This window comes from uncultured Megasphaera sp. (genome assembly GCF_900539295.1).
In the GTDB taxonomy this organism is placed as follows: domain Bacteria; phylum Bacillota; class Negativicutes; order Veillonellales; family Megasphaeraceae; genus Megasphaera.
In genome coordinates this window covers 1-46,528 of the sequence record NZ_UQBH01000017.1, presented here as the reverse complement: position 1 = coordinate 46,528, position 46,528 = coordinate 1, and the positions used below count along the sequence as shown (strand labels likewise).

Genomic DNA, 46,528 nt, shown 5'->3' with positions numbered 1-46,528 from the left:
CAAGGGGCCTTGTGAACAGGAGTGTCCACAAGACCCCAACATTTATTATAGAACCTAAAAAAAGCGAGACCGTGAAGGTCTCGCTTTTTTGTTGCCATAGGAGAGGTGATTACATGCCGACTTTGTTCATCAGCTGCTGAATGAGAGCGCGCTGCTGTTCCAATTCAGCTTTCTGGCTGTTGACCTGGCTGGCCAAAGCCTGATTTTCCTGGCGGAGGGTATTGACTTCCGACGTCAAAGCGCTGACATCGACGGACGTACCCTGGCGATAGATGCGGTCGCCTTTGTTGCCGAATTTGAAGGAAACGCCGACGTTGAACATCTTTTCATCGCTGATCGTCGTGCCGAAGCTGAACATCGTATCGGCATTGGGGCGATAGAAGGCGCCGAGGGCTACGGCGTTGTCGCCTTTGTAGTTGCCGAGAGCGGCAGATGCAGAGAATTTATCTTCCGGGTTGAATTCCAACGGATGGAGACCGGCCAAAGCGGCGGCACCGGCACCGACTTTATCGACGCGGTCGTTCAAGCTGCTGACGCGGTTATCTAAGCCTGTTACCTGGTCCTGCAAGTTGCTGACATCACTGTTCAAGTTGCTGACGCCTAAGGTATCTTTCCAACCTTTGATGTCCGTTTCCGTTAAATTAGAGCCGTCGCGGTCAGCTTTCTGGTCGAGTTCCGGCTGGATAGCATCTTTAATGGCGCTGTCGTCGACAGAAATCTTATAATTTACACGGGATTTGTCGTCGTTATAAGTGCTTTCAATTTTTACATTATCCCCTTGGGTCAAGGTAATGGCATCGACGTAGCCGACTGTATTTGTTTCGATACCTAAGGCTTCCTGCCATTTTGCAACTTGGTCTGGTGTAATGTTGCTGGCATCGAGGTTAGCTTTTTTTGCAGTTTCATCAGCGACACGTCTGAGCTGAGCTACGTTGACAGCATCGGTGTCGGTAGTACCGGCAGCGACGTTGGTAATCTGACGGGTTAGGACATATTTTACTCGACCATTACCATCATATTGAGTGGACCCTACACTAACCGCACCACCTGTAGACTTATAGGCACTAAGTTCAGTTCTCTGCTTACCTAAGTCAGTAGCAAAGTCTTGATTTTGAGCAACCCAATTATTCAAAGCTGTGGTTGCGGCTACCGCCTCATCGCTATATTGTTTTTCAAGAGCTACAGCAGCCGTGTACGCTTTCTGTTCATCTTCATTAGTACTGCCTTTAGTATTTACTATAGTAGCTTCTTGCTCAGCTTCTTTAGCTTGTGCGTCATAAAGAGCCTGATTTAATCTATTATATTCAGTAATTTGATTAGCATATTTTGTATTAAAATCCTTCAAACTATCACTGGCGCCAATCGCTGTTGCTAATCCAGATATATCTTTTGGTGTATAACTGCCACCATCATCGGCAAATGGCACATAGCCAATCGTATTAGAATACCGATCAGATACAGAATTAGGCCCTAAAGCAACCCCCTGAGAAACATAAACCTTGGCATTAGTACCTAATGCTGTACCGCTATACGCAACAGAAGCACTTTGACCTAAGGCTACACCATATAAGCCATTAGTCGAAGAATTAGCACCAATAGCAATACCACCGACAGCCTTAGCATTGTTCCCAATAGCCATGCTATAATTAATGCTTCCATAGTTTTGATTACCATCATTTTGAAGATATTTATAGAATTGACCTGCCGTAGCTCCCGATCCGATAGCAACACCATTGTCAGCCCTACTGAATACCCCCATAGCTACTGCCGAGGAATTTGCATATGTATTTCGCCCTACTGCTGCACTGTTAATGCCGGCATAAGTGCCTGCACCTAAAGCTGTAGATCCCATAATAGCACTGCTATAGGTACCAATAGCTGTAGTATAATTTCGCCCTGCATAGGCACCAAAACCTATTGCCATTTTGCCAACATTTTTATTATCATCTACTACGCCACCAGATGTACCATCTACGCCCTCACCATTAGCATTATCATTTTTTGGAGTTCTAAACATATCAGAACCACCAGCATAAGAAGGATTATATGTCTGACGATAATCAATTATTTTCATAGCCCATGTTTGGTCTGCAGTTGGAGTTACAGATCCTTTATCGATTACATCAGTATCTTTTGGTCCGGCACTAATACCGACGTAGGATCCGGTCAAGCCGGCAGCCTGGACGGAGTAGGTTCCGCCGACCGTCGCCAAGCCGAGCAGCATGACGGCTGCGACTTTTGCAAGAAGGTGTTTCTCATTCTGAGTGTTCATAATCAAGTCCTCTTTTCTTAGTATAATTTTGATGGAAATAATCAAATTTATGCTATCATAAAAACCTTCATAAATGCCATTATGAGTCGTTTTGAATCTATCTTATTACAATATAGACACATGAAATTTTATAAGAAATCCAGGGCTCTTAGTAGATATGAAGGTTTTTTGATACGGAGTATAGTATAACAAATTGTGACTTTTCAAGTCTATTATATCACGTTTAAAACACGGTTCAAGCTATTTTTAAGACGTAAGTATACCTTTTAGGGATGAGTATCCTGCGATTTTAGCGGGGAGAAGCGTTTGATAAAGATTTTTTAATTCCATAAAAGATAATTATCATATTTTGTGTATATAGGCCTTATAAATGAAAATTTTTTATTATTATGATAATTTTCATATCGATGATGATTGTTATTAGATAAAATTATTAAAAATAAACAACAGATAACTTTATAAAAAAAGAAATCTGACAAGCTGTTAGCGATGATATTTGATTATAATTGATAAAAACAATACGGATTGCAAATAAATAGCAAATAACAACAAACAGATATCCATGGATTTTAAAAACTACCTTTAAACATGATATATATTATCTTATATAACATCCCGGTGTCAATATAATATTGGACTTTTTTGTGTTTTTTAAGGTAGATACGTCGTGGTGGTGACAGATTTGTATCATGTCGTTGTGAATGGCGAAGGTAAAGGACAGGCTGCAAGCTAATGTATTGGGTAAAGGTAAAGGACAGGCTGCAAGCTAATGTATTGGGTAAAGGTCTTGTAATATATAATAGAAAAATATGATCCTTGAAAGGGAAGGGATATAGTGGAATTTATTTTAACCTGCCAGAAGACTCCTTCCTCTTAGGAGGGGGATGAATGGCGTGTGGTTGATGGGCTTGGTGTTCGCGAAAATTACAAATCCACGTAGATAGTCTTGTCGACATATGCTTTTCAGTATATAGTTAGTATATAATAAAAAGGAGGTGACAAAATGTATCTAACTCAATCAAATGTCATAAGAGGTCTTTCTAAAGAAGAATACTCCATCCTACGGGAAATGTGCCAGTATAGCAATAATCTCTACAATGTGGCTCTCTATAATATCAGGCAATACTATTTCCAAGAGAAAAAGTTTCTGAAATACGAGGAGAACTACCATGTCTGCAAAGAAAATGAAAACTATGGACTATTGCAGGCTGGCGTGTCTCAACAGACTTTGAAAGTTGCTGACCGCAGCTTTAAGACATTTTTCAATCTCATAAAGAAAGCAAAATCAGGTGAATATCGCTTCAAGGACATCCGAATGCCCCGCTATCGAGAAAAAGGCGGTATGTTCAACCTGATTCTGTCCGCCAATGCCATACATCTCAAGGATGGATTCCTGACGGTGCCTATGAGCCGGGCGTTCTCCAAGCTGCATGGCAGTAAACAGGTGAAAATTCCATTCCCGAAAAGGCTTGAAGGCAAGACCATCAAGGAAATACGTATCTGCCCTATATACAATGGTATGTACTTCAAAATACAGTATTGCTATCTTCAAGCAGAAGAACCTCAAGACGTTTCCGCTGACAAGGTGCTTGCGGTCGACATTGGCCTTGAAAATCTGGCAACCTGTGTAACCAATACCGGGACGGCGTTCATCATGGACGGGCGTAAACTGAAATCAATTAACCAGTATTGGAACAAGCAGAAAGCCTACTATCAAGGTATCGCCGACAAGCAAGGGCAGAAGAAAACGCACCGACTCTATATTTTGGCTCGGAAACGGAATCATCGGACACAAGACTATATCCGCAAGGTTGCCCGTTACATCATCAACTACTGCATGGAACACCGTATCGGCACCATCGTTTGCGGCTACAATGGCGACTTCAAACGTAGTATGAATCTTGGTAAGATTACCAATCAGCAGTTTACGCAAATCAGCTTCGGCAGTTTGCGTGAGACCTTGAAAGGGCTTTGCGAGCGTTACGGCATGAAGTACATCGAGCAGGAAGAATCTTACACTTCCAAGGCAAGCTGCTTGGATTTAGACGATATTCCTGTCTACCATCTTAAACAGCCGTATACGGGAGCTTTCAGCGGGAAACGTGTCCATCGTGGCCTGTACCAGTTTGCTGATGGCAGGATTGCGAATGCCGACGTAAACGGTGCAGCTAACATACTCAGAAAAAGTAAGCAGAACTTCGATTACGAAGAACTGTGTAGAGGGCTTTTGGACAGCCCTTTGAGAATAAGGATATCCTGACAACTACCTCCCTCGGGATATGTTGTTAGGCGTTAGTCCATGTATCAAACTTCTCAAGAATTTCCCGCTTTTATAAGCGGGAGAGGTTCAATTACAGCTATGGTATACTCTGGGTAGGCTCTGAATCACCTTGCCATCGGGCGAATTTACGGGGCCGGACGGGCCTGGTGGTGGCCTCGTTTTTTCTTTGGATAAGAAGGAATTTGACAAGATGGTGTAGAATATCTATCGTAAGGTAATCTAAGTTTTACTATATTGCTTGGAGGTAGTCATTATGACTCTCAGTTTATTTTGGTCACGCTATACGTTGGAGCTTCAAGAGCAACATTTGCGTGAGGTCGATGCCTTTTATCATTATTTGATTGCCCGTGAACGGTGGAATTGGTTACTGGCTAAGATTCCGGAACAGGATCAGATTAAGATTCTCTGCGGTCACAACCACGGCAAAGATGCCTGGACCTGCCGCACCTGGTTCGATCACATGCTGGAATGGATTAAAGCCAATAAGCCGCCGGCTGTCTATGATGCCGTCGTCGACAAGATCCATATGATTGAGGAAAAACCGATTGAAGAATTAGAAAAGCAAGCTGCCCGCAATATTTCACCGGAAGAATTGGAAAAACTCCATCGTGCCGGTTATTTTCAATGCGTTGCGGCGCCTGACAAAATGAGTGAGTGAAAGCAGGTGAGGGAATGACCTTTGTATTGCGCATGATAACCGCCTTGGTCCTTATGTTTTCGCTGACAGCTGCCCTGCCGGCAGCGTCGGTGCAGGCCGATACGGTCCGTGTACTGCCTATTTCAGGCGATATCGACGGCAGTCAGGTGGCCTTTATTCAGCGAGGGCTGCGCCAGGCTGAAGAAAACGGCGATACGGCCGTCGTCATTCCTATCAACACCTTAGGCGGCCGCGTCGACAGTGCCTTAAAAATCCGGGATATGATCATGGCCTCTGACGTGCCGGTCATCGCCTATATTACGTCACGGGCCTGGTCGGCAGGCGCTCTCATCGCCTTGTCCAGCCGCCACATCATCATGGCCCCGGGAAGCAGCATTGGCGCTGCCGAGCCCATACCGGATACGGAAAAGAACATCGCTGCCTTAAAGGCTGAATTCAGTGCGACGGCGGCTCAGACCGGTCACAATCCCGGCGTTGCCGAAGCCATGGTCGATAAGACTAAGGGATATCCGGGCTATGCAGAACCGGGAAAAATCCTGGCCTTGTCCGACGGACAGGCTAAAGAACTGAACGTATCGGACGGTTCGGCCGATACCTTGTCCGACGCCTTGGCTCTTTACAGCCTTGGCGATGCACAGACGATTTATGTAGATAAAGATTGGCGTGATGACATGATCGGTATTTTACAGAATCCCTATGTACGAACCTTATTCGTCGCCTTGATCATCGCCGCCCTCTTGGCAGAAATCAAGATGGCCGGTATCGGTGCCGGCATTGCCACGGCCTTCGTCTTTGGCGGTCTTTTGCTCTATTCCGGCAATGAACCGCTGGTGGCGGACCTTAAGATCATCGCCGCCTTCTTAGTCAGCTTACTGTGCATTGGTCTCGAACTGGCGTCGCCGGGCATCGGCATTTTCGGCCTGGCCGGTGTCGTCCTCTTGTTCGGAAGCCTGTTCTTTATGCTTGGGGCGACCTATGAGTCGGTCTATATCTTGGCCGGCGGGACGGTCTTGGCTATGGTGCTCTTCTATTTTCTCGGCCGCTATTTGCCAAAGAGCTCCCTCTTTGATAAATTCACCCTTAAGAATCGTTCGACCAAGGAACAGGGCTATACGTCTCAGGAAGACTACAGTAAATACCTCTATGAACGGGGGACGACGATTACTATTTTGCGTCCGTCCGGAACGATCCGTATCGGAAAAGACCGGGTCGATGCCGTAGCCAACGGCTCTTTTATCGACCGCGACGTCGTCGTTCGCGTCATCAGCGTCGAAGGGGGCCGCATCGTCGTCGAACCTGAGCCGGAACGCCATCTGAAGGACTGAGGATAGAATAAAGGGAAAAAGTGAGCTATAATAGAACTATGTATAAACGGTATATGTTATAGTCAAAACTTTCAAAATATGAATGCCTTCTCATCGGAGAAGGAGCTGCCCAGGTACTGGCAGAGGCACTTGGGCCGTGTTTTTCAGTGAGCAAAGGGAAAGGTGGCGATATTTGCTGCGGCCTCTGCAGCACAGAAGGTTCATCGTGTCCGCAAGTACCTGTGCGGACTGTGTTTTGCGCAGCATCTGCGTTATGACTATTGTATCTTTTTTAGCAGTACCCATCTTTATCATTGCCTTGGCGATTCTCGTCGTAGCCTTATTTTTGCACTTCGTGCCCATCGGCCTGTGGATCTCGGCTATGGCAGCCGGCGTCTCCGTAGGTATCGTCAATCTCATCGGTATGCGTCTGCGCCGGGTCATTCCGTCGAAGATCATCCTGCCCTTGGTCAAGGCCAATAAGGCAGGCCTCGACGTCAATGTCAATCAGCTCGAAGCCCATTATCTGGCCGGCGGTGACGTCGACCGCGTCGTCGATGCCCTTATTGCGGCTCACCGGGCGACTATGTCCCTGACTTTTGAACGGGCCTGCGCCATCGACCTTGCTGGCCGCGACGTCTTGGAAGCCGTTCAGATGAGCGTCAATCCGAAAGTTATCGAAACGCCTTTCATTTCAGCTGTCGCCCAAAACGGGATCGAATTGAAGGTCCGAGCCCGGGTTACGGTTCGCGCCAACATCGACCGCCTCGTCGGTGGTGCCGGTGAAGCGACGGTCATCGCCCGTGTTGGCGAAGGCATCGTTACCAGCGTCGGCTCTGCTCAGGACCATTCCGAAGTTTTGGAAAACCCGGACAAAATCAGTAAGACCGTCCTCAACAAGGGCCTCGATGCCGGGACGGCTTTTGAAATCTTGTCCATCGATATTGCCGACGTCGACGTAGGCCGCAATATCGGTGCCCGTCTGCAGACTGACCAAGCTGAAGCCGATAAGCAGATCGCTCAGGCGAAAGCCGAAGAACGGCGTGCTATGGCGGTCGCTAAGGAACAGGAAATGCAGGCCTATACCCAGGAAATGCAGGCCAAGGTCGTCGAAGCCCAGGCGGAAGTTCCCCTGGCGTTGTCCCAGGCCCTGCGTGAAGGAAAATTAGGCGTCATGGATTATTACAATATGAAGAATATCATGGCCGATACGGACATGCGTACGGCTGTCGCCCAGGCCGGTGTGCCTAAGACCCAGTCGGCGTCGACCGTAAAGGATGACCACCACGACCATCACGATGGAAGCCATTCGGAACAGTAGGTGATGACCATGGATCTTGTATGGATGATTATCGTCGTCGTCTTGATGGGGGTCCTGCCCGACCTCTTGCGCCGCAAGCGGAAGTACCCTCGGAGCAAGGGTCCCATTCCCGTACCGCCGCGGCGTAAGCCGGCTCCGGCCCAAAAGATGGAAGCACCGGAACCGGAAGTACCGGAACCGTCCTTTCCCGATTGGGATGAGGGCTGGGATAATATGAATTTCCCTGATGAACCGGAACCGGCGCTTCCGAAAAAGATGGTGCCGCCACGGGTCGCTGCAGACCATCCCCGGTCTGTGCCGGTCGTCGTACCCCAGCGCGTCCGTCCTGCCGCTTGGAGCTGTCTTACGCCCCAGGCGAGAGAACTCTATGCCGGCTTCGTCTGGTCGGAGATCTGGCAGGAACCGCTGGCTCACCGCAAAGGATTCACCAAAAAATAGAGAGGATTTAACCATAAATGATTGAAGAAAAAGAAGTAGGTCTTAAAGGGATTCCGGGTCTCGTTATTACATCCGGCGAAAAAGCAAAGGGCGTCGTCTTGTTTTATCACGGCTGGTCGTCGCAGAAGGAGTTTCAGGCCGTCCGCGGCCGCATCTTAGCTTCGTACGGCTACGATGTCGTCATTCCCGACGCCGTCAATCACGGCCATCGCGGCAGCCTTGATTATGAAAGCAAGGGCGTGTATGCTGATTTTTGGCAGACGATCTTCCAAAACATGATGGAAGTACCCCTTATGCTGGAATATATTTCGGAACATTGGCCGGATACGCCGATTGCCGTCATGGGTCATTCCATGGGCGGCTTTACGGCTGTCGGCGCCTGGAGCCTGTTTAAAGAGTTCAAGACGGCTGTCGTCATGAACGGTTCCGGCTGGTGGGAAGAATCGGAACGGCGTTTCCGCTCGTCTCTCCACATCGAAAAGCCCCGGGCCTACCACTTCTTACAGATGCAGTTTGCCGCTATGGATCCTTATCAGCATATGGACCGCCTCAGCGGCCGTTCTCTCTTGTCCCTTCGCGGCGGTGCCGACGATGTCGTCGATGGGGCTGCTCAGGAGCTCTATCTTGAAAAACTGGCTCAGCACAGCGATGTAAAGACTCAGTCCGTCGTCTACGACGGCCTCGGCCACTTCGTTACGACGAATATGATGGGCGATGCCGCAGCCTGGCTCAATCAGGAACTGAAGGCATAACAAATCCTATGGAACACAAAACAACAACCGCATTGACGCGGACGCTTAGCTTCTTATCTTTTGATGAGGCCGGGCGTAATTCGTCCTTGCCGTTGTTGTTTTTTTTCGGATTTTTTTACGGCTGCCTTGACAGGGGCGATGGAAATTTTTATGATAAGGTAACATGATTTTAGAATCTGAGAATGGGGGAGATGCTGTGAAACAACGCCACTATTTTTATTTGATTCTGGCCTTTATCGGAGAACTGTCGGTACTCGGTCAATGGGCTCTTTTTCGCCACAGTCTGCCTGTACCGGAGACGCTGTTGTTAGCGCTCTTTATGGTTCTTCCTGTTCTATATGCCATACCTTATGTTTTTTCGGAATCCCTGCCGCCGGCGGTGACGAGGGGATTGACCCGCTTTGCCGGCTATTGGTTTTCCTTTTCTTACTATGCGACGATGCTCCTCATTCCGGGGCTCTTACTGTGGCTGGGGGCTCAGCTCGTCGGCCGAAATGATCTTTGGCAGGGGACGATTTCCGTCCATTACAGTGCCTTTGCCTTCGGTCTTTCGTGGCTGCTGCTGGCTGTCGGTGCCTGGCGCGGCCATCATCAGGTCGTGCGGACCGTCGATATTGAAACAGACAAGGCCATTGACCGCGATTTTTCCATTGCCTTCGTCAGCGATATCCATTTGGGAGCTGTCCTGGGAACGTCCTTCAGCCGCCAACTGACGCGGGATGTCAATGCCTGCCGTCCCGACATGGTCCTCATGGGCGGTGATATCATAGACGGCGATTTGCAATACGTCTTAAGAGAAGACAGCTTTTCCGGTTTTGAAGGCCTTACGGCTCCGGCCGGCGTCTTTGCTGTCATGGGCAATCACGATACGTACGGTGAAAACTTGGCTCTGGAAGCGGAAGTCTTAGGCCGCTATGGCGTTCAAGTCCTAAACGGCGACGTCGTGTCGCCCATTCCGGGGGTAACCCTATTTGGCCGGGAAGATTATTACATTGCGCCGGCTGCGCCTGTCCGAAAGGCCGACAGCGAATCTTTTTCGATTTTTATGGAACACGAACCGATGCATATCCATCAGGCCTCCGAAGCCGGCTGGGATCTTCACGTCAGTGGTCATACTCATGCCGGTCAGTTTTGGCCGAACCGGCTGGTGACGGGGCGCCTCTTTGCCCTCGACTACGGGACCCGTAAATTTGGGGATATGACGGCCATGGTTTCCAGCGGCTACGGCGCCTGGGGGGCTTTGTTCCGCTTGGGGCCGTCGCCGGAAGTTGTCCTTATTCGCGTTCATAAGAAGGCGTAACAGAAAGAAGAACGACTAGAAAATATTCACCTTGAGGGGGAACGATGATGGGAAAAAGAAGAGTTTACGTCCTGGCCTGCGGCGGGACGATTGCCGGCAAGGCTGCGTCGGCTGATGATTTGACCGGGTATGAAGCCGGGATGACCTCTATCGGAGAGCTGCTGGACGCCGTGCCGGCTGTGAACGACTATGCTGAGGTAAAAGGCGAACAGTTCGTCAATATTGACAGCTCCGACATGACTGAAGCCTTGTGGCAGGCCTTGGCGGTCCGCGTGCAGGAAGTTGCCAATCGAGATGATGTCGACGGCATCGTCATTACCCACGGGACGGATACGATGGAAGAAACGGCTTACTATTTGAATCTGACCGTCCACACCCGTAAGCCCGTCGTCCTCACCGGAGCCATGCGCCCGGCGACGGCAATCAGTGCTGACGGGCCTTTGAATCTTCTCGAAGCCGTGCAGGCAGCTGCCGATGCATCCTTGGGCGACTGCGGCGTCGTCATCGTCATGAACAGTGCCATTCACAGCGCGCGGTTCGTCGAAAAGACCGATACGACCCACGTCGACACTTTTAAAGGTCGTCAACTCGGGTGTTTGGGCTATATGCAGGACGGACGGCCTCATCTTTATCAGAGACCGCTGCGAAAGCACACCTTTTCTTCTAAGTTGACGTCTCCGTCGACCCTCCCGGCGGCAGCCATCGTGTATGCCTATGTCGGCCTCAGTGCCGACGACGTTTTGCAGATCGCCCAGGGAAAAGCCGGTCTGGTCATCGCCGGTCTCGGCCACGGCAAGATGCCGGCTCCCGTTTGGAAGGCCCTGCAGCCTTTGATGGAAGAAGGGCTCGTCGTCGTTCGGGCAGCCCGCGCTGTAGGCGGTATGGTCACGCCCGTCTCGGCTTATGACGGCACGGTGACGGCCGATTCTCTGACGCCGCAGAAGGCAAAAATCCTCTTGCAGCTGGCCCTCAGCCAGACGAAAGACCTCGCCGAAATACAGGCTTTCTTTGATGCTTATTGATGGGAACTGAAGGCCCTGTACCTTCCCTAATAGGGCCGGGTGTGATAAAATAAATAAGATATATAAACTACAGGCATGTTATCGATGTATTCCTTACGACGCCATATAGATAGGAGCGATTGAATCATGAAAAAGTACAAAAAATTAGTGGTATTGACGGCCTTGACGGCGGCGCTCAGCACGTCGGCTTTTGCTGCCGGCACGGGCATTACCGATATCAGTAATTATTGGGGCAAAGATGCCGTTCAGTATTTTTATGACAACCATTATGTCAGCGCTGCCAATGGTAAGTTCCGCCCGAACGACGATATTACCCGCGAAGAAGCCGCCTCGGTCATTGACAACATGATCGGCAAGGCCTCGACGGTCAAAACGACAAAGTTCAGTGACGTCAAAGGCCGCTGGTCTGAACGGGCTATCGCTTCTCTCGTCGACAAACAGATCATGAACGGCTACAGCAACGGTACCTTTAAGCCGCAGCAGAAAATCACTCGTGAAGAATTTGCTGTCATTGCCTACAACTATATGACCTACCAGGGCATGTCCACCGTAGAAGGGGCCGCTCCTTTTGCAGACGAAGCCAAGATTTCGTCGTGGGCCCGCCAGGCCGTCCACGCGTTGGCCGCTGCCGGCTACATGAAGGGCGGCAACTACAACATGTTCAACCCCAAACAGTACGTCACCCGCGGTGAAGCGGTCAACGTATTGTACCGCATCATGACCGGCGTCAAGGTAACCAACCAGAGCCAGGACAATTTGGAAACGAAGGCCTTTAAGGACATTAAAGACGTCTACGGTTCAGTCAAGACTTTTGCCAATGACGGCATCATGTACTGGCAGGGCGACAAGCTCCATATCGGCGTAAAAGACGTCAAGAACCGCCAGAAATTAGCCGATGCCATTGCCGGCGACAAGGATATCCCCGCTGAATCGGTCTACGTCCAGAAATCGACGTACAGCTACAATGACTATAAGAATCTCATGGCCCAGGCCGAAAAGATTTATAAGGCTACGGAATCGACGGATGCTGTTGTCACGACGGCTCCGGATTACCTCAATGAAAAAGTTATCCTCACTGTTCCGTCCATTTCTAAGGAAACGCAGAACAATCTCAATAAAGCGCTGGGGAGTGCCCTTCGTATCGTCATTCAGTAAGCTAGGAGGTCTCTCATGGTAGGAAAGAAAATCGCTGCCTTCTTGGCAGCTGCGACGATCCTCGCAGTCAGTCCGGCCTTGGCCGAAGCACCGTACACCGATTTAGGGAGTATGGCCGACCGTCAAGCCGTCGACTATTTGTACGATACGCAGAACCTGACGTTTATTACGGGAAAAAACTTTGAACCGAACCGTGTACTGACCCGCGGTGATTTGGCCCAGCTCTTGTATAATGTTGCCGGAAACATCCCCCTGGTTTCGCCGGAAGTAGCGACCTTAAAGGACGTTCCCCAAGGGACGGCCGGCGATGCCATGAATGCCGTAGCCGCCAAAGGGATTTTGGAAGGCTACCAGGATGGAAACTTCCAGCCTGAAGCGCCCGTAAGCCGGGAAGAATTTGCCGATGTCATTTACCGCTACCTGCAGTACAGCCGCATGGCTGATCCGGATCAGGAAGTGACGCCCTATGCCGATGAATCCCAGGTTTCACCGGCCTATGCTCAGGCCGTAGCCGTCCTTCACAGCAAGAATATTATGGTGCCGGCAGATAACTATTTCCGGCCTAAAGAAGGGATGACCCGAGCCGATGCGGCCCAGGTATTCTACCGCTTCATGCACTCCGACGGCGATTATACGTCTCACGTTCAAATCGAATCCCAGGTCATGAAGGCCATCAATGCCGAATACGGTTCGGTATTGGCCTATTTCCAGCGGGGGACGATGTACTGGGACGGCGATATCTTGGTTCTTGGTATCAAAGGCAGTCCCAGCAAGTACTTAACGAAACGGATTAAGGACGATGTGTCGAAGCCGGAAGCCGTTGAAATCCGCCGTGCTTCTTTGAGCCACAGCGACTACAGCCAGATCATGAACCGGGCCATTCACACCCTTGTCGATAGCGAAGGCGTCCAAAACTACGTCGGTGCTGTACCGGACTACGCCCGTGAACAGATCGTCATTAGCGTTCGCCATCCCGTAAGCCGGGATACACTGACGCAACTTGCTAATCGCGTCGGTGCCGGACGGGTTCGTTTAGAAACCATGGTTCCGGCCGGTCAGACGCCTGTCGTCCAGGTTCCCGGCGTCAATGATTCGACAGAAAAGGCTAAGGATGAAACGTCCGGCCAGACAGCCAATCGCAGGCTCTACGCAGCAGCTCTCGATGATACTACCTCGTCGGCAGTGACCAGCGTTCAAAACGACGTCATGAAATAAGATTGCAACAGTAGCGAAGGTGCTGATTGACGCATCTGACGGCGCTGTCTATGAGGCAGTGCCGTTTTTGTTTTCTATATTATTCGGCTGTCCGCCGGGCTGTTCGGCAGCTTACGATAGGACGGCCTTTGAGTTGTCTATTTATGCAAAGTTGTGAATTAAAGGTCAAGATATGGTAGCTCAGGCAAGCATCTTATGCTACAATGGGTACAGAAGTTTGATGAAATAGAGGAGAGGATGACATGACAAACTTTTTGCCGTACGCTATTATAGCGGGCATTGCAATCGTCTTTTTTGTGATTTGCTACATTATGTATTCCAGTGGAGGACCTTCTGAGAGTAGTCCCCAAAAAGAGAAGAAGAACGGGAAGACGAGAATGCGCTACGACGGCGAACCGCAGCCGCGGAAGGTCCAGCACCGCAGCCCGGCAACAGTTAAACATGCCAGACAGCTGCCGAAATCGACGGTAGACGAAGATACAGAACCGTTGCCGACGGTTCCGAAAATGAGCCTTGGTGAACGGCGGGAACACCCGGAAGAAACGGCCTTCGTTACGACTAAAGGGGAAGCCGTTCGTCATAACGGGAAAATCGTCTATCGAGAAGCATCTGTACCCGTCCGCAGAGGCCCTAATGCCGACAATGTCGATGCGACCCAAGTCTTGTCGCGCGACGAAATCCTGGAAGCCATGGAAAAGGTGGACAAGGAAGAAGCGGCGGCTTACAAGGCTCGGGAAGAAGAAGCAAAACTGGCCCGTCAGCGCCAGACTGAAAAAGAACGAGAAGAACAGGAACAGCAGCTTGCTCGCCATCGGGAACGCCGTGAACAGGCTCGCCGTGCTGCTGCCGTAGCTGAGGCTGAAGAAGATGGTAATGGCCGTCGTCAGTGGTCGGAAGATCTGTCCGATACGAAAGATGAAAAGCCGCCTTTGGCCGATATGGCAGCCGTCGTCTCTGCCGATTTGGCAGAAAAAACTCGTGCTGCTGCCAGCACGCCTGTCGAAGGGAAAGCGGTACCGAAGGCTAAACCGGCACGCCCGGAAGAAAAGGTCCCTAAAGCCGATAAGGCTGTCTCTGAAAACAATCGTGTTTCTGATGAAACGCAGGTTCTCCGCGCTCCCGATTTGAAGGGACCGGAAAAACAGGAAGTCGTCAGCGAAGGCATGAAAGCCGTCGCCTCCCAGCTTGAAAAGACCCAGCGGATGGAACCGATCCATATCGACGCTGCGACGACAGCGAAGAAGAGCAGTGCTGACGAAACGATGGTCATGCCGCCTGTACGGGCTCACAAGTCCCAGGAAAAGGCAACGCCGGTCGTGAAGCCGGCCCAGGCATCATGGGAATCGGGCTCGTCCGGCCTCGATATGCGTACGCCGGCTGCGTCTGCTGATTTGCACCATCCCTCTCTTTGGGAACAGGACAGTACTGTCGAGTCGCCCGTCGTCCGTCAGTGCGTATCCCACTTTTTGCGTCAGTACGGCGTCGTATCGCCGGAATTGCAGCAGCAGACTGAATACATTACGGCGGCCGCCTTTGATCAGATTGGCTGTAAAACCGATGCCGAACGGCAGCAGGCCATGGCTCCCCTCATTGCACAGGAAGCCCTGCAAAACGTCCAAAAAGCCTATGCCGCTCATCCCGATGACTATGTAGCGACCATTGCTTTGAAGGCTTTTTACGACATCATTAACGGCTCGCCCATTTCAACGCGCCACCTCGTTGCCATCGATGCCCTGAAGGTCATGCCCTACCTGTCTCAGAGCCATTACCAGATTTTGGCCATTCTCTTGTTGTTCCTGTACTCGCGGAACTCGCATAACGTCGATAAGGACTCGTTCTGCCAGTATATCGATAAGTATATCTATCCTTTCTTGGAAGGATTCCCGACGGAACGGCCGTACTACCAGCAGCTCGATTACCTGCACTGCACGGCTTTTGAAGTGAAGGAAACTCATTTTGCGGAAATCCTGTCCGACTCCTATCCTCTCCTGTTCCGCTACCGCGGTTTTACAGAAGAAGAACTGCGCAAGGCCTTAAAGGGCATGCGCCTTTCCGATGAATTTATCGTCCCGTCCTTTAATTCGCCCTTAGTCAAGCTGGCTATGGTCGATGAAAGTATGGCCAAGCGGTTCTTCCGCATGACCGGCCTTACCGATAGAACGATACAGGACCACATCCTGCGTCTTGCTAAAAAGCGGCCGGCCAATTTCAGTGGGGAAGAAGCACTGGATATCATGGAAGACATTTCGCCGGTCCTGGCTGACCTCGGTGATATTTGGGACAGCTCGCTCCTGCGCGTATCGACCCTGTCCCTGTTAGGCCTGTACCTGGCCCAAGGCTTCGTCAAAGAAATCATTGGCGAAGAATTTGATCTGTCTCGTTGGTTTGAATAAGGAGTTTTAGTGTGAAAAAGATTCGTAAAGCCGTCATCCCCGCCGCTGGTTTTGGCACTCGGTTTTTACCGGCTACCAAGGCGACGCCGAAAGAAATGCTGCCCATCGTCGACAAGCCGACGATTCAGTACATCGTCGAAGAAGCGCTGCAGAGCGGCATTGAAGAAATCCTCATCATCAGCGGCCATGCCAAAAGGGCCATTGAAGACCACTTCGATACCAACCCGGGCCTGGAAAGGCACCTGGAAGATGGGAACAAGACGAAGCTGCTCAATATGGTGCGCAGCATTTCGGAAATCAACATCCACTATATCCGGCAGAAGCACATGCGCGGCTTAGGTGATGCCATCCGCTGTGCCCAGTCGTTCATTGCCGACGAACCCTTTGCCATCCTCCTCGGTGACGACGTCGTCTACAACGACACCAACCCGGCACTGCGGCAGATGATAGATCTTTACGATGAACTCGATTCGACCATTTTGGGCTGCCAGGAAGTTCCCCTGCAGAAGGTATCGTCCTACGGCATCGTCCAGGGGATCCCCGTCGAAGGGAAACCGGTACTCAAGGTACACCAGGTCATTGAAAAGCCCGCCGTTGAAGAAGCGCCGAGCCGGACTGCCGTCTTGGGACGCTACATCGTGACGCCGGATATTTTCGACATCCTGCAGCACACCGAACCGGGCAAGGGCGGAGAAATCCAGCTCACCGATGCCCTGCAGACCCTGGCCTGCCAGAAGGCCGTCTATGCCTACTGCTTTGAAGGCAAGCGCTACGACGTCGGCGATAAACTGGGTTTTTTGAAGGCCAATGTCGAATACGCCCTTCGCCGGCCGGATTTGGCAGAACCGTTCCGGGAGTTCCTCTTAGCCAAAACTGAAAATCATTGATTCAAATCGCTGCCGGTTTTCCTGCGGGAAGGCCGGTAGTTTTTTGATTCCTATTTTTCATCTAATGTACACGAAAATAGTATTGATTGAAAAAATGAGCCATGATATAATAGGGGCAGAAAGAAGGGGATTTCTATGAAGATTGAAGAAGGGACTATCATCGCTATAAAAGAAGCTGGCAGCGCAGAAATCAAAGTTGGCCGCCATTCCGACTGCATCGCCTGTGGTGCTTGTGACGGAGCTGACAACATCGTCGTCACGGCTGTCGATCCGTTGGGCGTCAAAGTAGGGCAGCACGTCCGCTTTGAATTCCGGGACGTCAATATCGTCATCGGTGCTTTTATCTGTTTTGTCATGCCGCTTTTAGTTTGCGCAGCCGGTGCTTTTGCCGGTCATTTCCTGGCCTTGTCCCAAGGCTTTGATACCGTTCAGACTGCCGTTATCGGCGGCGTTCTCGGTTTCATGGTCGGTGCTGTCGGCGTCAAGCTCTTTGACCGCTCACTGTCGAAGGAAGAATCGTCTAAACCGAAAATTATTGAAATCTGCTATTAACAACGTCATATCTGAAAATCGCCCGTCTATGGATTCATTTCCACAGCGGGCGATTTTTTGTGCTTATTTTTATTTCTCAATAACCTTGGGGCAGGTCGTTGGCTACGGTCAGCTCCGTTCCGTCTTTGAGGGTAATGGACGTAATCTCTAACGAGCTGGAGGCATCGTCGATATTGGCTGAACTGATGAGGGCATATTGGGACGGAATCAACGGATTGAGGAGAAACTGACTTTCATAGGTGCGCCGTTCTAACGAGGTCGACAGGCGCAGGGGCGACGTATAGAGAATGGCCTTGTCGCTGTTGCGGCGCAGGGTATATACGGCCTTGATGGCGGCGATCTGTTCACGGTCTTGATGGAAAACAGGGGTATAACTCAGGCGGAGAAAGGTCTTATCCTGATCAGATACGAGTTTGGCCGATACGTCTTGGACGGTCAGGACGGCATCGATTTTTTGTCGGACCGGTTTATTGTAGGCCTCGAGTTCCCGGCTCATGACCGACTGGAGATCCCTTATAAAGCCTTTGGCATCGGCAAGGCCCGTGACCCTCCAGGTATCGGACGGCGTCTTTTCCATCGTGACCGTACAGGGAACGACGGCGTCGAGCTGCTCGTTATAGAGGTTGAAGGTGATCGTGTTGTCATGGCTCCAGTCGGCAGAATCGATGTGCCAGCCCGCCAGGGGAATGGAGAGACCGGCGCTTTTCAGGGTGTTGCGGATACTGGTGGCGGCCGTGCCGTACTGGTCGTTGTCGGTATTGCCGGCCAGGGTCCAGGTGATATAGAGGTCGGCCGTCGTTACAAAGGCCGACCGCAGGGGCGAGTGGATGACACTCAGAACCAAGGACTGATCTTCGCGGGCCGTCGTATGCAGGATGAGGGCATCAAAGAATTGGCCCGTCAGGGCATCTTGGTCGACGTAGCGGTTGAAGGTTTCGACGTCGCCGTCCTGGACGGAACGGATGATTTGTTTGGCCGCGTAATCAGGCATCTTCACATAGACCTGTCGATAGGCAGCAATGGCGGTTATCATACAGCCTGCAAGGATGAGCAAGGCCAGAAATACTTTGCCGTCCCACAGGGTCAGTACTCTTTTTCTCATAGCATATCCTTTCTCTTGCATGGTAAAACCTTATTTTCTCATTATACCATAGTTGGGCCGTCGGAGTTAGTCTCGTCCCTTTATTCTTCTCAATTCCCGTCCTTTTCGCGGTACCGGTGGGGTTAAAATGTCGGAAAGGTTCAATTTATGTTATAATGATAGCATCATAATCGATAGAAAGGGAGGTTGATACCTGTGATTACCCTACAGGATGTGAAGTCGGGTACTTCCTACAATGTAAAAGAAGGAACGACGCTGCAGCAGGTCTATGAGCAATACGGCCCTAAAAGCGATGTCCCCATTGCCGCTGCTCTCTATAATAATGAATGTGTCGGCCTCATGACAAAGGCAGACCGTGACGGCGACGTCGACTGGCTGCCCCTCAATACGATGGAAGGCAACCAATGCCTGATACGGACGGCGATTCTCCTCTTGGTCCGTGCCGTCAGCGATCTCTATCCCAACGGCAAGGTGCTGGTCAAGCATGCCCTGCGCAAGGCCTTGTACTGCGAGCTGGAAATCGGCCATACGGTTACCTTCCACGACGTAGAAATGATCAAGACGCGGATGCATGAAATCGTCGACCAGGATGAAGCCATTTCGCAGGTCATTGCCAGTACGGAAACGGCCATGGCCATGTGCCGCAACCGCAATATGGATCGGGAAGCGGAACTGCTCCAGCATATCGACGTCACCCATATCCTGGCCTACCAGTGCGGCCCGACTTTTGACTACTACATGGGGCCGCTCCTTCCCAGTATGGGCTATTTGACCTGCTTTAATCTGCGGCCCTATGCGCCGGGCGTCATTTTGGAAACGCCCACCGTCGGCAATCCCAATGAATTGCCAGAATACAAGGAAATCCCCAAGATGGCCCGTCTCTTTTTGGATGCCGAAGAATGGGGCCGCATCGTCCGCTGCGAATACGTTTACGATTTGAACCATTATATTGAAGACGGTACGATTCAGGACATGGTCGACGTAGCCGAAGCTCTGCAGGAAAAGGAACTGGGCCAGATTGCCGACTACATCGTCAGCCGCCGGCCTAAAATCAAGGTCGTCCTCATCGCCGGTCCGTCGTCGGCAGGGAAGACGACTTTCTGCAAGCGCTTATTGACCCATCTGCGGGTCAACGGCCTGCGTCCTCTCGGCATTTCCCTCGACGATTACTTCTACAACCGTGAAGATACGCCGAAAAATCCCGACGGCAGTTACGACTTTGAATCGATTCGCGCTATCGATGTCCCCTTGTTCAACCAACAGATCGACGACCTCAATCAGGGTAAGGCCGTTCGCCTGGCCCGCTTTGACTTCGTCACCGGCCACCGCTACTTTGATGATACGCCGGTCACCTTGGAAAAAGGCCAGCCCGTCGTCGTAGAAGGGCTCCACGCCATGAACGATTCCCTGACCTACATGTTGCCGCGGTATGAAAAGGCTAAGATCTCCTTAGGCGTTCTGACCCAGATTCGGATCAACGACCACAACCGCATTTCCACGTCCGATACGCGCATCATCCGGCGCATGGTGCGGGACCAGCAGTTCCGCGACCGCGGTCCCATGGCGACCATGGATATTTGGGATGACGTCCGCCGCGGCGAAGAACAGAACATCTATCCCTACCAGGAAGATGCCGATAAAATCTTCAATACGGCCCTGCCCTATGAATTGGCCGTCCTGAAGCCTTATGCCGAACCCTTGTTGGAATCCATCGATAAGGACAGCGTCCACTATGCCGAGGCCCAGCGACTGTTGAAATTCCTTCGTCCTTTTAAGAGCGTCGACGCTTCCGTCGTGCCGCGCAACTCTCTCTTGCGGGAATTTATCGGGCCCGAAAAAAGAATTGACAAAGCCTAAGCAGATAGATATAATAGTATAGTCGAGGTAGAAATATGAAACTACAAGTCGAAGAAGCACTAAAAGAAGCGGGGAAGTCATTTCCCTTCTCTTTTGAATGTCCGGCTGCCGAACTGGGTGATGTGGACGAATTTCCTTGGAAAGATGCCACAGTAGCTGTAGACGGAACGTATGGATTCGATGGCAATCATATCGTTGTACATGGAAACATACGCGTATCCGGAGGCTACACCTGCAGCCGATGCTTGTCACCGGTATTGGTGGATCGGAATGAAACACTGTCTGAAGTCTATGGTACGGAAGCAGGGCTTCCAGAGGACGTATTGCCCTATAACGGGGAATACATCGATTTGACGGAGACAATTAGAGAAACGTTGATCCTCAGCGAGCCTATGAGGGTGTTGTGCCGGCCTGACTGTAAGGGACTTTGTCCGCAGTGCGGTGCAAACCTGAATGACGGACCCTGTAGTTGTCCTACCGACAATATTGACCCGAGACTCGACGTCTTGGCTCAATTATTACGATCCAAAGAAGAGCGCTAGAAATAACGTACCATGTGATCTAAGGAGGTGCAGACCATGGCAGTACCAAAGAACAGATTATCCCAGACTCGTCAGAAGATGCGTCGCGCAAACTGGAAATTGACAGCACCGGGTTTCGTTGAATGCCCGCAGTGCCACGAAGCAATGATGCCTCATCACGTATGCCCGACTTGCGGCTACTATAAAGGCAAACAGGTTGTCAACAACACAACGGCCGAATAAGGTTGTACATAAAAAAGCCGGTTCATGAACACGTCGTTTCATGAACCGGCTTTTTTCGTGTGCTTTTTTGTAGGAAAGAAAGACTGATTCCCCTTGAAATCAGTCTTTCCTTTGAGATAGGTCAGGGATTCGCCTTCTTATACTCGTCGATTTGCTTTTTCAGGCATTTTAAGAAGGCTTCCGAGGCTCGGGACAGGAGCTGGTATTTTTTCCAGGCTACGACACAGGAAAAATACCGGTCCGGTTCTAAGGGGACATAGGTGATATCGTTATCCTGTTGCTGATAAAGGCCGGACATGGCCATGGCATTGGTAAGGCCTCCTTTTATGAGTAAAGAGGCGTTTCCTATGAGGTCGAAAGAACCGACGATATTTAGATCTTCCTGTTTGAGGGTGCCGCCGGACCAGGCTTCAAAGTCGAAGGAGTGGGTCGTCCGGCGCGACGATACGAGAAGAGGCATGTCGGCTATGATTTCCGGCGTGATGGCCTTGTAATGGCTCCATGGACTGTCACTTTTGGTAATGATGCCGACTTGGTCTTTTTCGGGAAGGGCGATGGATTCAAAGCCCGACGCATCGAAGGGGTCGATGAATAAGCCGAAGTCGATCAGTCCGTGGGACAGCTTTTCTTCTACGATATCGGCATTGCCTGTAAAGAGATTGCACGTGACCTGCGGGTGCTGGAGGTGCAGATCCGTAAAGGCATCGGTTAAGAAGTGAGCAATACGGGTTTCGCCGGCACCGAGGCGGATACAGCCTGTTAAATCGGTTTGATCGTCACTGATTTCAGCTTCTGTCTGACGGACGAGCGACAGGATTTCCTCGGCTCGTTGGCGGAGATGGATGCCTTCTTCGGTCAGTTTGGTACTGCGGTTGGTTCGGATGAAGAGCTGTTTGCCCAATTCCTGCTCTAAATCGGCTATTTGGCGCGATAAGGTTGGCTGGGTAATGTGCAGGGTGTTGGCCGCTTCGGTCATATTTTCTTCTCTGGCGACGGCCAGAAAGTATTGCAGTGTCCGTATTTCCATAGCTTCCTCCTTGCGTTATGGCGTAATGTGTTACTGTCAGTATACGACTTTTTCCTAATCCTTGCAATACATGGAGTGTATACCTAGGTATTTGATATAACACTTTTACATTCGTAACTCTTTTTGTTAAGATAAGAGCGTCCCAAGGGACAGGCGTTAGAAACGCCGAGATATGAAATTGCCGTTGTCGGCAGTCTTTGCTGGAAGGGCTTAGAAGTAAGAGCCATATTTGAAATACCTCTTGAAATACGTTTTATGAATTTCTAGGTATTGAATATAACACTTTTACATTCCTAACTCTTTTTGTTAAGATAAGAGTGTTCCAAGGGACAGGCGTTAGAAACGTCGAGATATGAATCTTCGTTCGTCGGATTTTCTGACGTCCGGGATTGGAAATAAGAAACATGCCTGAAGCGTATGTCTGGAAATAAGATATAAGCTTTTTACATTTCAAGGAACGTCTGTTAAGATAAGTCCTTGTAAGACAGGCAAGAAGGGAGGCCATGACGATGGGACCTGAATCATGGAGAGATTTAGTCGATGTCGGCTGCTCGCAGGATTGCATCGAGCAATATAAAAGACTGAACGACGATGAACAGCGCTTCCTTTACTTGCGTCAGTACCGACGGTGCCTGCTGGATAAGATTCACGACAAACAGCAGCAGCTGGACCGCCTCGATTACTTACTGCATCAGTTAAAAAAGGGAGGCTGATTATGAACCTGTTAATTGTCTATTATTCTTGGTCTAACGGCAATACGCAAAAGATTGCCGAACAACTTCGGTTAGCGACCGGTGCCGATATAGCCCGAATTGAAACGGTGAAACCCTATGAAGGAAGCTATATGAATGTCGTCAATCAAGGTCAGCGCGAAGTGAATCAGGGCTATAAACCGGACATCCGGCCCCTTGAATACGATGCGGCTGATTACGATGTCATCGCCGTGGGAACGCCGACCTGGTGGTATACGATGGCACCGGCTGTGAAGACCTTTTTGGAAGCCAACGATTTTACAGGAAAGACGGTCATTCCTTTTATGACCCACGGCGGCTGGCCGGGACACGTCATCAAGGATATGAAACAAGCGGCGAAAGGCGCTGAGTTCGGACCGTCCCTGGAAGTTCAGTTTGACAGCAACGGCGGCAGCGATTTGGTGAGCGATGCCGGCGACATCGATCGTTGGGCAGCAGACATTAAGAGCAAGTATAGTGAAAAGGCGTAAGTTTTTAGGAGGGTATGGATATGACATTAGAAGAACTCAAGAAAAACAGCATCTTTGCCGTAGGCGGAGAAAACGTAGATTATGCACAGTACTTTGACGGCATGAGTTACTTAAATATGTTGTCCCTGAAACAGGTTATCGTCGGCAACGTTACCTTTGAACCGGCCTGCCGCAACCATTGGCACATTCATCATGCGTCAGAAGGGGGCGGACAGATGCTGTTGGTAACGGCCGGCCGCGGCTGGTATCAGGAATGGGGCAAGCCGGCACAGGAACTTCACCCCGGCGACGTCGTAAATATTCCGGCCAACGTCAAACATTGGCACGGCGCTGCGAAAGACAGTGCTTTCCAGCACTTGGCTATTGAAGTCCCCGGCAAGGATACGAGCTGTGAATGGTGTGAACCCGTTTCCGAAGCCGATTATAACGAGCTTCCGTAAGGCGGTGCATGATGGTTATTAAAGGATATATCAAATTGGTTCTGGCTTTGAGCTTTATGCTGCTGGCTGGGACGCTGTTTATGGGAACGGAAGGAGCCTATGCTATGAGCAACGATACACAATCTAAAAAAGCTGTAAAAATCGTACAGACTGCCGGTCGGCAGCGTTTAGGTGATTTTGCACCGGACTTTGCCCGCTATAACGACGATATCCTTTTCGGAGAAGTATGGAGCAAGAACGATGTCCTCGCCTTGAAGGAACGGAGCATCGTCACTGTTTCGGCCTTAATCGCTCAGGGTCTTGTCGATTCGTCTTTGAAGTTCCATATGGAAACAGCCAAGAAAAACGGCGTGACCAAAGATGAAATGGTTGAAATCATTACCCAGCTCGCTTTTTACAGCGGATGGCCTAAAGCATGGGCAGCATTTGCATATGCTAAGGAAGTCTACGGAGATCAGTAAAACAAGTAATTCTTAATTATTAATGGTAATAACTAATTACCATTAATAATTTTAAGAAAAAATATCAAAAATACATTCATTGTAATATTGATATATCTCGAAATGTGGAGTATAATACAACCATGATAAAGATTGATTTTCAATTAGTAATGGTTTTTACATAGAAGGAAGTGCAGTGAATTATGAAAAAAGGAATGTTCAAACAAGTATTATCGGCCATGGTATTGACCATGTCCCTCGCAGGCGGAGCTGCTTTTGTTTCAGCCGATTCCGTCCAGTATAGTGAAAATCGTGATTATAACGCAGCCGTCATTGAAACGGTGCCGACGGCAGCTACGCAGTCCGACATCCGCGGCTACAGTGAAAACGGAAGTTATCAGGCCGCTGTCATCAAAAACGTACCGGCAGCCGTGAAGAGCGTCGACGTTCGCGGTTACAGTGAAAACGGAAGCTATGTTGCAGCTTCAGCCTTTGATAATAATTAATAGTATCTAAAACGATTCATATAAAAGGTTCTGACTACTGGGAAAACCCCACTGGTTTTTATATAAAAAGGAGATAAAAAAGATGAAAAAAGTAATGTTTAAACAAGTGTTATCGGCAGCCGTATTGACCATGTCTTTGGCAGGTGCAGCCTTCGTTTCGGCAGATTCCATTCAGTACAGTGAAAACGGCGACTATAAAGCCGCTGTTATCGAAAGCGTACCGGCATCGGCTCCGGTTGCAGCAAGCCGCGTATACAGTGAAAATGCTGACCATCAGGCAGCCATTAACTTGGACGAACCGGCTACTAAAGTCGTTGCTTCTCGCGGCTACAGCGAAAACGGCGATCAGGTTGCAGCTTCGGCTTTCAACGCCTAACGCGATTACATAAAACAATAGATTATAAATTTAGAAAATTCTGACCATGTGAATGACGATGGTTTTTATATAAAAGGAGATAGATTATGATGATGAAGAAGAACATGTTTAAACAAGTATTATCGGCTATGGTATTGACTATGTCTTTGGCAGGCGCAGCCTTCGTTTCGGCAGATTCCGTTCAGTACAGCGAAAACGGTGACTATCAGGCTGCTGTTAACCTGAGTGTACCGGCAGTTTCTAAGAGCGATGACATCCGCGGCTACAGCGAAAACCGCGATTACAATGCCGCCATTAACCTGAACGCACCGGCAGCTGTAAAGAGCGTCGATTCCGTCCAGTACAGTGAAAATCGTGACTTCGAGGCCGCTTCAGGTTTTGACAATTAATAACAGATAGTGTACAGTTAGGGTACACCTTTGAAATTGTTCTAACCATCGGCCTCAGCCCTTGGTTTTGACATACAGCATCAGGCTTTTTGTGCAGTAGGAATGATGCCCCTTATTGAGGATACATGATGGTTTTTCGTAAGGTACAAAGGAGGAAAAAACATGTTAGGAAATTTTGCTTACCACAATCCGACGAAACTTTATTTTGGCGACGAATCCTTAGACTTTTTAAATAAAGAATTACCGAACTACGGGAAAAATGTCGTCCTGGTCTATGGCGGCGGTTCGATTAAAAAGAACGGCGTCTACCAAGATATCTTGGATATTTTGCAGAAAAATGGTAAGAATGTCGCTGAAATTTCAGGGGTCATGCCCAACCCGACCCTTGAAAAGTTGTACGAAGGCATTGAAATTGCCCGTAATCATAAGGCGGATTTCCTCTTGGCCGTCGGCGGCGGTTCCGTCTGTGACTATACGAAGGCTGTAGCCGTTTCGGTCCACTGCGATGAAGATCCGTGGGATAAATACTTTATCCGCTTTGAAGAACCGTCCTGTCAGATAGTGCCTCTCGGCTGTGTGCTCACTATGGCCGGCACGGGCTCGGAAATGAATGCCGGTTCGGTCATTACCAATACGGAAACGAAGCAGAAAATCGGTCATGTCTTCGCCAGCTCCGACGTCATGCCGAAATTCTCCATCCTCAATCCGCGATATACTATGACTGTGCCTGATTATCAGATGAAGGCCGGTATGTTCGACATCTTCAGCCACATCTGTGAACAGTATTTCTCCGGAAACGATGACGTGACCAGCGATTACCTCAGTGAAGGACTGCTTCGCTCGGTCATCCATTCCAGCCGTATTGCCGTCAAGGATGCTCAGGATTATGAAGCCCGCAGCAACATCATGTGGTCGGCCACCTGGGCCTTGAATACACTTTTGTCCTGCGGCAAACCCGGTGACTGGATGGTTCATATGATGGGCCAGGCTGTCGGCGGCTATACCAATGCTACGCACGGCATGACCTTGTCTGCTGTTTCTCTGCCGTATTACCGGCATATCCTTCCGTACGGCCTGCCGAAGTTCAAACGTTTTGCTGAAAATGTATGGGGTGTACAGCCTGAAGGCAAAACGGATGAACAGATTGCCCGCGAAGGCCTCGACCGGATGGAAGACTGGATGAAAGAAATCGGCGTCGTCTTGTCCATTAAGGATTTGGGCGCCGATGAATCGATGCTTGACGGTATCGTCGATGCTACCATGATTCTCCGCGGCGGCTATAAAAAGCTCGACCGACAGGAGCTCATTGATATTTTCAAAGCCAGCCTGAATCGAGGGGTATAATAAGTACGAGTAGTACGATCTGTACGATAGAGTAAAAAAGGGTTCGCGTGATATTGTTTCATGCGAACCCTTTCTGGACGTCTTTATTTGGTTGTGTCCTGTACGAGGCTTTGGCCTATATCATAGGCCTGTTTCAGACAGATGGGGCCGGCCTTTTCCTGGTAAGCTTTTTTGTCGCTTTCTGAGAAGATCGACGATTCATATTTCGAGTAATCATTGAACTGCAGCGTATCGTAGGCCCAAAGGGTCTTTGGCGGAAGGCCGAGGATGCGGTCGGTAAAGCCTTCCTGAGCGGCCAGGTTCTGAGCCAGGTTATATTCCTTGGCTTGTTCTTCTGTGACGTTCATGGTGTAGATAAAGGCCGACGGAATCTTTTTGCCAAAGACCGACGGGATTTCTGCGCTGTAAATATAGTTCGAGAAGAAGAGCCGTTCTAAAAAGGCCTGCATGCCGGACGTGATGCTCATGAAATAGATGGGCGTGCCGAAAATCAGGGCGTCGGCTTCTTTGATCTCTGTGAGTAGCGGTGCCAGGTCGTCTTTCACGATGCAGGTGCCGTGCTCCTTGTCTTTGCGCTTACAGTAAAAACAGCTGATACAGCCTTTGAAATTCAAAGTGTACAAATCGACGTACTTTGTGTCGGCTCCGGCTGCAGCAGCGCCCCGCAGGGCTTCTTTCAGCAGGTTTGCTGTGTTGCCGTTGCGGCGGGGACTGCCGTTAAATGCCATGATTTTCATTGTTCATCATCCTTTCTAAATAGCGTTATATCATTATATCGCGTTATATAGATAAATACAAGGCCGGCTGTGTAAATTCTCTGTTCAGTCGGCGTTACGTTTCTATCATGTTGTTTGAGGTAATAGGGGGTTATATCATGAAGAAGAAAAATGTTGTGGCTATCCTTGCAGCGGCGGTTATGGCCATCAGTTTATCGGCCTGCAGCAGTGTTCGTACTCAGGCTGACGGTCAAGCCGGGGCTACGGAACAGACGTCTCAAGCGAAGCCCAAGATTGATGCCAATGCCAGTGCTTCTATTAAAGGCGCTGCATCGGCTCAGAAAGAAGGGCAGCATACGGGTAGTCACCGGGCCGTCATTTACTTCTCCGATCCTGAAGGCAGCGACATGAACGCCATGGAAGGGAGTACTCAGTATTTGGGGCGCCTCATTGCTCAAAAGACCGGTGCCGACGTCTTCCGAATCGTATCGGTTAAGGCCTATCCGACCGATCACAGTGCCCACACAGCTCAGGCTAAGCTCGAACAGAGTGAGAACGCCCGTCCGGCCATTAAGGATGACTTCGGCGATCTCAGCCAGTACGATACCATTTTCTTAGGCTATCCGATTTGGTGGGGTGACCTGCCCATGCCGGTCTATACCTTCCTGGAAAGTCACGACTTGAGCGGGAAAAAGATCGTCCTCTTCGGAACCTATGGCAGCAGCGGCTTGGGGAATACACCGGAACACGTCCAATCGATTGAAAAAGGGGCGAACGTTGAAAATCGGGCTTACGGCGTTCAAGCCAGTGACGTCGGCAGTGCCAAAGACAGCGTCCTGTCCTGGCTGAGTGAATTAGGTTATTAAACACGAAACGTCATCTCACGGGCTAAAAAGATTCCTTGTGGGATGATCGTTACAGAACATATACGTAATATTATGAAGGAAATAAGGTGTATATATGGAGAATAAACGAGAGAACCAGCGGCGCGGCATCGATATGCTGCACGGCTCCATTGCCGATAAGCTCTTCTTGTTTGCCATGCCGATCGGCCTTATGGGCCTGTTCGAACAGCTCTTTAACAGCGCTGACGTCTTTTTATTGGGCCGTTTCGTCGGGACAAGCGCTATGGCCGCCGTCGGCAACAATATGCCCGTCATCGGCATGATGGTCATGCTGCTCATGGGGATTTCCCTGGGGGCCAACGTTACCATTGCCCAGTACCTTGGAGCCAAGCACGATGAAAAAGTGTCCCAGACGGTACAGACGGCCATCATCCTGTCCGTAGCCTTGGGGGTCCTGTTGACCGTTGTCGGTGAACTCATCGTCTATCCGGCTTTTCTGATCTTGGATGTACCTCTTGACGTCTATGACATGGCCGAAAGTTATTTGCGCATTTTCTTACTGGGCCTGCCTTTCCTGTCGCTGTACAATTTTGAAGCGGCTATTTTCCGCAGCTGCGGCGACAGCAAGACGCCCCTTTACAGTCTGATTATTGCCAACGGAATCAATATCGTCCTCGGCTTCCTGGCAGTTGCCGTCTTTGATTTCGGCGTCGTCGGCATCGCTTGGGCGACGGTTATCGCTTACGTGGTCAACGCCTTGATTCTCTTGGTTCTGCTCTGTCGGACGACGGATCGGATTCGCGTGAATCTGCATGACCTTCACTTTTCCAAGGAAGAATTGGGCCATATTATCCGCATCGGCCTGCCGGCCGGGATTCAGGGCATGATTTTTGCCTTGTCCAACGTCCTCATCCAATCGGCCATCAACAGCCTGGGGACGGAAGCCATGGCAGCTTCGGCAGCGGGCTTTATTATCGAAGCTAATACGTACTGCTTCGTCAACGGTTTCAGTCAGGCGACGACGACCTTTGTCGGCCAAAACTATGGGGCCCGCAACCTGCGTCGCTGCTTCCGCATTACGAAAGTGGCCTTTGGCGTCGAAGCGGCTTTCCTCCTCGTCGTCACGGCGATCATCCTCTTCTTCTCGCCGGAACTCATCGGCCTGTTCAACAGCGATGCGTCCGTCGTAGCCTTGGGGACGACGCGGTTGTTCTTTGTCCTCGGGACTTTTTATCTCAACGGTATGGTCGACCTCTTGTCCGGTTCCCTTCGCGGTTACGGTTATTCGTTGCCGCCGGCCATCGTGGCCCTCATCGGGATCTGCGGCGTCCGAATCCTTTGGCTCTACACGGCCTTTGCGGCTTGGCCTGACTTTTCGACACTCATGGCGACGTATCCGGTCAGCTGGCTGTTTACGATTATCGTATTGGCCGTCGTCTATAATATGTGCCGCAAGCACATTGTCGCCGGTTTTGCCCACCGCGAAGCTTGATGAATTCTGCTGAACGTGCTATAATTAATTGTAACAAATAATTATTATTGATTATGTTTTAAGGGGGCGTAAACCATGCGTATTGGTGAAGGTTTCATTGAAGAAATCAAAGACAATGGCTTAGCCAAAGTGAGGGTTAGCCGCGACTCTCTTTATGTCGCCTGCAGTGCTTGTGCGGCGGCAGATCATGTCAAAATTTTAGCTTACAATTACCTCGGTGCCGATGAAGGCGACCGCGTTCGCTATCAAGTCGACGATTCCCATCTCATTTCGGGTGCTTTCGTCTGCTTCATCGTTCCGGTATTCTTAATTTTAGCAGCTGCGGTACTCGGATATTTCGTCCAGAGTAATGAAGTCGGTGCCCTGATCGGCGCCGCTATTGGTGCAGCTGTTTCAGCGGCTATCATCCGGTCTTATGACAAATTGCTGGGGAGTATCATTGATACCAAGGCTACGATCATCAGCATTGTCAGCGATGATAAGGATGAAAGATAGAAAATTTAATAATGTTTTATTTGCGTAAAAACCAGGGGACCGGTCTGTACCAGTCCCCTGGTTTCGTGTTATAATAAACACTAGTCTGTTATGATAGGAGGTTTGAAAGATGCGTGCCATGGGAATCGATCCGGGGACGGCTATCTGCGGTTTTGGCGTTGTCGACAGTGACGGCAGCCGGCTGAAACCGGTGACGTATGGAACGATTCAGACGCCATCGAAATCGAGCGATGCAGAACGCCTGGTCATGCTCTTTGACGGCCTCAATGAACTTTATCGGAAATATCAGCCCGACCTCATCGGCGTCGAACAGCTTTTCTTCAACCGCAACGTTACGACAGCCATTACGGTCGGCCAAGCCCGCGGCGTCATTTTGCTGACGGCTCAGCAGGCGGGCATCCCGATTCTGGAGTTTTCTCCTCTGCAGGTCAAGCAGGGGGTTACCGGCTACGGCCGGGCGACAAAGGAACAAGTCATCGATATGACCATGCGCCTCTTAGGCATCCGTCAGAAAATTAAGCCCGACGATGCTGCCGATGGCCTGGCCATGGCTATCTATGCCATTTATTCCAGCCACTCCATGAGTCTGAAACGGAAGGTACAGTTATGATCGGATATGTAAAAGGCATTGTCAGCCATATTTTTTCGAATTCCTGCTTTATCGATGTCCACGGTGTCGGCTATCGGACTTATGCGCCGGCATCGACTTTGGATACGTTGACCGTCGGCAGGGAAGCCCTCTTATATACTTATATGAGCGTTCGGGAAGACGCCATCCTGCTCTATGGTTTTGCCACCCAGGACGAATACGACCTCTTCATGCTCCTCATCGGCGTAAACGGTGTCGGGCCTAAGGTAGCCCTGGGCATCTTGAGTGCCGATAAGGCCGACGGCTTCAGACTGGCCGTTCACAATAAGGATATCAAGAGTTTGACTAAGATGCCCGGCGTCGGCAAGAAGACGGCGGAACGGATCGTCTTGGAATTACAGGATAAAATCGGCCTCGACGGCGTTGCCCCTGCGGCGGAAGTCGGGGAAGGCCAGGCTCCGTCCGGCTTGTCGGGACTCCTCGCGGAAACCGTAGCGGCCCTGACCGGCCTCGGCTACAGCGAGCAGGAAGTCCTGCCCGTGGCTGAGTCCCATTTATCCGAATGTGAAACCGTCGAAGCGCTGTTAAAAGCGACCTTGAAGTCCTTAGGGAGCGGGAGGTAAGACATGGGAGAGAATCGCGTCATCGAGACTGCAGATTTGCCCGGTGATTCCTGGCAGTACAGTCTGCGGCCTCACTACTTTCGAGAATATATCGGCCAGACCAAAGCGAAAGAAAATCTGGAGATCTTTATAAAAGCGGCCAAGCTTCGCAAGGAAGCCTTAGACCACGTCCTCTTGTACGGCCCGCCGGGCCTCGGCAAGACGACCATGGCCGGCATCGTCGCCAATGAATTGGGGGTCAACCTGCGCATTACGTCCGGGCCGGCTATCGAGCGCCCCGGTGATTTGGCAGCTTTATTGACCAATTTGCAGGAACGGGATCTGTTGTTCATCGACGAAATCCACCGCCTGTCCCACAGCGTCGAAGAAGTACTCTATGCGGCCATGGAAGACTATGCCCTCGATATCGTCATCGGCAAGGGGCCCAGTGCCCGGTCGGTGCGCATCGATCTGCCGCCCTTTACGCTGGTCGGGGCGACGACCCAGGTCGGGCGACTGGCGCCGCCTCTTCGCGACCGCTTCGGCGTCATCTGCCGCTTGGAATTTTATAAGCCCGAAGATCTGGTCCTCATCATTAAACGGACGGCAGATATTCTGGCTATGGATATCGACGACGACGGCGCCTTTGAAATCGCCCGCCGCTCACGGGGGACGCCGCGTATTGCCAACCGCTTGTTGAAGCGCGTTCGTGACTTTGCTCAAGTGGCCGACGTCGAGACCATTACGGCGGATCTTGCCAATCATGCCCTCAATCGGCTGGAAGTCGATTCGTGCGGCCTGGACCGGACCGACCGCAAGGTTCTGCAGGTCATTATCGAAAAATTCGGCGGCGGTCCCGTCGGGCTCGACACGATTGCAGCTGCGATCAGCGAGTCCGTTGACGCCGTAGAAGACGTATACGAGCCCTTCTTGATGCAGCAGGGCTTTTTGAACCGCACGCCCCGCGGCCGCGTCGTTACCGATGCTGCCTATCGGCATTTGGGTCTCCCCGTGCCGACTGCGGAATGAGGAGGGACAGCATGGGAAAATTATTGCTCATGATCGGCGTTTTTTTTATCCTTGCCGGCCTTATCTGGATGGCCGGTGATGCCTTGGGAATCGGAAAGTTCTTGGGCCATCTGCCCGGAGATATTTCCTTTACCAGAGGGAATACATCCTTTTCCTTCCCTATTGTCACCTGTATTCTCATCAGCGTGATCTTGACGATTGTATTGAATCTATTCTTTCGTTTATGAGGTGCGTTTTTATGAATAAACGAAGTCGATTGGCTTTTATTTGTACGGCAGCTGCCGTCTGCACACTCCTTACGACCAGTGTTTGGGCAGCGCCCGCTAAAGATAAAAAAACGGTTTCGCGCCAGCCTGTAAAGACGGTTCAGACAAAATCCGGCCGGTCGTCTAAAACGACGGTGCCGCAGCAAAAACCGGTTGAGGAAAAAACGGATACGGTACGCATCGGCATCCGCGAAGGGCAGGGCCGCGTATCCTTTACGAGCCCCCAGGGGCTGGGCATTTACCGCGGCGATTCCCTTTGGAAAAAATCGGCAGCCAATGTGCCGGTTACGGTTACCTTATCGGGAACCGATTTGGCCGTCAACGGAACGGCCGGCAAGGGAAACCTGAAAGTCCGTTCCTTAGGAAAAAACGGCGTGGTCAAGGTCACGGACGGCTATGCCTACCGCGGTGACTTGGAACTGATGAAGTCGCCCGGCCGCTGGGGGATTACCGTCGTCAATGTCCTGCCCGTAGAACAGTATCTTTACGGCGTCGTCGGCAAAGAAATGTCGCCGGCGTGGAGCGAAGAAGCCTTGAAGGCCCAGGCCGTCGCTGCTCGGACCTATGCCATTGCCCATAAGAAGCGCTTTAGTCAGCGCGGCTTTGACTTGACGGACGATACGTCGAGCCAGGTCTATGCCGGTGTCGGCGGCGAGTCGCCGTCGGTCATCCGAGCGGTCAATGCGACTAAGGGCGAAATACTGACTTATCAGGGAAAGCCTATCGACGCCTTCTTTTTCTCGACGGGCGGCGGCTGGACCGAAAACAGTGAAAATGTATGGGGGACATACATCCCGTATCTGCGCGGTGTCAGTGATACCAGCGACAAGATGCCGGGCTACCGCTGGTCGGTGACGACAACGCCGGAAAAGATGGCTGAGAAACTGACGGCTGCCGGAAAGGGCGTAGGGAAAATCAAGTCGATTACCTTGTCGCCTCTGGCCAAACGGCCTATGACGACAAAGGACCGCGGCGTATCGGGCCGGGTTCAGTCACTGGTCGTCCACGGCACCAAAGGCGATGTCACCGTAAAGGGCCTGGCCTTCCAGTCCATCTTCGGACTGCGCAGCACGCTTTTTGACTTTTACAGCGGCAAGGGGACGGCTCCGGATCCCGACACGGGAAAGGCTGCCCGCAAGCTCGATTTTACGGTCAAAGCAGGTCAGCCCTTGACCATCTACGGTTTTGGCTGGGGCCACGGCTTGGGAATGAGCCAGTACGGGGCTTACCAGATGGCGCAGGAGCACGCCGGAGAACGAGATTATTACCGGAAGATTTTGACCCATTACTATACGGGGACGGAAATAAAGAAGCTCTATTAATGCATTAAAAGAGGAAGGTCTTATTGTGAAACTGACAGATTTTTATTACGATTTACCGAAAGAACTCATCGCCCAGCATCCGGCAGAACCTCGGGATCACGCTCGGCTCATGCTGTATGACCGAAAGAGCGGCGATGTAGCCCATAAATATTTTTATGACCTCGTCGATGAACTCCACGAAGGCGACGTCCTGGTATTCAATGACTCCCGCGTCATTCCGGCGCGGATTTACGGCAAGCGCACCCCGACGGGCGGCAAGGTCGAAGTCCTGCTTTTGACGCCTGTCGGCGATGACCGCTGGGAAGTATTGGTAAAGCCGGGCAAAAAAGCCCTTCCGGGAACGACCATCGAATTTGCCGAAGGCCTTACGGGCACCGTCGAAGATCGGACCGATTTTGGCGGTCGTATCATCAAATTTTCCTATGACGGCAACTTCGACGACATCATCGATTCTATCGGGGAAATGCCCCTTCCGCCGTATATCCACGAAAAGATGGAAGACCCCAACCAGTATCAGACGGTCTATGCCAATGAACGCGGCTCGGCAGCGGCGCCGACGGCGGGCCTTCATTTTACCGAAGAATTGCTGCAGAAAATTCGCGATAAGGGCGTTGAAGAAGTTTTCGTCACCCTGCATGTCGGTTTGGGAACCTTCCGGCCTGTCGAGGAAGAAAACATCGAAGATCATGAAATGCACAGCGAATTTTACAGCATTACGGAAGAAGCGGCAGCGACGATCAACAAGGCCAAAGCCGAAGGACGACGGGTCATTGCCGTCGGTACGACCAGCATCCGGACCCTTGAAAGCGCCGGTACGACAGGGACTTTAAAAGCCGGTTCCGGTTGGACCAATATCTTCATCTATCCGGGCTTTACCTTCCATATTGTCGATGCCCTGGTCACTAATTTCCACCTTCCTGAATCGACACTGCTCATGCTCATCAGTGCCTTGTCGACGAGGGAAAAAATCTTAAAAGCCTACGAAACGGCTGTAAAAGAAAAATACCGTTTCTTTAGTTTTGGCGATGCCATGTTCATTCACTAGGGAGGAATCTATGGTTATTACCTACGAACAACAGGCCGAATGCGACGGCGCCCGTGCCGGTATCCTGCGTACCCCTCACGGTACGTTCAAGACGCCCATGTTCATGCCTGTCGGTACGCAGGCGACGGTCAAGACACTGACGCCGGAAGAGCTCTACGATATGGGGGCTCAGGTCATCCTCAGCAATACCTATCACTTGTTCCTTCGCCCGGGCCACGATTTGGTCAAGGAAGCGGGAGGCCTTCATAAATTCATGAACTGGAAGCAGGCGATCCTCACCGACAGCGGCGGCTTTCAGGTATTCAGCCTCGGCCAGATGCGCAAGATCACCGAAGAAGGGGTTACCTTCCGTTCCCACTTAGACGGTTCGAAAAAATTCTTGTCGCCTGAAGTGTCGATGGACATTCAGATGGCCCTCGATTCCGATATTGCCATGGCCTTTGACGAATGCATTCCCTATCCGTCCGACTACGAATACACTCGCTTGTCGACGGAACGGACCAGCCGCTGGGCAAAGCGCTGCCTCGACCATCACCACAGTGAGACCCAGGGGTTGTTTGGCATCGTCCAGGGCGGGATGTACAAGGATCTTCGTCAGCAGAGCTGCCGCGATTTGGTCGACATGGATTTTGACGGCTACGGCATCGGCGGCTTGAGTGTTGGCGAATCTAAGGATATAATGTATGATATACTTGAGCATACGACCCCGTATCTGCCGAAGACCAAGGCCCGTTATCTGATGGGTGTCGGCACGCCGGACTGCCTCCTTGAAGGCGTTGCCCGCGGCGTCGACATGTTTGACTGCGTCTTCCCGACCCGCGTTGCCCGCAACGGCATGGCTATGACCCATGAAGGACGCCTGACCGTGCGCAATGCCAAGTATGCTCATGATTTTCATCCCATTGAAGATGGCTGCCAGTGCTATACGTGCCGCAATTATTCGCGGGCTTATATCCGCCACCTCTTCAAAGCGGAAGAACTTCTGGCTTATCGTTTGGTCAGTATTCACAACCTTTATTTCCTGCTGCAGTTCATGCGGGATATGCGTCAGTCGATCTTCGACGGGACGTTCCGCGAATTCCGCCGGGATTTTTGGAAAAGGTATCAAGACGCGTAAGCGCTTGCACATAAAATATTTTAATTTTTTTAGTTGATGGAGGTGTTTGACATGGATATGACTGAACAGCTTACCGCTTTTTGGCCCATTATCCTCATGGTCGTCATTTTTTATTTTCTGCTGTGGCGGCCGCAGAAAAAGCAGCAGAAGAGACGGCAGGAAATGCTGGACAGCCTGAAGCCGGGCGCTAAAATCGTCACTGTCGGCGGCGTCATGGGTACGATCGTATCCCTGCATGACGATTATCTCGTCATCCGCGTAGCCGATAAGGTCGAAATCCGCGTTACCCGCGCAGCTGTTGCTCAGGTCCTCAGCAAGAACAGCAGCGAAGGCAAAAAGGCTGCTAAGAAGGCCGAAAAGCCGGAAGTTGTTGAAGAAAAAAGTGACGTAAAAGCAGAAGCAGCTCAGCCTGCTGATGAAAACCAGAAAGATGCTCAGTAAGAAAGAACTGCGCAGCGCTATGTATGACCGCCTCCATCAATTGACGGAAGCCGAAAAAACTTCGGCCAGTGCGGCCGTCTGTGCCCGGATTTCGGCTTTGCCGGCCTATGACCGGGCACGGCGCATCATGGCCTTTCTCAATATGCCTGACGAAGTCAGCCTCGACGCCTTGATTTCCCGGGCTGTTCGAGATGGGAAAGAGGTCTACGTCCCGGTCTGTATCAGTCGGACCGAAATCGTGGCAGCCCGATTGGAAGGGCTGGATCAGGCTGTCGTCGGAGCTTACGGCATCCGCACGGCGCCGGAGGGCAGTCCGCGCGTGGCGGCAGCTGACCTCGATCTCATCCTTGTCCCGGGCCTGGCCTTCGATGAAAATGGCGGCCGCTTAGGTCACGGCGCTGCTTACTACGACCGCTTCCTTAGCGGGAAGGGACCGGTAGCGGCCATTGCTGTCGCTTGGGACGTTCAGATGGTTCCCACTGTACCCGTAGAAGGCCACGACGTCATCATGACCGAAGTGGTTACGGACAGGCGCCATCTCGTGCTTCACCAATAAAACCATAAGATTTACCCAGAGGGGGGAGTATCGTTGCGGACTCGTAACATGATAAAATTTTTTGGGGCCGTCATCATCATCGTGGCAGCCTTTGTTACTTTTATTAATCCGCTTGCCAACTCCATTAAACAAGGCCTGGACTTACAAGGCGGTACGCATATCGTCTTAGAAGCCGAAGATACGCCGGACGCACCGGTTACGGAAGACTCTTTGAGCCGTGCCGTCACCATCGTCGAACGCCGTATCAATGAAATGGGCCTGACCGAACCGCTTGTTCAGAAAGAAGGCGCTCGTCGAATCATCGTCGAATTGCCGGGTGAAAAGAATCCGGAAAAAGCCATCGAAACAATCGGTAAAACGGCTGTCATGGAGTTTAAAGATGAAAGCGGAACGACGCGGATGACCGGGAGCGATCTGAAAACGGCAAAAGAACAGATCGACCAAGGCCATAAAAACGTCGTCGGCATTGAATTTACCGATGAAGGGGCTAAAAAATTTGCCGACCTTACAGCCTCTAATGTAGGCCATAAAATCGGCATTTACCTTGACGGTGAACTCTTGACCAACCCCGTCGTCAACGAACCGATTACGGGCGGCAAAGCGGTCATCACCGGCAGCCAGACCTTGGAAGATGCCAAGAATTTAGCCATCCTCCTTCGTTCGGGCGCACTGCCTGTTAAATTGAAAGTCATGGAAGTCCGCACGATTGGTCCGAGCCTGGGCCTTGACTCTAAATTAAAGAGTGAAAGGGCTTTTGCGATCGGCATCATTCTGATTATGGTCTTTTTAATCGTCATCTACCGCGTATCCGGTATCGTAGCCAATATCGCCCTCTTGGTATACGTCCTCATCCTGCTGGGCATCTTGAAATACCTCGATGCGACACTGACCCTGCCGGGGATTGCCGGCGTCATCCTGTCTATGGGGTTTGCCGTCGATGCCAACATCCTCATTTTCGAACGGTTTAAAGAAGAGGTCCTGGTCGGGAAAACCTTGCGAACGTCGATGGAAGCCGGGTTCCGCCGGGCTTTCAATACCATCCTCGATGCCAACGTATCGGTCATGATTGCCGCCGTCGTCCTCATCGTCATGGGCAGCGGCACGGTCAAAGGCTTTGCCGTCAACTTGGCCCTCGGTCTCGTCGTCAGCATGTTCACGGCCATCGTCGTCAGTCGTTCGCTTCTGACCTGGTTTATTAATACGGGATTGATCATCAATCCCTGGTTCTACGGCTTAAACCGTAAACCGCCTGAACATATGCTGAAAAAGGGGGGACAGAAATGAGTTTTGATATTATCAAACATCGCACCTGGTGGTTCATCTTATCGTCTGTCCTGGTCCTTGCCAGCCTTATTTCCATCTTTATCAATGGATTTAACTTCGGTATCGACTATACAGGCGGTACCATCCTTGACATGCAGTTCAACAAGGCTGTCAGCGTTTCTGAAGTCCGTCAGGTCATCGATGGAGCCAATATGGATCTGGGCAATACGGTCATCCAATTGACCGGCGTTACCGATCAGGATTCGTCGACAGACGTCATGCTGCGCATGCGTAATCTGACCAGTGACGAAACGAAATCCTTGTCGGAAAAATTGAGCACCTCTTTAGGCGGTGCAGAAATCAAGCGGACCGAATCGGTCGGTGCCGTCATCGGATCGGAAGTCACGAAAAATGCCATTACCAGTTTGGCCGTGGCCTTCATCGCCTTAGCGGCCTACATTTCCTTCCGCTTCGAGTATAAGATTGCCATTTCGGCCCTCATTTCCATCGTTCACGATTTGATCATGGTCCTGGGCGTTTTCTCCTTCTTCCAGTTGGAAATCGACGCTACGTTCTTGGCGGCTATCCTGACCGTCGTCGGCTATTCGATGAACGAAGCCGTCGTCATCTTTGACCGCGTCCGTGAAAATACGCGGACCCACCGGCGAACCGACTCTTATGAAAAACTGGCTCATGACAGTATTTCTCAGAGTATCCACCGTAGTATCTACACCTTATCGACGGTTCTCTTTGCCTGCGGTGCCCTCCATTTCTTTGGCGGCGAATCGACAAAGAACTTCTCCCTGGTCATGCTCATCGGCTTTATCAGCGGGGCTTATTCGTCCATCTGTGTCGATACGTCGATCTGGGTCGTATGGAAAAACCATACGTCGAATCGACGGGGCCTCAAAGCTTCTGACGATGCATCCGAAGAAGACGAAGAAGCTGCAGAAACACAAAAAGGATAAAAAGAAGGGATGTCCCATGGAGTCTGTCTTCATGGTGCAGCCCTTTTTCATTTCATATGTATGCATTCCCTTACCCGGGTAAGGGGCGATGAGGAGGAATCAGGATGTTTAAAATCGATGCTTTAGGCAAGGCCTGCCCCTTGCCGGTCATTGAAGCCCACAAGGCTTTGAAAGATCACGACGCCGTTGAAATTACGGTCGACAATGAAATTGCTACGGAAAATCTCAAAAACTTATCGGAACAGATGAACTGTGCCTACACGATGACTAAAGAGTCAGAAACCCACTATACGGTCACCTTGGTGAAAGAAGGGGCCGATGCGGTCGTTGAAGAAGCACCGGCTGTATCGGGGTCGGACTATGTTGTCGTCCTCAATGCGCCGGTCATGGGCTTGGGGGACGATACTCTCGGCAAGAACCTTTTGAAGACCTTTATTTATACCTTGACTGAACAGGACGTACTGCCTAAGCAGATTATCTGCTATAACGGCGGCGTATCCCTGGTCACGGAAGATTCGGAGTCCCTCGAAGATTTGAAGAATCTCGAAGCCCAGGGGGTCGAAGTCTATGCCTGCGGCGCCTGCCTCAATTACTATGGCCTGACGGAAAAAGTCGCTGTCGGCTCCATTACCAACATGTTCCGCATTATCGAAATGATGCGTACGGCCAATCGCATCGTCAAACCGTAACCCATGGAAATAACGATCATAAAAGCGGCCATTCTGGTGTCGTTCATCATTTGCGGCTATGTATTAAAACAGCTGCGCCTCTTTGGGCGCAGCACTTTTCATACCATATCGACGATTGTCTTTAATATCACTCTGCCGTCGGTCATCATTGCCAATCTCAACGGTATCCACTTCGAAGTGAGCTATTTGCTCATCAGCCTCTTAGCCATCGTCTTTAACCTGATTATGGTCGGCCTTGGCTATGGCGCCGGGCGGACCAAAGACGAAAAGGCTTTCTATATGCTCAATTTGAACGGCTATAATATCGGCAACTTTGCTCTGCCCTTCGTGTCGTACTTCTTCGACAACGCTGCCGTTCTTATCGTTTGCCTCTTTGATGCCGGCAACTCTCTCATGTGCCTTGGCGGCGGTTATGGCCTGGCCCGCTATGTACGCGGTGAAAAAGGGGAGAATATCTTCTGTATTTTGGGCAAGACAATCTTTTCGTCCCTGCCGGTCCTGTCGTACATTCTGATGATTTCTCTGTCTTTAGGGGGATTCGTCCTGCCTCAGGTTGTCATCGACTGGGTCAAGGTGCCGGCATCGGCGAATACCTTCTTGTCGATGCTGATGATCGGCGTTGCCTTGGGCCTGTCCTTAAAGAAGGAATACCTGCACCTCATCTATACCAATATGGGGCTGCGCCTGTTGATTTCCATGGTCTTTGCCGTCTTCATCTACTTCGGTCTCGACTATTCGATGGATATCAAGCGGGTACTGATAGTATTGGTCTTTGCACCTATCGCCGGCATGGCCTGCTACTATACGGCAAAACTGAAGTTAAAAATCGAAGTTGCGGCCTGCATCAGCTCCTTCTATATCCTCATTTCCATCGTCATCATGTCGACCTTGATCGTCTTCTTGGAATCGATGTGACCGGTCGGCTAAGAGTTCCTCTTCCAGATCTGCCGGTACCGTCGACGGGCTGCGGGTGATGTAGTAACTGTCGACCTTCGGCGGTTCAAAATCGAGAAGGGGGATGGCCCGCAGGCGCCGGGCGTCTAAGTCGTCCTCGATGAGGCTCTTCGGCAGGAAGGTATAACCGATGCCTGCGGCGACGTATTGCGGAAGCTTGGTACTGTTGTCGATTTCTAAGGGGAAGCGGTGATGGCGCGGAAAGAGGTCCTGAATGTAGAGGCCGACGCCTTGGAGGGCGAAGTTGCAGAATAAGTAGTCGATTTTTTGCAGATCGTCTTTATAGATCCCTTTGGCGTAGGTGGTATCGGAAGCCCGGCAGACCAGGACCAGCGAATCCGTTCGGTAAGGCTGGCAGACGAAGCCGCTTTTGAACATGGCGCTGAAAGAAAAAATGGCGTCTAAGGTCCCTTCTTGGAGCTGGCGCATCATGTCGGCCGTATGGCCGATGGTGACGTGGAGGGAGACGTCTTTCTGCTTCTTTAAGTAGCTGCGGATGCGGCGCTGGAGGTGGCTTTCATAAATCGTATTGGTCGTTCCGATGTTTACCTTCCGGGCATACGTCGGCGAGGCCTGGATATCCTGAAGGGCTGTCAGCTCGAGGGATACGAAGCGCTGGGCATAGTCAAGAAATTTTTGTCCCGATGCCGTCAGGTCGACCTGCTTGTGACTGCGGACGAAGAGGGGGACGCCCAGTTCCGTCTCCAAGTCGCGGATGCGGTTGGTGACTGTCGATTGAGCGACGAAGAGCTGCTGCGCCGTCTTGGTAAAGTTTTTTATTTGTGCTAAGGCAATAAATGTCCGGAGCGTCGTTGTGTCCATGACCGGACCTCCTTTTCTTACAATTTGATTATCGAATGAAATGAATTGAAATAATCTATTTCACAAATTATCTCTTTGTATTATATAATAATCATTGTAGAGAAACAATGAATTTCAAGTTTGTTTCGTAATTTAGATTATGCATCTTGCTGTATTATAAGAAATTGGAGCTGAATCGGATGAACAAGAAAACTGTCCCCTTTAATGAAGCGCAAATTCGTTCTATCATTGCCAAGTACCCGACACCTTTTCATATTTATGATGAAAAAGCCATCGTTGATAACGTTCGAAAATTGATAAAGGCTTTTGATTGGGCCCATGATTTCAAAGAGTATTTTGCCGTCAAAGCGGCACCGAATCCCTACCTCATGCGTCTTTTGCAAAAAGAAGGCGTCGGCGCTGACTGCAGCTCCATGGCAGAATTGGAACTATGCGACAAAGTCGGCATTACCGGCCACGATATCGTCTTTTCTTCGAACGATACGCCTTATGAAGAATTTAAAAGAGCTATGGAACTCGGCGCTTTGATCAATCTCGACGATATTTCCATGATCGACTTCATGGAAAAACGCGGTCCCTTGCCGGATTGGATTTGTGCCCGCTATAATCCGGGTCCCCTCCTTCAGGGCGGCAACGATATCATCGGCACGCCGGAAGAAGCTAAATACGGCATGACCCGTGAACAGATCCTCGATGCCTTCCGCATCCTTAAAGAAAAAGGCGTTTCCCACTTCGGTCTGCACACCATGGTCGTCTCTAACGAACTCCAGGTAAACGGCTTGATCAACACGGCCAAGATGATGTTTGAATTAGCTGCTGACGTTCAGGACAGCCTGGGCATCGACATTGAATTCCTCGATTTCGGCGGCGGCATCGGCCTTCCGTATCGCCCGGAAGAATCCTTCATCGATTACGATGAATTGAGTGCCGGCATCAAGGAACACTTTGAAGCCATCATGGTCCCAAGAGGCCTCGGCAAATGCCGTCTCTCCTTTGAATGCGGCCGTGCCATTACCGGCCCTTACGGTTATTTGGTCACGACGGCTATTCATCACAAACACATCTGGAAAGAATACATCGGCGTCGACGCCAGCATGGCCAACCTCATGCGCCCCGGCATGTACGGTTCCTACCACTACCTGTCGGTCATGGGCAAAGAAAATGCGCCGAAGGACCACGTTTACGACGTCGTCGGCTCCCTCTGCGAAAACTGCGATAAGTTTGCCGTTGACCGCAGCCTGCCGGAAATCAAAGACGGCGATATTCTGGTCATCCACGATGCAGGGGCTCACGGCCATTCCATGGGCTTTAATTACAACGGCAAGCTCCGTTCGGCAGAGCTCCTCCTCCATGAAGACGGTTCCGTAACCCAAATCCGCCGGGCTGAAACCTTGGACGATCTCTTTGCGACCCTTGACTTTTCAAACTTATAAATGAAGGTAAATCACACCCCTTACATACTGTAAGGGGTATTTTTTTGACTTTTATTTTAAATTTTAATATATTTTTAATCTTTATCGAGTATAATACTGATATAACATACCGTCATTTATTTGAAAAGGAGAGAAAGGGGGCATCTTGGCTGATGGGTGCTTACGATATATTGACCGGAACGCAGCTCTGCATGGCTGTTGCCATGATTGCCTACGGCTTTTATTTCAAAAAGAAACGGACTTGCCGCCTGTGGTATTTTTCCGGTCCCGCCTGGCTCATTGCCATTTGGTCCGGTGTGGTATTATATTATTATTCGGAATACCCTTTTTTGACCATCCTCTGCTTTCTCATGGGCTTTTTCTTGGGTATGGGGATCGGACTTTGGGTTAAAAAGGGACTGCCGGAATTGACTTATTGCCGAGAACGGCGGAGACTTCACTGTCCGCCCATGAAGAAGGCCATGCCGGCCTATCTCATCATTTGCGCAGTATTCGCCTCGTTCCAGGTCATAGGCTATCATGTTTCCTTCATCACCCATTCCTGGTTTTTTAATGAAGTGCTGGGCTTTGCGCCGGGTCTCTGCACTGGCCTTTTATGGGGGCGGGGGATTGCCATGCTGCTCGATATTCCCGTGCGGGGGCAGCAGGTATACAAAGATATTTAGGAGGTACTTTTTTTATGGATAACACCAAGCGGAGAGAACAAATCCTTCAGCTGCTGCACGAATCGACGGCTGCCGTTACCGGAACGGCCTTAGCCAAGGCCTGTAAGGTCAGCCGTCAGATCATCGTCGGCGATGTCGCCATTTTACGGGCTCAAGGCGTCGGCATCATTTCAACGCCTCGTGGCTATCAGCTGGTCACTCCCTTAAAGGCGGGCTGTACGCGGGTCTTCGTCTGCTGTCACGGCAGTGATTTGATGGAAGCCGAACTTGAAGCCATCGTCGACAACGGCGGCATCGTCCACAATGTCGTCATCGAGCATGACGTATATGGTGACTTGGAAGGGACCTTGAATCTCCATTCCCGCCGTGACGTCCAGCAGTATATCAAGCGGATGAAGGACTCCCGCGCCGAAATGCTGAGCACCATCAGCGGCGGCATCCATACCCATCTGGTCGAAGCCAAGACGGAAGAAGAACTCGATGCCATCGGCAGCGCTTTGCATGACTTAAAGGTCTTATACGGCGATTGACTTTTTCCTTCCATATGCTACAATGTTGTCATGTCAATTTATGTGTCATGACACTTGTGTAGATAGGAGGAATAGTGTTATGTTGTTAGACCGGTTGGAAGCCTTGCCTGTAGGCAGGTTTCACTATAAACTGCTCTTGGTCACCGGTTTGGGCTGGCTGTTTGATTCTATGGATACGGGGCTCATCGCCTTTATCCTGCCTGTACTTGCCAAAGAATGGGGATTGGCACCGGGACAGATGGGCCTCATCGGCAGCATCGGCCTCATCGGCATGGCTCTTGGCGCCGTCGTATCCGGTACGGCTGCCGACCGCATTGGGCGCAAGAAAGTCTTTACGATTACTGTCTTATTATATAGTATTGCATCGGGCTTCTGTGCCTTGGCCTGGAGTTATGAATCCCTGCTCTTCTTTCGCTTCCTCGTCGGCTTCGGCCTCGGTGGGGAACTGCCTGTAGCAGCGACCCTGGTTTCGGAATATGCACCGTCCCGCGTTCGCGGCCGGTTCATCGTCCTCTTGGAAAGCTTTTGGGGTCTCGGTTGGATTGCAGCGGCCTGCATCGCTTATTTCTTCATTCCCGTCTACGGTTGGCGCATGGCCTTCTTGATCGGTGCCCTGCCGGCCCTCTATGTCTGCCTCATTCGCCTTCATATGCCGGAATCGGTTCGTTACCTCTTGGCCCGCGGCCGCGTAACAGAAGCGCGGAATATCGTTGCTTCCATCGAAGCGAAACTTCAGGTACCGTCAGCTCCTTTTTCGTATGATGATGAACGGATGCCAGTCGCCACCAAAGCTTCTTTCCGTGAATTGTGGAGAAAGCCCTTTGTCTCGCGGACGGTCATGCTCTGGCTGGTCTGGTTCGGCATCAATTTCAGCTACTACGGTATCTTCATGTGGCTGCCGTCTCTCGTCTTCCAACAGGGCTTTACGGTCGTCAAGACTTTTGAATACGTCCTCATCATGACCCTGGCTCAGCTGCCGGGCTATTACTGCGCTGCTTGGCTGGTCGACAAAATCGGACGCAAGTATACCTTATCGTCCTTCCTCTTGTTCAGCGGCGTTGCCAGCTATTTCTTCGGCCACGCTTCGACGGCGTCGACGCTCATGATTTGGGGCGCTGTCATGTCCTTCTTTAACCTCGGCGCCTGGGGTGTCCTCTATACCTATACACCGGAACAGTATCCGACGGCTATTCGTGCTCTCGGAAGCGGTTGGGCTGCCGGCTTCGGCCGTTTTGGCGGTATGGCGGCCCCGGTTATGGTAGGCGTGCTCTTGGGTCAGCAGTTTGATTTCGGCGGCGTCTTCTACATGTTTGCCTTCGTATTCGCTGCCATTGCCGTCGTCGTCATGGGAATGGGCATGGAAAGCAAACAAAAGAATTTAGAGAGCATGACCGAACGATTTGCCGATGCCAAGTGATGTAAATTTTGTAAAAAAGCTGTCAAAACCTTCTTGACAGCTTTTTTTTTCAATGATAAAATTATCTATGTCGCATGGCTCGAAGCGATTTGAGTATTTGCTGACAAAGGCCAAATGATGGAAAAAAGCTTCGAAAGACTTCACAAAAGTCCTTGACAAGGCATCCTGAGTTTGGTAGAATAAACAAGTCGCCGCTGAGGCGACAGATGACCTTTGAAAACTGAACAATGAACTGAATGAACGCCAGTAAATAAA

The 46,528-nt window shown here is 50.8% G+C and carries 49 protein-coding genes and 1 pseudogene; 44 read left to right on the top strand and 6 right to left on the bottom strand.

Annotated elements, in window-relative coordinates:
* Positions 1-109: 109 nt before the first annotated feature.
* Positions 110-2,272: a YadA-like family protein gene (locus QZQ46_RS07030; RefSeq protein ID WP_296828306.1), complete on the bottom strand. Its 2,163-nt coding sequence runs from the start codon at positions 2,270-2,272 to the stop codon at positions 110-112.
* Positions 2,273-3,275: 1,003 nt separating this feature from the next.
* Here QZQ46_RS07030 and QZQ46_RS07025 point away from each other — a divergent pair.
* The 13 genes from QZQ46_RS07025 to QZQ46_RS06965 all read left to right on the top strand — a co-directional run bounded on the left by QZQ46_RS07025 (position 3,276) and on the right by QZQ46_RS06965 (position 17,550).
* Positions 3,276-4,532: a transposase gene (locus tag QZQ46_RS07025; RefSeq protein ID WP_296828304.1), complete on the top strand. Its 1,257-nt coding sequence runs from the start codon at positions 3,276-3,278 to the stop codon at positions 4,530-4,532.
* A gap of 274 nt (positions 4,533-4,806) precedes the next feature.
* On the top strand, positions 4,807-5,211 hold the full coding sequence (locus tag QZQ46_RS07020) for a hypothetical protein (protein ID WP_296828302.1): 405 nt from the start codon (positions 4,807-4,809) through the stop codon (positions 5,209-5,211).
* Between the two features lie 14 nt (positions 5,212-5,225).
* Positions 5,226-6,536, top strand: coding sequence for a nodulation protein NfeD (locus tag QZQ46_RS07015; RefSeq protein WP_296828300.1), 1,311 nt, complete (start codon positions 5,226-5,228; stop codon positions 6,534-6,536).
* 253 nt (positions 6,537-6,789) lie between these two features.
* Positions 6,790-7,836, top strand: a complete 1,047-nt coding sequence (gene floA / locus QZQ46_RS07010; RefSeq protein WP_296828298.1) for a flotillin-like protein FloA — start codon at positions 6,790-6,792, stop codon at positions 7,834-7,836.
* 9 nt (positions 7,837-7,845) lie between these two features.
* The gene (locus QZQ46_RS07005; RefSeq protein WP_296828296.1) at positions 7,846-8,274 is read left to right on the top strand and encodes a hypothetical protein; all 429 of its coding nucleotides are present in this window, start codon (positions 7,846-7,848) and stop codon (positions 8,272-8,274) included.
* Positions 8,275-8,291: 17 nt separating this feature from the next.
* On the top strand, positions 8,292-9,026 hold the full coding sequence (locus QZQ46_RS07000; protein ID WP_296828294.1) for an alpha/beta fold hydrolase: 735 nt from the start codon (positions 8,292-8,294) through the stop codon (positions 9,024-9,026).
* A 196-nt stretch (positions 9,027-9,222) separates the two neighbouring features.
* Positions 9,223-10,326 carry a metallophosphoesterase gene (locus QZQ46_RS06995; protein WP_296828292.1) on the top strand — a complete coding sequence of 368 codons (1,104 nt, stop codon included), beginning with the start codon at positions 9,223-9,225 and terminating at the stop codon, positions 10,324-10,326.
* Between the two features lie 47 nt (positions 10,327-10,373).
* Entirely contained in the window at positions 10,374-11,348 is a 975-nt protein-coding gene (locus tag QZQ46_RS06990) for an asparaginase (RefSeq protein ID WP_296828290.1), read from the top strand.
* Positions 11,349-11,474: 126 nt separating this feature from the next.
* Positions 11,475-12,503 (top strand): S-layer homology domain-containing protein, encoded by a 1,029-nt coding sequence (locus QZQ46_RS06985; RefSeq protein WP_296828288.1) that lies wholly within the window; start codon positions 11,475-11,477, stop codon positions 12,501-12,503.
* A gap of 15 nt (positions 12,504-12,518) precedes the next feature.
* Complete coding sequence (locus QZQ46_RS06980) at positions 12,519-13,718, top strand: S-layer homology domain-containing protein (RefSeq protein ID WP_296828285.1); 1,200 nt, start codon at positions 12,519-12,521, stop codon at positions 13,716-13,718.
* 377 nt (positions 13,719-14,095) lie between these two features.
* A complete protein-coding gene (locus tag QZQ46_RS06975) occupies positions 14,096-16,111 on the top strand; it encodes an LPO_1073/Vpar_1526 family protein (protein WP_296828283.1) in 2,016 nt (671 codons plus the stop codon).
* A gap of 11 nt (positions 16,112-16,122) precedes the next feature.
* The gene (gene galU, locus QZQ46_RS06970) at positions 16,123-16,998 is read left to right on the top strand and encodes a UTP--glucose-1-phosphate uridylyltransferase GalU (protein WP_296828281.1); all 876 of its coding nucleotides are present in this window, start codon (positions 16,123-16,125) and stop codon (positions 16,996-16,998) included.
* A 135-nt stretch (positions 16,999-17,133) separates the two neighbouring features.
* Positions 17,134-17,550 (top strand): SoxR reducing system RseC family protein, encoded by a 417-nt coding sequence (locus QZQ46_RS06965; protein ID WP_296828279.1) that lies wholly within the window; start codon positions 17,134-17,136, stop codon positions 17,548-17,550.
* A gap of 76 nt (positions 17,551-17,626) precedes the next feature.
* Here the strand turns inward: QZQ46_RS06965 and QZQ46_RS06960 are convergent, their stop codons facing one another.
* On the bottom strand, positions 17,627-18,652 hold the full coding sequence (locus tag QZQ46_RS06960; RefSeq protein WP_296828277.1) for a hypothetical protein: 1,026 nt from the start codon (positions 18,650-18,652) through the stop codon (positions 17,627-17,629).
* Positions 18,653-18,847: 195 nt separating this feature from the next.
* Here QZQ46_RS06960 and QZQ46_RS06955 point away from each other — a divergent pair, with 195 nt between their 5' ends.
* From QZQ46_RS06955 to rpmF, 3 genes are read left to right on the top strand one after another with little or no spacing between them, the layout of a single operon-like run.
* Positions 18,848-20,509: a nucleoside kinase gene (locus QZQ46_RS06955; RefSeq protein WP_296828275.1), complete on the top strand. Its 1,662-nt coding sequence runs from the start codon at positions 18,848-18,850 to the stop codon at positions 20,507-20,509.
* A gap of 35 nt (positions 20,510-20,544) precedes the next feature.
* Positions 20,545-21,051: a DUF177 domain-containing protein gene (locus tag QZQ46_RS06950; RefSeq protein WP_296814515.1), complete on the top strand. Its 507-nt coding sequence runs from the start codon at positions 20,545-20,547 to the stop codon at positions 21,049-21,051.
* Between the two features lie 36 nt (positions 21,052-21,087).
* Entirely contained in the window at positions 21,088-21,273 is a 186-nt protein-coding gene (gene rpmF / locus QZQ46_RS06945; protein WP_044504966.1) for a 50S ribosomal protein L32, read from the top strand.
* 121 nt (positions 21,274-21,394) lie between these two features.
* On the opposite strand, the gene QZQ46_RS06940 is transcribed toward rpmF, so the two are convergent.
* Positions 21,395-22,300 carry a LysR family transcriptional regulator gene (locus tag QZQ46_RS06940; protein WP_296828274.1) on the bottom strand — a complete coding sequence of 302 codons (906 nt, stop codon included), beginning with the start codon at positions 22,298-22,300 and terminating at the stop codon, positions 21,395-21,397.
* A 509-nt stretch (positions 22,301-22,809) separates the two neighbouring features.
* Between QZQ46_RS06940 and QZQ46_RS06935 the strand changes: the two genes are divergently transcribed.
* The 8 genes from QZQ46_RS06935 (at position 22,810) to QZQ46_RS06900 (ending at position 27,017) form a co-directional block, all read left to right on the top strand.
* Positions 22,810-23,013, top strand: coding sequence for a hypothetical protein (locus QZQ46_RS06935; RefSeq protein WP_296828271.1), 204 nt, complete (start codon positions 22,810-22,812; stop codon positions 23,011-23,013).
* Positions 23,014-23,015: 2 nt separating this feature from the next.
* Positions 23,016-23,522 carry a flavodoxin gene (locus QZQ46_RS06930; protein ID WP_296828269.1) on the top strand — a complete coding sequence of 169 codons (507 nt, stop codon included), beginning with the start codon at positions 23,016-23,018 and terminating at the stop codon, positions 23,520-23,522.
* A gap of 20 nt (positions 23,523-23,542) precedes the next feature.
* Complete coding sequence (locus tag QZQ46_RS06925) at positions 23,543-23,962, top strand: cupin domain-containing protein (RefSeq protein WP_296828267.1); 420 nt, start codon at positions 23,543-23,545, stop codon at positions 23,960-23,962.
* An 11-nt stretch (positions 23,963-23,973) separates the two neighbouring features.
* Complete coding sequence (locus QZQ46_RS06920; RefSeq protein ID WP_081651740.1) at positions 23,974-24,423, top strand: carboxymuconolactone decarboxylase family protein; 450 nt, start codon at positions 23,974-23,976, stop codon at positions 24,421-24,423.
* Positions 24,424-24,605: 182 nt separating this feature from the next.
* Positions 24,606-24,908, top strand: a complete 303-nt coding sequence (locus QZQ46_RS06915; RefSeq protein ID WP_296828264.1) for a hypothetical protein — start codon at positions 24,606-24,608, stop codon at positions 24,906-24,908.
* An 82-nt stretch (positions 24,909-24,990) separates the two neighbouring features.
* Positions 24,991-25,284: a hypothetical protein gene (locus QZQ46_RS06910; protein WP_296828262.1), complete on the top strand. Its 294-nt coding sequence runs from the start codon at positions 24,991-24,993 to the stop codon at positions 25,282-25,284.
* Positions 25,285-25,370: 86 nt separating this feature from the next.
* Positions 25,371-25,673 (top strand): hypothetical protein, encoded by a 303-nt coding sequence (locus QZQ46_RS06905; protein WP_296828260.1) that lies wholly within the window; start codon positions 25,371-25,373, stop codon positions 25,671-25,673.
* Between the two features lie 162 nt (positions 25,674-25,835).
* Positions 25,836-27,017, top strand: a complete 1,182-nt coding sequence (locus QZQ46_RS06900; RefSeq protein WP_296828258.1) for an iron-containing alcohol dehydrogenase — start codon at positions 25,836-25,838, stop codon at positions 27,015-27,017.
* Between the two features lie 83 nt (positions 27,018-27,100).
* Here QZQ46_RS06900 and QZQ46_RS06895 read toward each other — a convergent pair whose 3' ends face one another.
* Positions 27,101-27,754 carry a flavodoxin family protein gene (locus QZQ46_RS06895; RefSeq protein WP_296828256.1) on the bottom strand — a complete coding sequence of 218 codons (654 nt, stop codon included), beginning with the start codon at positions 27,752-27,754 and terminating at the stop codon, positions 27,101-27,103.
* 137 nt (positions 27,755-27,891) lie between these two features.
* Here QZQ46_RS06895 and QZQ46_RS06890 point away from each other — a divergent pair, with 137 nt between their 5' ends.
* From QZQ46_RS06890 to QZQ46_RS06815, 16 genes and pseudogenes are all read left to right on the top strand, one after another.
* Positions 27,892-28,599 (top strand): flavodoxin, encoded by a 708-nt coding sequence (locus QZQ46_RS06890; protein ID WP_296828253.1) that lies wholly within the window; start codon positions 27,892-27,894, stop codon positions 28,597-28,599.
* Between the two features lie 94 nt (positions 28,600-28,693).
* Complete coding sequence (locus QZQ46_RS06885; protein ID WP_296828251.1) at positions 28,694-30,070, top strand: MATE family efflux transporter; 1,377 nt, start codon at positions 28,694-28,696, stop codon at positions 30,068-30,070.
* A gap of 75 nt (positions 30,071-30,145) precedes the next feature.
* Positions 30,146-30,565 (top strand): SoxR reducing system RseC family protein, encoded by a 420-nt coding sequence (locus tag QZQ46_RS06880; RefSeq protein ID WP_296828248.1) that lies wholly within the window; start codon positions 30,146-30,148, stop codon positions 30,563-30,565.
* 109 nt (positions 30,566-30,674) lie between these two features.
* Positions 30,675-31,175 carry a crossover junction endodeoxyribonuclease RuvC gene (ruvC, locus tag QZQ46_RS06875; RefSeq protein ID WP_044504945.1) on the top strand — a complete coding sequence of 167 codons (501 nt, stop codon included), beginning with the start codon at positions 30,675-30,677 and terminating at the stop codon, positions 31,173-31,175.
* Complete coding sequence (ruvA, locus tag QZQ46_RS06870; protein WP_296828246.1) at positions 31,172-31,777, top strand: Holliday junction branch migration protein RuvA; 606 nt, start codon at positions 31,172-31,174, stop codon at positions 31,775-31,777. The genes ruvC and ruvA overlap by 4 nt, the downstream gene beginning before the upstream one ends.
* Before the next feature lie 3 nt (positions 31,778-31,780).
* Positions 31,781-32,785 (top strand): Holliday junction branch migration DNA helicase RuvB, encoded by a 1,005-nt coding sequence (ruvB, locus tag QZQ46_RS06865; protein WP_296828244.1) that lies wholly within the window; start codon positions 31,781-31,783, stop codon positions 32,783-32,785.
* 11 nt (positions 32,786-32,796) lie between these two features.
* On the top strand, positions 32,797-33,012 hold the full coding sequence (locus QZQ46_RS06860; RefSeq protein ID WP_296828242.1) for a DUF2905 domain-containing protein: 216 nt from the start codon (positions 32,797-32,799) through the stop codon (positions 33,010-33,012).
* An 11-nt stretch (positions 33,013-33,023) separates the two neighbouring features.
* Positions 33,024-34,373, top strand: a complete 1,350-nt coding sequence (locus tag QZQ46_RS06855) for a SpoIID/LytB domain-containing protein (RefSeq protein WP_296828240.1) — start codon at positions 33,024-33,026, stop codon at positions 34,371-34,373.
* Between the two features lie 25 nt (positions 34,374-34,398).
* Positions 34,399-35,418 carry a tRNA preQ1(34) S-adenosylmethionine ribosyltransferase-isomerase QueA gene (gene queA, locus QZQ46_RS06850; RefSeq protein ID WP_296828239.1) on the top strand — a complete coding sequence of 340 codons (1,020 nt, stop codon included), beginning with the start codon at positions 34,399-34,401 and terminating at the stop codon, positions 35,416-35,418.
* 10 nt (positions 35,419-35,428) lie between these two features.
* Positions 35,429-36,535: a tRNA guanosine(34) transglycosylase Tgt gene (gene tgt, locus QZQ46_RS06845; RefSeq protein WP_296828235.1), complete on the top strand. Its 1,107-nt coding sequence runs from the start codon at positions 35,429-35,431 to the stop codon at positions 36,533-36,535.
* 36 nt (positions 36,536-36,571) lie between these two features.
* Positions 36,572-36,871 (top strand): annotated as a pseudogene (gene yajC, locus QZQ46_RS06840) (preprotein translocase subunit YajC); the annotation flags it as partial.
* A gap of 79 nt (positions 36,872-36,950) precedes the next feature.
* On the top strand, positions 36,951-37,532 hold the full coding sequence (locus QZQ46_RS06835) for a 5-formyltetrahydrofolate cyclo-ligase (RefSeq protein WP_296828233.1): 582 nt from the start codon (positions 36,951-36,953) through the stop codon (positions 37,530-37,532).
* 48 nt (positions 37,533-37,580) lie between these two features.
* Positions 37,581-38,816, top strand: a complete 1,236-nt coding sequence (gene secD / locus QZQ46_RS06830; protein WP_296828231.1) for a protein translocase subunit SecD — start codon at positions 37,581-37,583, stop codon at positions 38,814-38,816.
* Positions 38,813-39,763, top strand: coding sequence for a protein translocase subunit SecF (gene secF / locus QZQ46_RS06825; RefSeq protein WP_296828229.1), 951 nt, complete (start codon positions 38,813-38,815; stop codon positions 39,761-39,763). The genes secD and secF overlap by 4 nt, the downstream gene beginning before the upstream one ends.
* A 104-nt stretch (positions 39,764-39,867) precedes the next feature.
* Positions 39,868-40,452 (top strand): sulfurtransferase-like selenium metabolism protein YedF, encoded by a 585-nt coding sequence (gene yedF / locus QZQ46_RS06820; protein WP_296828227.1) that lies wholly within the window; start codon positions 39,868-39,870, stop codon positions 40,450-40,452.
* 36 nt (positions 40,453-40,488) lie between these two features.
* The gene (locus tag QZQ46_RS06815; protein WP_296828225.1) at positions 40,489-41,367 is read left to right on the top strand and encodes an AEC family transporter; all 879 of its coding nucleotides are present in this window, start codon (positions 40,489-40,491) and stop codon (positions 41,365-41,367) included.
* Here the strand turns inward: QZQ46_RS06815 and QZQ46_RS06810 are convergent.
* Complete coding sequence (locus QZQ46_RS06810; RefSeq protein ID WP_296828222.1) at positions 41,272-42,228, bottom strand: LysR family transcriptional regulator; 957 nt, start codon at positions 42,226-42,228, stop codon at positions 41,272-41,274. The genes QZQ46_RS06815 and QZQ46_RS06810 overlap by 96 nt on opposite strands.
* A gap of 179 nt (positions 42,229-42,407) precedes the next feature.
* Between QZQ46_RS06810 and QZQ46_RS06805 the strand changes: the two genes are divergently transcribed.
* The 4 genes from QZQ46_RS06805 to QZQ46_RS06790 all read left to right on the top strand — a co-directional run bounded on the left by QZQ46_RS06805 (position 42,408) and on the right by QZQ46_RS06790 (position 46,273).
* On the top strand, positions 42,408-43,661 hold the full coding sequence (locus tag QZQ46_RS06805; RefSeq protein ID WP_296828220.1) for a diaminopimelate decarboxylase: 1,254 nt from the start codon (positions 42,408-42,410) through the stop codon (positions 43,659-43,661).
* 152 nt (positions 43,662-43,813) lie between these two features.
* A complete protein-coding gene (locus tag QZQ46_RS06800) occupies positions 43,814-44,326 on the top strand; it encodes a hypothetical protein (RefSeq protein WP_296828218.1) in 513 nt (170 codons plus the stop codon).
* Between the two features lie 14 nt (positions 44,327-44,340).
* Positions 44,341-44,856, top strand: a complete 516-nt coding sequence (locus tag QZQ46_RS06795) for a transcription repressor NadR (RefSeq protein WP_296828216.1) — start codon at positions 44,341-44,343, stop codon at positions 44,854-44,856.
* Between the two features lie 79 nt (positions 44,857-44,935).
* On the top strand, positions 44,936-46,273 hold the full coding sequence (locus QZQ46_RS06790; RefSeq protein ID WP_296828214.1) for an MFS transporter: 1,338 nt from the start codon (positions 44,936-44,938) through the stop codon (positions 46,271-46,273).
* Here the strand turns inward: QZQ46_RS06790 and QZQ46_RS06785 are convergent.
* Positions 46,235-46,528, bottom strand: a 294-nt coding sequence (locus QZQ46_RS06785; protein ID WP_296828212.1) for a hypothetical protein, incomplete at its 5' end; no start/stop codon positions are given. The genes QZQ46_RS06790 and QZQ46_RS06785 overlap by 39 nt on opposite strands.

Bases quoted from the DNA above. Each gene is read 5' to 3' on its own strand.
- QZQ46_RS07030 (WP_296828306.1), bottom strand. From the start codon at position 2,272: ATGAACACTCAGAATGAGAAACACCTTCTTGCAAAAGTCGCAGCCGTC.
- QZQ46_RS07025 (WP_296828304.1), top strand. From the start codon at position 3,276: ATGTATCTAACTCAATCAAATGTCATAAGAGGTCTTTCTAAAGAAGAA.
- QZQ46_RS07020 (WP_296828302.1), top strand. From the start codon at position 4,807: ATGACTCTCAGTTTATTTTGGTCACGCTATACGTTGGAGCTTCAAGAG.
- QZQ46_RS07015 (WP_296828300.1), top strand. From the start codon at position 5,226: ATGACCTTTGTATTGCGCATGATAACCGCCTTGGTCCTTATGTTTTCG.
- floA (WP_296828298.1), top strand. From the start codon at position 6,790: ATGACTATTGTATCTTTTTTAGCAGTACCCATCTTTATCATTGCCTTG.
- QZQ46_RS07005 (WP_296828296.1), top strand. From the start codon at position 7,846: ATGGATCTTGTATGGATGATTATCGTCGTCGTCTTGATGGGGGTCCTG.
- QZQ46_RS07000 (WP_296828294.1), top strand. From the start codon at position 8,292: ATGATTGAAGAAAAAGAAGTAGGTCTTAAAGGGATTCCGGGTCTCGTT.
- QZQ46_RS06990 (WP_296828290.1), top strand. From the start codon at position 10,374: ATGGGAAAAAGAAGAGTTTACGTCCTGGCCTGCGGCGGGACGATTGCC.
- QZQ46_RS06985 (WP_296828288.1), top strand. From the start codon at position 11,475: ATGAAAAAGTACAAAAAATTAGTGGTATTGACGGCCTTGACGGCGGCG.
- QZQ46_RS06980 (WP_296828285.1), top strand. From the start codon at position 12,519: ATGGTAGGAAAGAAAATCGCTGCCTTCTTGGCAGCTGCGACGATCCTC.
- QZQ46_RS06975 (WP_296828283.1), top strand. From the start codon at position 14,096: ATGCGCTACGACGGCGAACCGCAGCCGCGGAAGGTCCAGCACCGCAGC.
- QZQ46_RS06965 (WP_296828279.1), top strand. From the start codon at position 17,134: ATGAAGATTGAAGAAGGGACTATCATCGCTATAAAAGAAGCTGGCAGC.
- QZQ46_RS06960 (WP_296828277.1), bottom strand. From the start codon at position 18,652: ATGAGAAAAAGAGTACTGACCCTGTGGGACGGCAAAGTATTTCTGGCC.
- QZQ46_RS06950 (WP_296814515.1), top strand. From the start codon at position 20,545: ATGAAACTACAAGTCGAAGAAGCACTAAAAGAAGCGGGGAAGTCATTT.
- rpmF (WP_044504966.1), top strand. From the start codon at position 21,088: ATGGCAGTACCAAAGAACAGATTATCCCAGACTCGTCAGAAGATGCGT.
- QZQ46_RS06940 (WP_296828274.1), bottom strand. From the start codon at position 22,300: ATGGAAATACGGACACTGCAATACTTTCTGGCCGTCGCCAGAGAAGAA.
- QZQ46_RS06935 (WP_296828271.1), top strand. From the start codon at position 22,810: ATGGGACCTGAATCATGGAGAGATTTAGTCGATGTCGGCTGCTCGCAG.
- QZQ46_RS06930 (WP_296828269.1), top strand. From the start codon at position 23,016: ATGAACCTGTTAATTGTCTATTATTCTTGGTCTAACGGCAATACGCAA.
- QZQ46_RS06925 (WP_296828267.1), top strand. From the start codon at position 23,543: ATGACATTAGAAGAACTCAAGAAAAACAGCATCTTTGCCGTAGGCGGA.
- QZQ46_RS06920 (WP_081651740.1), top strand. From the start codon at position 23,974: ATGGTTATTAAAGGATATATCAAATTGGTTCTGGCTTTGAGCTTTATG.
- QZQ46_RS06915 (WP_296828264.1), top strand. From the start codon at position 24,606: ATGAAAAAAGGAATGTTCAAACAAGTATTATCGGCCATGGTATTGACC.
- QZQ46_RS06910 (WP_296828262.1), top strand. From the start codon at position 24,991: ATGAAAAAAGTAATGTTTAAACAAGTGTTATCGGCAGCCGTATTGACC.
- QZQ46_RS06905 (WP_296828260.1), top strand. From the start codon at position 25,371: ATGATGATGAAGAAGAACATGTTTAAACAAGTATTATCGGCTATGGTA.
- QZQ46_RS06900 (WP_296828258.1), top strand. From the start codon at position 25,836: ATGTTAGGAAATTTTGCTTACCACAATCCGACGAAACTTTATTTTGGC.
- QZQ46_RS06895 (WP_296828256.1), bottom strand. From the start codon at position 27,754: ATGAAAATCATGGCATTTAACGGCAGTCCCCGCCGCAACGGCAACACA.
- QZQ46_RS06890 (WP_296828253.1), top strand. From the start codon at position 27,892: ATGAAGAAGAAAAATGTTGTGGCTATCCTTGCAGCGGCGGTTATGGCC.
- QZQ46_RS06885 (WP_296828251.1), top strand. From the start codon at position 28,694: ATGGAGAATAAACGAGAGAACCAGCGGCGCGGCATCGATATGCTGCAC.
- QZQ46_RS06880 (WP_296828248.1), top strand. From the start codon at position 30,146: ATGCGTATTGGTGAAGGTTTCATTGAAGAAATCAAAGACAATGGCTTA.
- ruvC (WP_044504945.1), top strand. From the start codon at position 30,675: ATGCGTGCCATGGGAATCGATCCGGGGACGGCTATCTGCGGTTTTGGC.
- ruvA (WP_296828246.1), top strand. From the start codon at position 31,172: ATGATCGGATATGTAAAAGGCATTGTCAGCCATATTTTTTCGAATTCC.
- ruvB (WP_296828244.1), top strand. From the start codon at position 31,781: ATGGGAGAGAATCGCGTCATCGAGACTGCAGATTTGCCCGGTGATTCC.
- QZQ46_RS06860 (WP_296828242.1), top strand. From the start codon at position 32,797: ATGGGAAAATTATTGCTCATGATCGGCGTTTTTTTTATCCTTGCCGGC.
- QZQ46_RS06855 (WP_296828240.1), top strand. From the start codon at position 33,024: ATGAATAAACGAAGTCGATTGGCTTTTATTTGTACGGCAGCTGCCGTC.
- tgt (WP_296828235.1), top strand. From the start codon at position 35,429: ATGGTTATTACCTACGAACAACAGGCCGAATGCGACGGCGCCCGTGCC.
- QZQ46_RS06835 (WP_296828233.1), top strand. From the start codon at position 36,951: ATGAAAACCAGAAAGATGCTCAGTAAGAAAGAACTGCGCAGCGCTATG.
- secD (WP_296828231.1), top strand. From the start codon at position 37,581: ATGATAAAATTTTTTGGGGCCGTCATCATCATCGTGGCAGCCTTTGTT.
- secF (WP_296828229.1), top strand. From the start codon at position 38,813: ATGAGTTTTGATATTATCAAACATCGCACCTGGTGGTTCATCTTATCG.
- yedF (WP_296828227.1), top strand. From the start codon at position 39,868: ATGTTTAAAATCGATGCTTTAGGCAAGGCCTGCCCCTTGCCGGTCATT.
- QZQ46_RS06810 (WP_296828222.1), bottom strand. From the start codon at position 42,228: ATGGACACAACGACGCTCCGGACATTTATTGCCTTAGCACAAATAAAA.
- QZQ46_RS06805 (WP_296828220.1), top strand. From the start codon at position 42,408: ATGAACAAGAAAACTGTCCCCTTTAATGAAGCGCAAATTCGTTCTATC.
- QZQ46_RS06800 (WP_296828218.1), top strand. From the start codon at position 43,814: ATGGGTGCTTACGATATATTGACCGGAACGCAGCTCTGCATGGCTGTT.
- QZQ46_RS06795 (WP_296828216.1), top strand. From the start codon at position 44,341: ATGGATAACACCAAGCGGAGAGAACAAATCCTTCAGCTGCTGCACGAA.
- QZQ46_RS06790 (WP_296828214.1), top strand. From the start codon at position 44,936: ATGTTGTTAGACCGGTTGGAAGCCTTGCCTGTAGGCAGGTTTCACTAT.